This is a genomic window from Lentisphaera marina, assembly GCF_028745505.1.
GTDB classification, from domain to species: Bacteria; Verrucomicrobiota; Lentisphaeria; order Lentisphaerales; family Lentisphaeraceae; genus Lentisphaera; species Lentisphaera marina.
Genome location: NZ_JAQZZL010000001.1, coordinates 1 through 57,671 on the forward strand (window position 1 = coordinate 1; position 57,671 = coordinate 57,671).

A 57,671-nucleotide genomic window follows, 5' to 3' on the forward strand; every position below is an offset into this window, starting at 1 on the left:
CATCTCGCCTGCTTCATACTTTTCTTTTCAATAAACCTCACACCATTTGCCCGTCGATGGCTGACAAACCTCGCTGGGAAGGGGACAGAGTCCCTAGACTGCCTATATAAGTTCATCTAACCCATCCACTCATGCAATACGCGATGGCAGCCGCACTCGCTCTTAAACACCTCCACCACTTCCGAACGAAACATCCTCACATCGTGGTGCCAAGTTGCCGTACTAAAGTACTTATTCATAAAAATAGCTTACAAATTCAATTTAATTTATAGCGACCTTCTCGCCTAAGCTTTGCGGAGTACGCAAAGCCCTGCTCTATTAAAGTATTGATATTTACTTGGAGGTAGGAGTCACTCACACAAAACAGTCCCCACTATTTTTACAAAAGTGCTTTTTCCACTTTTGATGCGGAGCCTGCCTAGCTAAAGGGCACTTAAAAAACAGCTTTTATTTTTTAGTATAAAAATGGTATTTTTGCCTTTGTATTTAGACGACACATTATAATGTCCATCAGTAAACTCCGGATTATTCGACCCATTTTAGTCGATTTCCTCCAGTTCTCTTACAGAGAAACCGGGGTTATTCGACTAAACTCATTTAAAATTTGAATTATGAATTTCATATAATTATCCAACCTCATTCCAGCTAATCCGGAATAGCGACAAAATTCCACAGCTAAAATGTCGCTTTGTTACAAGCCTCTATTTACAATCATTACTACAATTATTATACTTGACTTAGATATCACTATGTAACAAAGGAGCCAGACCAGACAATGTTAACAACACACACACTCAAAAACCACAAAAATATCCCAAGCGATATTTAGTCTACTAATACCATGTTCTGTAGGAATAATAAAAAATAATTTTTGAGTAAAACGAATCTTACAAAACAAATCTCCAAAGACTCAAGAATTGATCGATCATTACAAGAAAATACGAAACATAAATCAATCTCATTAAAGTAAACTACCTATTCTACAAAACGCAGTTTTACTCTGTGTAGATGCGAAGTCAGCAATTTATCAAAAATAAACGCAATTCATTCCTCAAAACAATCTGAGTAAATGCGAAGTCAGCAAATAGAATTAGTCTTATAGAAATGAAAAATAACAAAATACAGAACCAAAAAATCGAACTGATATTTTCGTTTTGAATCAAATTTCAAATAGAAAATACAGCTCATTTAGATCGTTAGAATGGAAAATGGAATAGTAAATCTAGAATGAATTGTTACTGACAAAGCAAATCACTTTATTCTTGGAATCACAGAATTAAGCTGACTAAATGCAGAGTCAACAATTCACCAAACTTAAACGCAAATCATCACTCAAAACAAAAGAAGTAAATGCGGAATCAGCAATTGATCGAATCATCTGTTTTATCCCTGATTTGGCTACTTATCAACAATCAAAATGGACAAATTCTAACCAAAAAATCGAACTGATATTTTCGTTTTGAATCACATTTCAAATAGAAAATACAGCTCATTTAAGTCGTTCTGTAGGAATAATAAAAAATAATTTTTGAGTTAAACGAATCTTACAAAACAAATCTCCAAAGACTCAATAATTGATCGATCATTACAAGAAAATACGAAACATAAATCAATCTCATTAAAGTAAACTACCTATTCTACAAAACGCAGTTTTACTCTGTGTAGATGCGAAGTCAGCAATTTATCAAAAATAAACGCAATTCATTCCTCAAAACAATCTGAGTAAATGCGAAGTCAGCAAATAGAATGTAGTCTTATAGAAATGAAAAATAACAAAATACAGAACCAAAAGCTGGAAGGAAGATTTTCGCTAAGGCTCAAATCTCCCTCAGCTTAGACGTTAGGTAAGAATAAAAAATGAAAAAGCTAAACTTCAGGTCAACAGAAGGTCTTATAATAATTGCGATAGTAGGCATTTCTATGGCCATATATTTACCTATAGCAAAAAGACTTATAAACAGTGAATATCATTATATTAATTATATTATTTGGGGGATAGCTGCGATATTTTTAATTAAAGGAATCAAAACAGATTATGACGAAAGACCCAAATAGAGCTACCTCTAAAGAGAATTTATAATATAGGTACGTGTATCATTATTAAACTGAATAACCAAATCACTATCTATGCTATGACAACCCAGTTTTTATAACTCAAAGGTTGACTAAATGGGTAACAGTCAAACAAAAAAAACAATACCTAACCAACGGATCGAACTGATATTTTTCACTCTGTGACATGTATTAGTTCTACTAAGATATATCGTGATGATCCTAGGCTTTAGAGGACACATTAAAAAAGAAAATATTTATACGGCTATTAAGGAACTTAGAGAAAGGTCAAAGATATGGATACAAAAAATATTTTATCAAGTAAGTGGACAGCCCAAGAGGTTGAAAATAAACGTAAGCATTTTGAAGTTGTTTCATTTAACAACAAAGAGAAAAGTGTTTATTTAAAGCCAATCCTCAAAGGGAAAAGTCAGCTAGTTACATTAGAAGAGCTCTTCAAGGAAGAAAAGTGGAAGGCTGGCTGGCATTAGATTTGAAAATTCTAAGTAAAATCTAATCATCTCAAAAAATTACGATTATCTAGTTAAGTATGCATTTAGGTCTATGCGTCACTCCTTTATAGAAGAACTATCAAACTATACGCATAGTCTAAGTTATGCTCAGTGTCTTCGACACTGCCTTTTTCTTCACTTCCCAACAGAACTTAGACAAAACAAAAAAGCACTCGCCAAGGCGAGTGCTTTTTTAGTATTATGAGACTTAACTTATTTAAGTTTACTGATGTCTACACAATTCCAGTGTGGGTACTGTTCGCGAACATAAGCATTAAGTGTGAGCTCATCTTCGCTGAATTCACGACGAATTTCAGCTTCAGAAGAACTAAGAACAGAGGCAACCATACCAGCAGCCATTGTTGTGTTACTTAAGCGGTCAATTACAATAAAAGCACCAGTTGAGCGACAAACTTTGTACTCATCAACTGCCATAGGCTCACTGAGGTTGATAACACAACGAGCGATTTCGTTGAGTTTCAAAGAATCTACCGATTGATGTTCCCAAGTGTTCACATCTGTTCTGTACTCAATATGACTCACTGTACCTGCCACAGTTTTTGTACCTACTTTGAAGTAGTACTCGCGACCTGGCTCAAGATCTTTTTCAGCCATCCAAACGAGGTCAGCAGTGAAAGAGTTACTTACAGCTGGTTGATCATCTTTTTTCACGATCATATTACCGCGACTGATGTCAATCTCATCTTCGGTTGTCAAAGTTACTGCTTGACCAGCAAAACCTGTCTCTTGCTCACCATCATAAGTCACGATGCTTTTGATTTTACTTGTCATACCAGAAGGAAGTGAGACAATCTCATCACCTGGCTTAATTTCGCCAGAAGAAATCGTACCGCAGAAACCACGGAAGTTTAAGTTCGGACGATTGACGTATTGAACTGGGAAACGGAAGTTTTCGAAATTTTTGTCTTCAGAAATTTTTACTGTTTCAAGCACTTCCATGAGTGATTGACCAGAGTACCAAGGAGTTTTCTCACTCTTGTTAACAACGTTATCACCCTTGAGCGCAGACATTGGAACGTAAATTGGATCTTCAATACCAAGCTCATTAGCAATCACTTTGTAGTCAGTAACTATCTTATCATAAACATCTTCATTGAAAGCCTTGCCATCAATCTCGATATCCATTTTATTTACTGCAATCACCACGTGCTTAATACCGAGAAGTGATACAATATAACTGTGACGTCTAGTTTGAGTTTGGATGCCATGACGTGCATCAATCAAAATAATCGCTAAATCACAAGTTGAAGCGCCCGTTGCCATATTACGAGTATACTGCTCGTGGCCAGGAGTGTCGGCAATAATGAATTTGCGGTTATTCGTAGAGAAGTAACGGTAAGCCACATCAATAGTAATACCTTGCTCACGCTCGGCTTGAAGCCCGTCAGTAAGTAAAGCTAAGTCAAACTCTTCATTAGTTGTGTTGTATTTACTAGAATCTTTTTGGATAGCGCTTAACTGATCCTCGTAGATCATCTTTGAATCGTAAAGTAAACGACCGATAAGAGTCGATTTACCATCATCTACACTACCACATGTTAAAAAGCGAAGAAGCTCTTTATTTTCATGCTCTTTAAGGTAAGCGAAAATATCTTCTGCTATAAGATCTGAACTATGTGACATTAGAAATATCCTTCGATTTTTTTCTTCTCCATGGAGCCCGATGAATCGCTATCAATAACGCGACCCTGTCTCTCGGAGGTTTTAGTGAGAAGCATTTCCTGAATAATTTCCGGAAGCGTTGCAGCTTCGGATTCAACTGCACCCGTAAGAGGGTAACAACCTAGAGTACGGAAACGAACGCTTTCCATTGTCGCTTGTTCGCCTGGTTCAAGCTCAAGGCGATCATCATCAACGAGAATCTTTACACCATCGCGCACAACAACTGGGCGAGGCTTAGAATAATAAAGTGGTACAATTTCGATATTTTCGAGGTAGATGTACTGCCAGATATCCAACTCAGTCCAGTTGGACATAGGGAAGACGCGAATACTTTCGCCCTTGCGAACACGTGGGTTGTAGAGGTCCCAAAGTTCTGGACGCTGATTTTTTGGATCCCAACGGTGATTGCGGTCGCGAAAAGAGAATACACGCTCTTTGGCACGTGATTTTTCTTCATCGCGGCGAGCACCGCCGAAGGCAGCATCAAAACCGTAGATATCTAAAGCTTTCTTTAAACCCTGAGTTTTCATGATATCAGTATGAACTGCACTACCATGAACGAATGGGTTGATATTCATTTCAAGACCCTCTGGGTTCTTGTAAACGATTAAGTCGAGATCTTTTTTCTTGGCAAACTCATCACGAAATTCGATCATTTCTTTGAATTTCCAGTTGGTATCAACATGGAGAAGTTTAAAGGGGAGTTTTGCGGGATAAAAAGCCTTGAGAGCCAAATGAAGAAGAACTGATGAATCCTTACCTACTGAGTAGAGCATAACAGGATTATCGAACTCAGCTGCAACTTCGCGGAAGATGTGAATACTTTCCGCTTCCAGCGCCTTCAAGTGAGTAACGCGATGTTCAGGAAGTGACATGTGGGTTTCCTTAATATTATATCATATAAAAATTTAATCAGCCCAACTATTAACCAATCCATTAAAATTCCAAGTTATGCTAAGGAAAAAGGCTTCAAAAACTCTCGTTTTCAAAGCCCCACAAAAAAGCTTTCAAAAGCCATGAGATCAAGTACTTGCGTAAAAATCCTCGTCATCATCTTCGTCGTCCTCGTCACCCCCAGCTCCCGCCAAGTAATCCAAGCGATCAAAAAGTGCACTCGCCTTTTCGACTCTAGCTCGCGCACCATGTACACAAATATTGCCAGATTCATTGAGTTTATCGAACCAAGGCGCTAAAGCTTTTACGTCTTCCAAAGTACAATTCAACAAAGCATCGCGGCGTTCTTGCAGGATTTCGTTATCTATTCCCGCAATGTAGCGACTCATCATCACCCCTGCTTTTTGAGAAATTGTCATTGGCGAATCAATGCGACCAAAAGTACCAATGAAAATTTTATCAAACTCAGCTTCGCTTAAATCGAGATTGCGAATAAAGTCGGCAATCCCCTTATAAACATCAAGGGTTTCTTCCAAGTTTGGATCACGATATGAACAAACATTGAGTACACCATCAAATTTTTCATAACTTAAAAAACAACCATAAGCGCCACCCTGGACGCGAACGCGCTCCCATAGATAACCAGTCGAAAGCAATTGACTCAAGAGCGGGAAACGAGCATCATCTTGAAAGCCGTATTCTTGTAGATTCACACCTGTGCTCACATACTGGACCTGACCTTCTGTTGCTAGAGCCACATTAGCCTTTTCGAGTTTAACTTGAGGCTGCACAGAGTTTTTCTCAAGCGTGCTTAAGCCCTTTGAAAAGAGTTCTAATTTCCCTAAACTTTGATCAATCGTCTCTTCTTCTCCAGTCAAACTCACAATGAGTCCTTGGCGGTTAAAAATCCGTTCTTTAAGTGCTAATAATTCACGACCCAAATCGCCACTCTCTATTCGCTCCAAGCAGGAGTGTAAAAATTTCAAAAAGCTTGGTCCACTTACTTTTTCATCTAAATAATCGGCCTCATTAATACCGCTATTTAGAATAAGTCGAGATATCCATTCTCCACCTTTCACAAAAGAAGACTGAACTTTAGATATTTGCTGAGTTAGCAATTCATTGAGTCGCTTTGAATCAGAAAAATCCAAATCACTAATCACTTCATTTAATAAGGTCAAGAATTCATCTTCGCGAGCATGCATGACTTTCGCAGAAATAAATAGGCTGCGCTTATGCTCTCCCACCAAATTATTCGGCAAACTAAAGTAGGCTCCTACTCCGCCTGTACACGAGGCCAACTCCGTCGTCAGCTCTTCAAAACCCTTATTAGCTGTACCACATGTCAAGCAAGCCAAGGCAAACAACTTCGCCATGGGTAGTTCTTCTACTGAAAAATCATCTAAATTAAAGGCCCACTTAATGTACTGAATGCCACCAGAATTTTGCGGACACCGCAAATACTCCACTCCCCCGACCTCTTTCACATCATAGGGAATTTTATTAATTTCGCGACGTAAATCTTTTCGCGAGAGCTGGGGAATGGTCGCCAAATCTTCTTCAGTATCGGCGGCAGCTTGCGCCTTCAAGAGCTTACTAGCCTCAGTTTTCAAAGATTCTTTTTCTTGCTCACTGAAGCTCGACCAAGCTTTATTAATCCTTTGCTGCTCTTCTTCTACTTCTTTAGCCCCCAAATGTTCATCTGGTGCACAAACCAATGTCACTCGATGAGAATTTTTAATGAAATATTTTTCAATGAGTTGCTCTAAGTAATCACCCTCCGCAATCGACTTCTTCAATTGCTCTAAATGCTTTTCGTAATAAAAGCGTTCTAAGGGATCATAATCATAATTCCAAGAAGAAATTGCATTCAGTGCATAAACGACACCTTTGGGTGTGGAGCCATAATTCGCTTCCCGCAAACGAAATTCAATTGAGTTAATAGCCGCATCAATATGCTCTTGCTGAATACCATTCTCCACTAAATCTTTAAAGACAGTATCCACTAAAGCTATGAATTCATCGCGCTTATCTTCTTCACTATCTCGAATGCCCACGGTCCAGCTCAACTGTAGTGCTTGGTCACTAATGCCATAACCAATAACATCGCTACCAAGCCCCGAACTATTTAATGCCTTACGCAAGGGTGATGCAGATGTCCCCGTGAGTACATGTTCCAAAACCTGTAAACCCATGAGTTCATCCGATTCACCACTTGGGCAAAGCAGATAAGCCATAGCGAGAAAAGTTTGCTTAGAATCCTCTTTTACTGGCGCTGAAGCATAAGTAATCCTTGCTTTACGCTCTTTTGCAAAAGGCACCTGAAACAAAGAATCTTGATTTTTATTTTCTAATTTACTGAATTGCTTAAAGTAGTCATTATGTAGCTGCTCTAAGCAGCGTTCTTCATCAACATCACCGTAAATCACTGTCCAAGAATTACTGGGATGATATTTATCCTTATGGAAGTCACAATACTCCTCATAAGATAAAGAGGGAATAGCAGAAGGCTTACCACCCGAATCGAAACGATAAGCAGTATCCGGACAAAGCTGGGCATCCAACTCTTGAAACAAAATACTTTCCGGAGAAGAATAAACCCCCTTCATTTCGTTGTAGACGACGCCTTTATAATAAGGAGTAGAGTTTTCATCACATTCATAATGCCAGCCCTCTTGTAAAAACGCCCCTTTTTCGAGCTTTGGAAAAAACACACTATCTAGATAAACATCCATCAAGTTATGAAAGTCCTCATCATTGCAACTGGCAATGGGATAGACTGTTTTATCAGGGTAAGTCATCGCATTTAAAAAAGTATTCAAACTGCCCTTCATTAATTCAACAAAGGGTTCTTTAACGGGATACTTGCGCGATCCGCACAATACAGAGTGTTCCATTATATGAGCCACACCATTATCACTACTTGGAGCCGTTCGAAAACCAATACAAAAGGCTTTGTTATCGTCATCGTTCTTTAAAAACAGTACCTTCGCACCACTCTGGGGATGTTCATAAACCTTTGCATCACTCGCAATTTCATTGATATATGTATGACTCTTTTCTTGGTAAAACTGACTATTAATTGACATAAAATATGCTTATATTTATTAGTTATATTCGCTTGGCGCCTCAGCCTATTTGCTTAATTCTCAAAAACTTAGTCCTAATTTTAAATAATACTAGATAAGATTTTTTTTAGCTGATGCCTCAAAGCCCCATTTATGCAAGCCTAAAAATCACCAAAACTCAAAAAAACTTTAAGTTTTTATAGCTTTTTTATCATTTTGATAGTCCTAAAAGTCACCAGACCATGTCACACTAGATCTAGTGTCTATTTTTGGGGCAACCACTAGATCTAGTGGTTTTATTAAAATTTTGTTTTTTTTAGTTTTTACTAATCTTTGACTATTGACCATTTTTCAGAGCATGATAAACTTAATTAGGGATGACTCAAATCGTCAACATTTCTTCATAACTTTTCATCGCGAAAATCCGTCGTCAGCACCGCCTGACTATGAAGTAGTTTTGTCTTAAAAAAGCCATTCGTACAGTAGAAATCAAGCACTTAAAAATAAACCGACTATTTTTTAATAGCCAAAAAAGAGAAGAGAGCATAGGAACCATGACTTCAAACATCCAAGTCACTAAGAGAGATGGCACTCGCGAGACCATCGACCTAGAGAAAATCCACCGAGTTATCGACTGGGCCGCTAAAGACTTAAACCACGTAAGCGTATCCCAAGTAGAGCTTCGATCGCATGTTCAATTCTATGATGGAGTTACGACAGAAGACATCCACGAAACGATGATTAAATCAGCTGCTGACTTAATCTCTGAAGAGAGCCCTGACTATCAATATCTCGCTGCTCGACTCGCTATTTTCCACTTGCGCAAAAAAGCATATGGCCAATTCGACCCTCCCGCACTTTTTGATCACGTCACAAAGCTCGTTAAAGATGGCAAGTACGATAAACATTTACTCGAAGACTATACTGAAGACGAATTCAACGAGATGGAAAATGCCCTCGATCACTGGCGTGACCTCAACTTCTCTTATGCGGCTGTAAAACAGCTCGAAGGTAAATACCTAGTTCAAAATCGCGTTAGTGGTGAGATTTACGAAAGCCCGCAATTCCTTTATATGCTCGTTGGTGCTTGTCTCTTCTCTAAGTACCCAAAAGAAACGCGTATGGATTATATTGTCCGCTTCTATGATGCAGCTTCTAATTTCAAGATTTCTCTGCCCACACCGATCATGGCTGGCGTCCGTACACCTACTCGTCAATTCAGTTCTTGTGTCCTTATCGAATGTGGTGACTCGCTAGACTCTATCAATGCCTCTTCTAGTGCTATTGTAAAATACGTCAGCCAACGTGCAGGTATTGGTCTCAATGCCGGTCGCATCCGCGCTCTCGGCAGCCCGATTCGCAATGGCGAAGCTTTCCACACCGGCTGTATTCCTTTTTATAAACACTTTCAAACAGCGGTAAAAAGCTGTTCTCAAGGTGGTGTTCGCGGTGGCGCAGCCACAGTTTTTTATCCACTTTGGCACCGTGAAGTCGAATCACTTCTGGTACTAAAAAACAATCGTGGTGTTGAAGAAAACCGCGTCCGTCACCTCGACTACGGGGTTCAATTCAACAAGCTCATGTACGAGCGTCTCGTTAAAAAAGGTGATATCACCCTCTTTAGCCCCGGCGATGTTCCTGGCCTCTACGATGCTTTCTTTGAAGACCAAGACAAATTTGAAGAACTCTACGTCAAATATGAAAATGATCCAAGCATCAAAAAAGAGACTATGAAAGCCATCGAGCTCTTCTCTCTCTTTGCTTCGGAACGTGCGAGTACTGGCCGTATTTACCTCCAAAATGTTGACCACTGTAATACCCATAGTCCCTTCCAAGCAGACGTGGCACCTATTAGACAGAGCAACCTCTGTTTAGAAATTGCCCTACCAACTAAACCACTCGAGCACATCAATGACGAAAATGGTGAAATCGCCCTCTGTACTTTGTCGGCTATTAACCTCGGTGCACTCGAAAGTTTAGATGAAATGGAAGAACTAACTGAACTTGCGGTTCGCGCTCTCGACAGCCTACTCGATTACCAAGATTATCCTGTCCCAGCTGCTCGCAACTCTTCACTCAACCGCCGTACACTCGGCATTGGTGTCATTAACTTTGCTTATTACCTCGCAAAAAATGGCGTCTTCTATTCAAATGGTAGTGCCAACAACCTTGTTCACAAAACATTTGAATCACTTCAGTACCACCTCATTAAAGCTTCCTGCAAACTGGCCCAAGAACTCGGCCCTTGCCCTAAGTTTAATGAGACGACTTACTCACAGGGGATCATGCCGACAGATACTTACAAAAAATCTGTTGATGACTTCTGTAACGAAGAACTCCACCTCGATTGGGATCAACTCAAAAAAGACGTTCAAGAACACGGCATGCGCAACAGTACTTTGTCCGCACTTATGCCCTCTGAAACTTCTAGCCAAATTTCTAATGCAACAAATGGCATTGAACCACCCCGTGGCCTCATTGCAGTTAAGCAAAGTAAAGATGGTATTCTCAAGCAAGTTGTTCCAGAAATCGAAAAGTATAAATCTTACTATGAACTTCTTTGGCAGATGCCCAATAATACAGGCTACCTCCAACTCGTTGCGATCATGCAAAAGTTCATTGACCAAACAATTTCTGCCAACACAAACTACGACCCATCCAAATTTGATGGCGGCATGGTCCCCATGAAGACCCTTCTTACGGATCTGCTCACTGCCTACAAATACGGCGTAAAGACCTTGTACTACCACAACACACGTGATGGTGCTGGTGACTCTCAGGAAGAAGACGATGGCTGTGCTGGCGGCGCATGCAAAATATAATGAGCATAATAGGATAAATCATGCAGTACTCAATTTTCAATCAGGTCGCAAATGACCCCCTCAAAGAACCCATGTTCTTTGGCAATAACGTTAACGTCTCTCGTTACGACCAACAAAAACACCCCGTTTTTGAACAGCTCATCGAAAAACAGCTCTCCTTCTTCTGGCGTCCGGAAGAAGTCGATCTTAGCCGCGACCGTGCCGACTTCAAAAAGCTCCCTGCTCACGAAAAGCATATTTTCTTGTCAAACCTCAAGTACCAGACTCTACTCGATAGTGTTCAAGGACGTTCGCCAAATGTGGCTTTCCTTCCCGTCATTTCGATTCCTGAGCTTGAAACTTGGGTAGAGACTTGGGCGTTCTCCGAAACAATCCACTCGCGTAGTTACACTCATATTATCCGTAACATCGTTAATGATCCTTCTGAAGTATTTGATGACATTGTGAATAATGAAAACATCATTCAACGCGCCTCTTCGGTGTCGCATTACTACGATAGCTTCATTGAGTTACAAGGTTACTACAACCTTCTTGGCGAAGGTACACATATGATCAATGATGTTCCCGTCGTTGTGAATATGAGAGAACTCAAACGTCGCCTTTTCTTAACCGTCGTTTCTGTGAACGTTCTCGAAGCGATTCGTTTCTACGTCAGTTTTGCCTGTAGTTTTGCTTTTGCGGAACGCGCAGTCATGGAAGGCAACGCCAAGATCATTAAACTCATTGCTCGCGACGAAGCACTCCACCTCACTGGTACGCAACAGATGATTCAAATTTTCCGGGAAGGTAAAGACGATCCTGAAATGGCCGAAATTGCCGCCGAATGCGAAGGTCAAGTTTATCAAATTTTCTCTTCAGCTGCTGAGCAAGAGAAAGAATGGGCTAAATTCCTCTTCCGTGACGGCTCTATGATTGGTTTAAATGCTGATATCCTTGGCGATTATGTTGAGTACATTACCAACGTTCGCCTTAAGGCTTCTGGTTATAAAAACGTTTTCCCAACAACTCAGAATCCATTGCCTTGGATGAATAGCTGGCTCTCATCTGACGCAGTCCAAGTGGCTCCACAAGAAGTTGAACTGAGCTCTTACCTCGTTGGACAAATCGATAGCGAAGTCGAAGAAGATGCCTTTGACGATTTCTCCTTCTAAATAATTATGGCCAAGATCCACATAGAAGACAAACATTGCTTTGAAGCCCAAGGAGACATCAGTCTCCTTGAGGAATTAGAAGCTCAAAATCTCGATGTAAATTATAGCTGCCGCTCCGGTTTTTGCGGAGCCTGCAAAGCCACTGTCGTGAAAGGCGACGTGGAACACTTAGAGTCAAGTATGTGCAAACTCGCCAAAGACGAGATTTTGACTTGCTGTAGTAAAGCCATGGGAGATATTGAACTTTCCTTTAAGGAAAAAGTAAATATTTTCCAATCTGCTTACGCACTCAACATTTAAGCAGTTGAATTAAAGTCAATACACACTTATTTTGATCGAGGCTCCCCCTGTGGAGCCTTCTCTTTTTTATGAAAAACCAATTAGGATTAACGACGTGAGTAAGTTTTTCACCAGCTGCACTATTTCTATAATTTTTTTACTTCTCTTTTCTTGCGATAATAAAGCGCCACAAAAACCAGCCCCTAGCCAAGCTAAAACAGAGCTTAGCGCGACAAAAGATGCCAACGATCCCCATGCCAATTATGTAGGTGCCCAAAGCTGCGCCGAATGCCACCAAAAAGAACATGCTGAGTGGCTCGAATCAGATCACAAAAAAGCTATGGCTCCAGCAAATGAAAACTCTGTCTTAGGTGACTTCGATAACCAAACTCTAGAAGTCAATGGCGTAACTCACCGTTTTTATCGTGCCGAAAATGGCGACTATATGGTAGAGGCTGATAATGAGAAAGGCGAAATGACAAGTTACAAAGTTGAGTACGTCCTCGGCTACGAGCCCCTTCAACAGTACATGGTAAAAATGCCTGGCAATAGAATCCAATGCCTCCACACTGCTTGGGACACCAATAAAAAAGAATGGTACCACCTCTACAAAACAGAAAACCCACCTGCCGGCGACTGGCTTCACTGGACGGGACAAGGCATGACTTGGAATTCACAATGCGCCGACTGCCACACGACTAATACTCAAGTTAATTATGATCGCAAAACTAATTCATTTAACACCAATTACTCCGAGGGTTTCGTTTCATGTGAAGCTTGTCACGGCCCCGGAAAAAACCACGTCGCTCATTACAAAGGCGACAAATCTGTTGTTGATGACTTAATTAAACTCACGAAAAAATCGGGAACGACTCAACAGCAAGAACTCAATCGCTGCGCACCCTGTCATGGCTTGCGTAGCCGCCTTGATCACTCCGCCAATCCTCACGGCGCTATTGGCGATAATTATGCCATGAACCTAGCTCGCAATGGCCAATATCAGGCTGATGGCCAAATCCTCACGGAAGTATTTGTGTATGGTTCATTTACTCAAAGCCGTCACCACCGTTTTGGATTACGTTGCTCAGATTGTCACAATCCGCACTCAGGCAAAACTAAATTCCCTGGCAATGCGACTTGTACACAATGTCACCTTCCCGAGCAATACGACACTCCCAAACATACTTTCCACACTGATCCCGAAGGCTCTAAATGTATCAACTGCCACATGCCCGGACGTTATTATATGGGCGTTGACTTCCGTCACGATCACTCCTTCCGCATCCCTCGCCCCGACCTCAGCCGTCGTTATAATACCTCGAACGCCTGTAATGATTGCCATACTGACCGCAACTTTACTTGGGCAGCGCAAGCCATAGAAAAACACTTTGGCCCAACTCGAAAGGCTCACTTTAGTGAAGTCTTGCTAAGCTTACGTAATAATGAACCTGGTTCCGTTGAGCGTGCCTTACAATTATTGAGCACACCAGAGCTCACACCTGAAATGGGTCGTGCCGCAATCCTCTCTGAACTTCCAGCCACTTACTCACTAGAAGTTATAGGTCTCATTGAAACACAGCTCAAAGACCCCTCTGATTTGGTGCGTTATGCTGCAGTAGAAATCTGTGACCCCTTATCAAACGCTGAAAAAATTCGTCTCTTAGCTCCCATCCTAAAAGATAAAGTTCGCAGCGTGCGCCAAGAAGCTGCTTTTGTGCTTTCTTCGATTCCTGAAATGGAATTCCCTTCCAAAGATCGTCATGCTCGTAAAGTTGCCGAAGAAGAATTCATTCAGGCTAATGAAAGTACTGGTGATTCACCTGGTGGACTCTTGCGCTATGGCATCTTTATGGAGCGCAAAGGCCAACAAGAAGAAGCTCTGAAGCTTTACCAAGCTTCCTTGAAAGTTGATAAGCTTTTCCACCCTGCTCGCAGCTCCATGGCCACACTCTATTCACGTCAAGGTAAAAATGACTTAGCTGAAAAAGAGTTACGCACCATCATCACTCAGTATCCTCAACTAGCTCAGTTCCAGTATATGATTGGTCAATTACTTGCAGAAGAAAAGCGCTATATGGAAGCTCAGAAACACTTCGCGAAAGCCGCAGATTTACCCAATTGTCCTCCACAAGTATTCCGTAACTGGGGTTTGACTATGGAAAAAATGGGTCAACATGAGCAAGCATTAAAAATATATGCCCGTGGTTTACAGATCTACCCAGGTTACGGTGAATTACGCGCCTTCATCCAACGTATTGAGGGAGCCAAACAGCAGCAGCAAGAACGCGAACAAAGACGCCAGCAGCAACTGCAGCAGCAACAAGCTCCACCTCAATAAAAGCGCCTCTAGCAATTGTTGTAAAAATACAACAATTGCTAACTCTTCTTACTCAGACTAAGATAGCATCGACGTCTTTAGTCCAGATACTAGGCTCGCAATCAAGCACCGTGAACTCACACAGATATATTTAACTGAGTTTAACCTGAATCCGTGAGCTGATCTTAAAAAACAGCTTAAAAACAAGAAAACCTGTTGGTTTATAGTAATTTAAGTTACGACACCAAAATCACCCAACAGGTTTTCTCATGAATAAAGCATTTAAACTCGACACAGGCAATGATTCCCTTCACAGTATTGGCGGAATATTTTTAGGTGGCCAAGTCCTTCAACAAAGTGAAATTGACGATGAGTTCAATACAGATCACAAGGCCAATCATATCTTTCAAGATCTAGATATTTTCAAATCACAGGTGGGGTTACTGATTCAGGGGCGTGAACGCTTCACAGATATTAGTCAGTTTCGTGAAAACGAAGTCTTTATGAAATCACTTGGATTAAACAAAGTTCCATCCGAGGAACGTTTGCGTCAACGACTAGAAATCATGTCTTCTGAGCATGAAGTGCATTTAAAATCAGCGAATACAAACCTGCTCAAAAAACAGTGTATAGGTAATATATCAAAAGGGGGGATGAATTTTATTCCACTCGATATGGATGTATCACCCATGGATAACTCCGGTAGCCATAAAGAAAATGTGAGTTGGACATATAAAAATCATGACGGATTTTCTCCCATGTTTGCCTACCTTGGAACTGAGGGCTTTATGCTAAATAATGAGCTGCGTCCAGGTTCACAGCATGCACAAAAAGGGATGCCAGAGTTCTTAGATGACAGCTTTACTATGATCAAAAAATTAAAGCTTAAGCACCCCGTACTACTTCGTTTAGATTCCGCTCACGATGCTGAGGTTAATTTCGGACACCTTCCTGATGATCAATATTTTCTGATTAAACGGAACCTTAGAAAGGAATCTAAAGAACAGTGGCTATCCAACGCACGGCGTTTAGGGCGACAGCTTAAATCTCGAGATGGTAAGAGTGTCTTTGTCGGTGAACTCCATCACAAACATCCTGGAAACAATGAAGAACATAAAGTGGTTCCTGTTATTTTTAAAGTTACGGAACGACTCGAAGATCAAGATGGCAATCGACTTTTGATGCCAGAAATCGAAGTGGAGACCTATTGGACGAATTTACCTTTAGAAGCCGAGGATGTGATCGAACTTTATCACGATCATGGAACCAGTGAGCAGTTCCATAGCGAATTGAAGAGCGATATGAATGTAGAGCGTTTACCCTCAGGGAAATTTAAAGCGAATCAATTCTTTTTGCACTGCGCTATGCTCGCTTTTAATGTGCTCAGAGTCATTGGTAATCACCTTATCCATAATAAATCTTTGGCTCCAATTAAAATCAAAGCCCAACGACGCCGCCTACGGTGCGTGATACGTGACTTGATTTTAACCGCTTGTAAACACGTAAAGCACGCAGGAGATGAAACTCTCAAGTTTGGTCGACATAGCCCTTGGTTTAAGCTGTATCAAAAAATATCATTTAGCCTTTAATCCACTAATAAGAAGTTTATTGCAAAGCTCTTTTATTGAGTTTTGTGCTTTACTCTGTCCAAGTTGGGTGAATTGCCTTAGAAATTGCTATATTTACTATCCTTAGACACCTGATCACGAGCGATAGGCTTAAGAAATAAGGACATCTCACAATCTGGGATAAAAACGATCTAAGAATTACTCGACCAAACCATTATCTCATGAATCTCAAAACCTGATCACGAATTCAGGTTCATTTAGAAAAGTATACGGGTCCCATCAAAGGTAAATTCAACTCAACACATGCCAAAAAACTGATTATATCTTTCACTTCACAGGCATATAAGACACGTGATTGTAAAGAGCAAATCCGCATGAGCTTTATGCGAATTAAAAAAGATTTAAACAATAGTGATTCTCTCATCCAAACTTGCAAAAAAGAACTAAAAAGTGTCTTAGTTTCTCCTGAATTCCTCTACAATGGAACTTACAATAAAACTAAAAAGGGAAAGCAGCCCGTAAGTCAGTACTTACTCGCTCAACGACTCTCCTATTTCCTATGGGGAACTCTACCCGACAATGAACTCCTCGATCTAGCTCAGAAAAAACAACTCTTCAACAAAAAGACTTTCCTCGCACAAGTTGATCGTTTACTTGATGATCCGCGTTCAAAAACTTTTACTGAGCTCTTTGCTCGCGAATGGTTAGCCTTAGATGAAATCAAAAAATCATCCTCCAAGTGGCCCCTCGTTCACGCACGCTTTTATCAACCCATACACTTTGTCGATTACCTTATCCGCGATAACCGCCCACTCATGGAACTCATCGATTCAAACGTCACTTATGCCAACCCCTTCCTCAAAGCTTACTACGACAAAAAAGATGGTGCTCAAATCAAAAACACCTCGAAGAGTCGCGGGGTTGAAGTCATTGTCCAAGAACACAGTAGAATCACCTTGGATAACACCCTCAATCGTGGTGGCATCCTCACCATGCCTAGTATTTTAAGCATGTATTCTGGCAAGCGCCGTACGAGTCCCATTCTTCGCGGTGTCTGGGTTCTAGAGCGCATCCTTGGTGATCACTTAGGTGAAGCCCCCATGGACGTCCCCCCCATCCCCAAAGCTAAGCCAGGACAAAAACTTACCTTTAGACAAATTTTTGAACTCCACCAAAGTTCTGATAGCTGTGCAATATGTCACCAAAAAATCGACCCCATCGGTTTTGGACTCGAAAATTATGACTATGACGGAAAATTTCGCCCCTCAGGGCCTGAAGTTGACTCTTCTGGTATGACTCCAGATGGTCGAGAATTCAAAGACTTTGCCGAACTCAAAAAACTACTGGTGAAACGTTATGATGAAGACATCATCCATAACATCAGTAAAAAAATGTATACCTATGCGCTAGCTCGAGGCATGGAAGCCCCCGATCGCCCCATTGTGGATGCGATTTCAAATAAAATGATCGAAACAGACGGCACTTATCGCGACCTCATCCGCGAAGTTGTGACCAGCGCTGCTTTCACCAGCATGATTGTAGAATAGGAGAAAAATTATGTCTTACCAACTTTCACGTCGTTCACTTCTCAAAGGGGCAGGAGTCGCTATGCCTCTTCCCTACCTTAATCTCATGGCTAAATCACAGGATTCCGCCGCGCAAAAAAAGCGCTTTGTCGCCCTTTTTAAACCCAATGGTGTACACCCTCCAACTTGGTCCATTAATGATGGTAAAGAGCACGACTACCAAATGTCAGCACTCATGCGCCCGCTTCAACACCACAAAAAAGACTTACTCATTCTTGATAATATTGGTAATAAACACCAAGCTAGTCATCATGGCTGGAACTTCCTATGCGGCAATCTACGCCCTCAGGAAGCCTCTGTCGATCAGGTCATTGCGGATAAAATCGGCCAAGACACGAGCTTCCGTTCTCTAGAGTTAACCACTGAAGGGGTTTTCACTAATCAGCCCGACTGCAGTTACATTTCCTACGATAGTAAAGGCCGTTTCATCCCTCGTGAAAGTGACCCCCAACTCGTCTTTGACAAACTCTTCCGCAGCCCCATGAGTAGTGCGTCCAAAAGACGTGAAATGGCGAGTATTCTCGATGGCGTTAGAGATAATGCAGCTCACCTCAAACGCCGCGTCGGCAAAGAGGATGCTCAAACTTTAGATGAGTATTATACCATCGTTAGGGAAACAGAGAAAAAGCTTGCGCTGGCCGCAATAACTAGCAAAAGCCAAATCGACACTTCAAAATTCAAACGGCCTTCCACCTGTTCCAACCTTGACGAGCAAGTCACGTCCATGCTAGACATCATGGCACTCGCTCTATGGACTGATACCACTCGCGTTAGCACCTACATGCTTGGCAACGATAATAGCCGCCTAATTTTTGATTTCCTAGGGGTCGATGAACAACACCACTGGCTCTCTCATTTCTTCCGCAATTTCAGTATTGGCAATGTCACTAAACTCAATAAAATCAATTACTGGCACATGCAGAAGTTTGCCTACTTCATGGACAAACTAAAATCCTTTAAGGATGGCAATGACACTCTACTTGATAACACTTTAATTTTTTACGGCAGTAGTATGGGCCATAGTGACACCCACGCAGGCAGTCGCATCCCCGCCGTTTTTGGCGGTGGTAAAAACATCGTTAAAACTGGGCGTTACGTCAATCATGCACAGGCCCAAGATCCACGCGGACTTCACATGGCTCTACTCAAGCAGTACGGAGTTGAAAAAGACACCTTCCAACGCTACGATAAAACAATGTCGGGTCTAGCTGATTCTAATTACGAACATTTTAAAACCAAGCAATACCCCAAATACATCAAAGAAGAAAATGGCATTATAAAACTTCAAGGTAATCTACGCCAAAGTCAAAATATCGATACGCCTCGACTTCACCTCATGAAAGTGGATAATGCCAAGTCTGTTAAAATCGAAGTAGCTTTCAAGAACTTCAACTCAGTTAACCTCGCTTATTACTGCACAAGAGATGTCTATATAGAAGCTAAAGGCAAGAACGAAAATGGTCACTGGATGATCTCTGAAATCACGAAGATCGAAGAAGTTAAATGAAACGTTTTACGCTTATTGAACTTTTGGTTGTAATTGCAGTAATCGCAATTTTATCATCGTTACTACTGCCCTCTTTGGGGAAAGCGCGACGAACTTCTCAAACCGCTGTCAGCATGGGAAATATGAAGCAAATCAACATGGCCATGTTCATGTACCTAGATGACAATAAGGGGCGCTTCCCACCTGGGCGAAGTCCTGTCAATTATGCTTGGGATGATTATATAAGTTCTTATCTTGGCATCGAAATGACCGAAGCGGAGAAAGCGGCGGCGAACCCAACTTATCGCGCGAGCTTTAATTTATTAAAATGCCCCCTTGATGACATCCCGAGAGTCAATGGTAATGGTATACCCAGAAGCTATCAAGTTAATAGCTATACGACAGGCGGGTCAAAAAGAACATTCGATTATAGCACCCCTCTCTATGTTCAAGAGCTCCCTGATCCCACCGCAACTATCATCATAAATGAACAAGTAAAGTCACATAATCCTGTTGGCTCTGGCTCAAATGTCATTATGATGCACGACACCAATTTAGTCGAAGTCACAACGGGTATCGTTCTGAGTGGTGGAGTTCAATATAACGCCAACCACCATAAAAATGGATTTAAAAATCCTGTCGTGCTCGCCGATGGTCACGCTGAAATCATGTACATGCCCACAACGACCGTCAATAATAATTACCTCTGGAATTCCAAGGTATACTAAGACACTAAAATGGAGAGACTCAAATGAAACGTTTTACTCTTATCGAACTCTTGGTCGTCGTTGCTATAATAGGTATCTTAACTTCCTTGCTACTCCCCGTTCTCGGAAAAGCTAGGAAACAAGCTTCAGCTACATCATGTACGAGTCGATTAAAACAAAACTTCACCATGATTCAATTAATGGTGGATGATCACGATGGCTACTTTAACCATAGGCGGATTTCGCAGCATTACCCCGATTCAGCCCAAGTCTGGAGCGAGCGAGTTTTAAGTGATTACTGGTCTGGTGGAAGTAAAAAGAATGTTGTATGCCCGCTACAAGAAGAAGCCGCAATGCGGAGAGCTAATGATAACCGTGTCGCCTATGGTGCACCCAATACTACTCAATTAAGTGATGCCGCTAATCCAGAAGAAATCCATTTACTCAATGGAAACTCCAAAACAGGTGTTTCAGGAGTGTGGAAAAACGGCCTCGAAATCACCAAGCGCTGGTTGCTAGTTGATTCTTATTTTGACCCTTGGAAAGCACCCACTCCAACAATCTCAAACTTAAATGAGAGTAAGATTCACTTACTTCACCTAGAAAAAGCCAATATTGCTTTTGTTGATGGACATGTAGAAGCATACAATAGTACCCAAGTACTTTATGATTTAGGTTTTAATAAAGTTCTAAGCGAAGACTATGCGATAATAGAAAAGTAAACTATCTTGGCTTTCCCCATGCTTATACTGCCACCACCCATATATTACAAATTGATTAAATTCTAGCTTCTGTTCTTGCTCAAAACTTAGTTCTCATATTTCTTAAAAGAAAAGGAGTTTTATCATGAATCATCTTCATTTAAGCAATAGTGAGTTTTCGGTCTTATCAAACACAGGTCACTTCCATAGCGAAGACCTTTTATGCCATTTATTAGACTTAGGAGCTCGTCTTCTCCCCTCTCACAAGCCCAACCTTGCTGAAGTCGTCAAAGAACTCGAATTAGAAGAGAGCATGGGTAATGAAAACAATTGGGAAGAATGGTATCATGAGCAAATGAAAGATTCCTTAGAGAATGAAACGAGGCGCATGACCTTGATGATAGAACGAATGATTTCTTCTCTCTCTCAACTTAAAACTGAGGACATCTCCAATTATTGTCGTGAACGTTTAATTACTGATTCATTCATTGGTAGCGAGGCTAAGCATGCCATCCTACATAAAATAGCCCTCGAAAATAAATGTACTTTAAAAATGGCCAATAAAGACTCAGCATACGATGGCTATATCAACGAACATCCCGTGATCATTAAACATTATCACACTAGCCACGATGATGCTATAGAAGAACTTACTCAAGCGAGTACCATTTTCTATGAGCTACATGAAGATGAAATCGAACTCATTTACGAAATGGCCAGCTGAACTAAAACTAACTATACGTTTATGGATAGGTATCCATAAACGTATAGGCAGGAATGGTATGACTTTTATTATATAAGACATACAAAATAAAGTGCTTACGAATATTTTATAAGCATTCGCAATCTTCATGCTCCATCCTTATTTTTATTAAAAATGAGGAATCTATGAAGACATTAAATTTACCACAAATCATTCAAGGCGGTATGGGAATCGCCGTATCCGATTGGAAACTTGCTAAGGCTGTAGCCAAAACAGGTCAACTCGGTGTTGTTTCCGGAACAGCAATTGAAAACGTCATGATTCGCCGTTTACAAAATGGTGATAATCAAACCCTTAAAGCACTCCTAAACTTCCCAATAAAATCTATCGCTGAGACCATCATCAAGAAATACTATCTTGCCGATGGTAAAAAGGAGGCTCAGCCCTACCGCTTGGCTCCATTAGCCTCAATTCCACTCAAGAATGAACTAAGTGATTTACTGATTGCCGCCAATTTTTGTGAAGTTTTTTTAGCCAAAGAAGCAGGTGGAAAAGTTGGTATTAATTATTTAGAAAAAATATCCATGCCCTTGCTTCCGGCACTCTACGGAGCCATGCTAGCAGGCGTAGATGCGGTCCTCATGGGAGCCGGTATACCCGTGGCTATCCCTGGTGTTTTAGATCAACTTAGCCAGGGAGAACCATGTCGCTTAGCCATACCCGTAACTGGTGCCACAAAAGGCCAAGAGTATTTTCAAGAGTTCGACCCAAAAGAATATAGTTGGGAATCTCCGCTTAAACGTCCTGCCTTTCTCGCTATCATCAGCAGTGAAATTGTCGCAAAAACACTCATTAAACGCGCCGCGGGATCGATAGAGGGTTTTATCATTGAATCGCATCATGCGGGTGGTCACAATGCTCCCCCTAGAAAAGTAAAAGGGCAAGCTATTCACGCTTTCAGCTCTAAAGATTCCGTGGATCTCGAAAGATTTAAAAAACTCAATTACCCCTTTTGGCTAGCTGGATCCTACGCCAAACAGAACGCCTTAGAAGATGCTCTTTCCCTAGGTGCAAATGGTATTCAAGTTGGGTCAGCTTTTGCTTATTGTGAGGAATCTGGTATCGATGCAAGTATAAGGGCGCAAGTCATTGAAGAAAATCATAAACATAATTTAGACATTTATACTGATTTCAAAGCCTCCCCCACTGGCTACCCCTTCAAAATCATTAAACAAACATGGAACTCCAAAACAAGTCCCACTGAACGTAGACGCGTCTGTGACCTCGGCTACTTACGCGAAGCTAACTTAAACGACAATGGGGAGATCGAATATCGTTGTCCTGCCGAATCCACAAAAAACTACCTAGCAAAAGGCGGGAATTTGGAAGATACCCAAGGACGTCAATGTTTATGTAATTCACTCCTCGCTACAGTAGGCCTAGGCCAAGTACGAAAAGACTTTGTCGAGCCTCCCCTTTTGACTGCTGGCGAAGATTTTTCTTTTTTAAGCCGACTCACAGAAAACAAAAAAAACTACACAGCAGTTGATGTCATAGATATGCTAAAACAAGGGTGGCTGAAATAAATCAGTGCTAATCAACAGCAAAAATCATAGATTAGTTTGGAGGCCTAAATTTATTTAAAACGCACCTTTTTTTGTAGAAAATCCCTTTTCATCAGAATTTCATCCTTCATTCGAAGATTTTTCACATAAACTTGCTTTACAAGCACTTCCCCTTGTTTTAGCTTTTAGGTAGAATCTAATTAAACTTGGTAACACATATGAAAAAATCTAAACAATTTACGATAATTGAAATGTTGGTTGTCCTTGCCATCATCTCTTTAATTGTCGGTATGCTTCTAACTGGTATTGCCATTGCGCGTGAATCAGCGCGTGAAACTCGTGCCAAAGCAGAAATGCAACAAATCAAAATGGCAGTTACTCAATACTTATCTACTTTTAAAGATTTTCCTTTTAGTGGCGCATCTGTGACTAGTGACGATAACCCGTCATCTACTTGGGGAGTCATGTGGACTTACCTTAACGGGACTGCAAATACACGAAAACAGTCATTCATTAAAGGTGAAATTAACACAACTCCATGGGGTGGTAATTACACCTTAGCTGTCGACAATGATTACACTAATCAAATTACTGGAGCAGGCTTAAACAATAGTACCGTGGGTGATAAAGTCGCCTTATGGTGTGCAGATAAAGATGGCGACGAAATCAATACTTGGGAATAAGCCTACATAAAAACTTTAAAAGCGAGCCGTTTTGCTCGCTTTTTTTTATGTCTACAAATGATTAAAGTCGGGTTATAAAATAATTTTAATCACTTTCTTTTAAGTAGATATTTGCTATTCATTCTTTTGTGATTATAATAATTATACGACAAGAACAATCCTCTGTGTAATTCATGCATCCGGGCCTCGCAGCCCTAAAGTTATTATAAAGACAGAGTGCCTATTGTTCTTGTCATTTTTTTTGCCTTAATTAGATGAATTAGGCTTCGTTTGACTCCACGTATCAAAGAATTTTCTAACTACTGGAGCTGCACTCGTACCACCACTCTCTCCATCCTCTACTAAAACAATTGTTGCATATCGAGGACTTTCATAAGGGCCAAAACTGGCGAACCAACAATTTTTTTGAATCTTGCGAATGGCCTTACCGTCAGGGCCTAATTTGGTCTTACCCGCTTCATTTTTTTCGTAATAGGGAACCTGTGCGGTACCCGTCTTGCCTGCTAAAGTTATCCCCTCTTGGGTTTTTGCTGTTTTTGCTGAAGCGTTGGATCCGTGAATAACATCGTACATCCCCTGAGTAATGAGATCCATTGTCTTCTTCGAAAGATTTAAATCACCTCGAAAATAATTTTTATGCTTGGATAACAAAACTTCTTCACGCGAGTCCCAAACTTCGTCTACGATGTATGGCTTTATCAATTTCCCTCCATTTGCGATGGCCGCAACAAAAGCACAGGCCTGCACAGGACTTATTTCAATTTTACCTTGGCCGATTCCGAGATAAGCTAATTCACCAACACGATTGTGGATTTCCACATCTGCGAGTGTTCCTTTACTCTCATAGGACAAACGCTTGTGCACTCCTTCTTCAAAAATAGGCATTGTACCGAAGCCCACACGCTGATAAAAGCCTACTAAATCTTCCATCCCTAGACGTACTGCCAGATCAATGAAAAATGGGTTACAGCTCACCTCTAAAGCCTTGGTCACATTTATTTTTCCATGTCCCCAGCGATTGGCACAGCGAATGCGACTACGTGATCCCAAGTGATAAGCTCCGTCACAATCATAAACACTCTCTTCGTCAATGAGTCCACGCTCCAAGGCTAGGCCCGCCACCAAAGGCTTAATGATAGACCCAGGCATATACGCTGCTTGAACGGCACGATTATGCATAGGTCGAGCCAACTGAACCCATGCCAAACTGGGGTCATCTGAAACAGTTTGTCGATAATAATCAACTTCACGAATACGGCTCAAATCAAAAGATGGTGTCGAGACCATGGCCAATATCGCTCCAGTATATATATCCATCACCACCATGGATCCTCGCTTATCTTTCATCAAATCATAAGCAATTTTTTGAGCTTCTGCATCAATAGTCAGTCGAAGATTCTCCCCATGCTTTGCTGGGATTAAGGATTCAGTACCCTCTAAACTTTTGACTTGATCGACTGCAAAGCCCGTCCGGTTAACATAGAGAAGTTCTTTTCCGCCCTTACCTGCTAAGACTTGGTCATAGGCATACTCTAGTCCAGTGCGCCCCCATAACTCAGGAGTAAAATAAAAATACTCATCTATATCATCATGAGTGGATGGTTCACGTCGTCCTGTATAACCAGTGATATGAGAAAAAGCAAGGTTATTTTGATACACTCTCTTGGGGGTCATCACAACTTGATAACGTTTGGTTTTTCTACCAGCTAATACTGAACGCTCTTTTAAGCTAAGATCAGTGAGCCCTCGAAAAGGCAATGCTGGCTTGCGATATAAATGACGCACGACATCATCTGGCTTAATGTCATGCGATCTCCCCATAGCCAAACATAAGGCATCGAGTTCCTGAATAAGAAACTGTGCTGTACGACTATAGGAGCCTAAACCTTCTTCCACGGGGATTTTATTTAGGAAGCAAAATAATTGATTATCTTCCCAAACCAAACTCTCAGGTAAACTAATATTTTTAACTTGGTCGACTAAACCAGGAAGTACTGAATCGAAAACCAAAATTTTTTCAACTTTGTTTCGACGTAAAAGTTCGTTTTCTTGCTGCTGCTTTTCATACGCTGCCTTATCTTTAGCTTTTTTCTGAAGGCTTATACCCAAATCTTTTTCGCGACGCCTCAAAGCCTTTTCTATTGTGCTCGTCCTCAACTTTGCTTTATGATGTATCATCGTTTCAATTTCTTTAACGAAGACAGTCACATTTTCGGCTGCAGTCCAGTATTTAGAAACTCCCGGGCGACGGTATTCTGGTAAATAAAAATCTAATGAAAAAGATGGCTCATTATTAGCTAGAATCTCTCCTTTTGATGCCTCTATTCTACCGCGCACTGGAGGTATCCGTACTGGCCGTATGATTTGCTTCTTCATCTCCTCAGTATATTCACCGCGATCTAACATCTGAACGTAATACAAACGCCAAATCAGTATGGCAGACATCAGAATAGCAATGATAAGCAAGACCAACATTCGCGGTCCAAACTCTTTATTAAATCTCTCTTTAAAACTCATGAGAACTACACATCTTCCGAATAATTATCTAAGACAGAAAAGCGTGCCAAAGTCAATGAATCAGAAATGAAGTCCCAAAACCACAAAAAAACTGGGGCTAGTACGGAACTTATGATAAGTGAGGGCAATAAAAACTTCATTGTTAACCAGGGTGAGTTTAGCCCGAACTCCAATAAATATGCGGGTAACAAAGCACAAAATATAGGCAAAATCTGTGGTGGGAAATTTTGACAATCCCCCATATCTCGCCAAACATAGGCAATCGAAAATGCGATCAGAGTAAAGTAAGCATTATTATAAGAGCAAACGGCATTGACTAAAACCATCAATACTGCCAAAGAAATCAAGGATTGATAGATCCCTCTAGCTACCGTTAAATAAAAGATGTAAATAGCTGATAAAGGTAGAAAAAAGCCTTTTGATGCACAAAAGCTTTCCAACCATACGACACAGAAGAAATTAAATAAATAAAAGCTCAAAGCTCGGCCAATCATTATTTCTGGTCCACAATTAAACTAATGTAATCAGCCGATTCAATGGGTGCTAGCAGTTCAACATAAGCTCGCTGAACAACTTCATCACGCTCCGTTCTAATGACGCGAGCCACTAATAGACCTTTAGGAATCCCCAAAGTACCCGTACTCTGCAAAAGCATATCTTCTTTAATTTCGGCATCTCTTGGCAAGTAATCTACTAAACAAATTAACCGCCCCGTCTTTAACGATTCTTCTTGATACTCACCCCTTAGCAAACCATTCCATGAGGTCCCTTGAACATTGACTGCAAATTCCTCGTCAGAATTCAAAAAAGTTTTTATTCTAAAGCTATTTTTATTTTCAAACTTCGCACGACCTGCCAAGTATCCTCCAACCATTACACCATAGCTCTCTTTGTAAGCTCGTGTATCGAGAACTCGCACACTAAATTCGTAGTTCCATTTTATGGGGTGACGTTCGTAAATGGGAAAAACTTCGGTCTGGTAAAAATTAATTTCTTTTAGATTCAATTGCTTACGCAAAGCAATATTCTCTTGCTTTAGGCGCTTAAACTCAAGCTCATCGAAATTCTTCTGGGAAAGTTGATTACGAAAGATTTGATTCTCTTCTCTCAGAGTCATTTCACTAACCATCGCTTGCGAGGGCAAAAACGGACTGAAAAAACTTTTAATTAAAGGGTCTAAAGCAGGGAAAATTTTGGGAAGTGCCAAAATGACCACAACACAAAAAAGGATAAAAGACAAGCCTGCCTTAAACCACTTAATCACGATGCAGTTCACTCACGGACATGATCATTATCGTTTGGTCATCGGATTGAGGATAATCTCCCGTGAAACGTTGAATATCATTCAATAATCCCATCGCTTGATCTTTACTACTACCTTGATGATGACACCAAGTTTCTTTTAATCTTGGCAAGCTATATTCTGCACCATCTTCATTTTCAGCTTCGGTTAAACCGTCTGTATAGAACAAGAAGCAGAAACCATCTTGAATGGCCATCGAGAAAGTGTCAAAGCTAACGCCCATATCGTTGGGAATTAAACCAATTGCAGGACCTTCTGGAACGATTTCGAACACTTCACCATCTTCATTTTTCAAAAGAACTTCAGTGTGACCAGCCCGAGCCATTTCCATGGTATTATTACTTGAGTCTGCCAAGCAGAAGACCATCGTAACAAAGCGAGCCATATCGGTGTCTTGTACCAAATATTGATTGAGTTCCAGCAAAAGACTTTCCATATCAGTGAAACGTGAACATATGGCTCGTAATACCGAACGGGTCATAATCATAATAAGACATGCAGGCAAGCCCTTACCACTGGCATCAGCTAAAACAAAAAGTGTTCTATGTTCATCAATTTTAATAAAGTCGTAGAAGTCACCACTCACTTCTTTAGCGGGAATATTGTGCGCAAATATATCCAAATGAGCGAAGTTAGGCATTTCTTCAGGCGTTAGAGTCTGCTGAATTTGTCTCGCAAACTCTAGCTCTTGCTGCATCCTCTGTTGATCGGCCATTTGACTATAAGTTTCAATCATATTTTTAGAAAGTGTTGCAACTACCGCTAATGAAGCAAAGAGTTCCAAGTCATCTTGCTCAAAACGACCACTCACTCCCTGAGAATTAACCGCACAAATCACCCCTTGCATCTCGTTAAATAAGACAATAGGAACAACCATCAAGGATTTTATTCCCGCTTCAACTTGGCTCTCAGAAAGCTCGTATTCACCCACTAAAGCAGGCTTCATATTCTTTGAAATCTTGCCAAAGAAGCCATCTCCAATGACTACTTTCCTCTCACGAATTGAAGCCACGTCTTCTTTTTCGCCACCTTCAAAAGCCGACATTGAAGGGAAGGGACCGATTGAGGTAACAGCCTCCATCGTATTCCCTTCTTCATCTGTAAAAAAGATACAAAGTGATTCCGCATGAATCGTACTTACAATGAAACGACCTAGGGACACCATAGTAGAATCAATATTACCTCCAGCCATTGCCACCGAATGGGCAAAGCGATTCAGAAAGTTCGCCACCGCTTTGCGGTCCTCGCAATAACGTCGATTCGCCTCTTGTAACTCACGTATTTTTAGTACGTGAATAACGACTAAGATACAAATTATTATTCCAAGAAGAACGTAGATGAAAACTTCCATTGAGCCCCGATTTTACTACAAATTTATTTATTAAGTTAGATCAATAAAATAATTTATGTGCATTTATCAAAAAATCCCTTTCTCGAATGAAGATAAACACATGAAAATTGACACATTTTTTACAAGTGGCTCTCAGCTAATTCATCGCACATTACGATAGGATTTTCTCAAACTTAAGTTAAATTGATTGAAACTGCTCAATTTAGGGAACAAAGCAATGAAACAATACCTCGACTTATTAGATCATGTCATGAAAAATGGCACTGACAAAAGCGACAGGACTGGAACAGGCACACGCAGTGTTTTTGGTCATCAAATGCGTTTTAATCTTCAAGATGGCTTTCCAATGGTCACCACAAAGAAATGCCACCTCAGATCTATTATCCACGAGCTGCTTTGGTTCCTCTCTGGCGACACAAATATCAAGTATTTAAAAGACAACGGCGTCTCGATTTGGGATGAGTGGGCAGACGAAGATGGCAACCTTGGTCCAGTCTACGGCTACCAATGGCGTAGCTGGAGAACTCCTGATGGAAAAACCATAGATCAGATTTCTCAGCTCATCGAAATGATTAAAACGAACCCGGATTCACGCAGATTAATAGTAAGTGCTTGGAATGTATCTGATGTTGAAAATATGGCGCTCCCTCCCTGCCATAGCTTATTTCAGTTTTATGTTGCTGATAACAAACTTTCCTGCCAGCTTTACCAACGTTCCGCTGACATCTTTCTGGGAGTTCCATTTAACATCGCTTCTTACGCCCTACTCACTATGATGGTTGCTCAAGTCTGCGATCTCGAGTACGGTGACTTTGTTCATACCTTTGGGGATGCGCACATCTATAGCAATCACTTTGAACAAGCCAAGCTCCAACTGAGCCGTGAACCACGTCCCTTACCAACAATGAAGATAAACTCTGATGTGAAAGATATCTTCTCCTTCACTTTCGATGACTTCACTTTAGAAGGTTACGATCCTCACCCACACATCAAAGCTCCTGTTGCCATATGAAAACAAGTATGATTTGCGCCATGGCAAGTAATCGTGGCATCGGATACAAAAACACTCTTCCTTGGCGCCTGAGCAACGATTTACAGCACTTCAAAGCCCTTACTATGGGTAAGCCCATAATTATGGGTCGTAAAACTTATGAATCCATTGGTCGTCCTCTTCCCGGTAGACGCAACCTCATTCTCTCTCGCGACGCAGAGCTTAAAATCGAAGGCACCGAATGCTTTACTTCTTATGAAGAGATCAGAGCTAATTGTAGTAATGAAGAAGAAGTCTTCATCATTGGTGGCGCCCAAATTTATGAAATTCTTTTCAAGGAAGTCGACACCCTTCACTTAACACTAATTGATGCTGAAATTGTGGCAGATGCCTATTTTCCCGATTTCGACACTAGTGAATGGAAAGAAATCTCGAGAGAGAAGCATAAAGCTGATAGTAAAAACGACTACGATTATAGTTTTGTAAGCCTCGAAAAGACTAAGCCATAAGTCTACAACGCATTACCACTGACTTTATTTAAACTTTTACGTGACGTGTATTTTTACCCAAAACCCTCACAACTAAAACTTGCTTCATACATATCTAAATATTATTTTCATTTTCAATGGATGAAATAATATACTGGAGGAAACAGTAATGAAGCATGAAAGACAGAGTTTTGAAAACATAAGCGTAAGTGATGACGAGTTCTACGAAGCTCCACAAGTCGACAAAGTTAAAGGCAAACAACTCAGCGTGGAAAGCCAAGTAGTCATCAGCATCTTAGCCGCTGTAAATTTCGCTCTTTTCTATTTTTTAGTTTTCGTTATAAGCTAGACCCAATCACAAAAAAAATGGCCTCTCAATCGAGAGGCCATTTTTTATGTGTGAATCTTAACTTACTTGTATTCTTCGTGGCAAGCTTTACAAGCAGCGCCTACGTCTTTCCAGCTCTTAGCGAGGGCATCATAATCTGACCCATCAAGAACTTTTTTGTAGTCTTCGAGTGCTTTAAGCATTTTAACGTTAAAGTCATTAAACATTTTCTCTTCATGCTTAATATCTTTCATGCCGTTATATTCTTCAATCAACTCAAGAGAATATTTTTTCCAATCAGCATTTTTATAATCTTTCTTCTTTTCTAAGCGCTTAAGTTTTTTAGCAGCGCCAAGCTCTTCCATGATAGCCAAAACTTTATCATCTACACTTTCTGCATATGTAGCTGAACCCATAAAACAAGCCATACCAAGTAACATTAATTTTTTCATTTTGTTTTCCTTTGCGTTGTTAGTTTATTGCTTAAATGAACTTAAAGATAACTCGATATTCTACAAAAACAAAAAGCGAGTGCATACGCACTCGCTTTTTTAAGAATATTTTAAATTAAAAAACTTAAATAATCTCTTTCATAGCCGTCATATAGCCACGAAGTTCGCCACCAACTTTTTCACAGCCAGTGCTACGGAGTGCGCGGTTAATGTCAACAATCTGCTTATTATTAACAGAGTTTGAACCACCTTCATTGTACTCTTTACCAATAACTGAAGTATCGATAGATTTCATGAAGTCTGCAAGAAGCGGCACACATGCGTGAGAGAAAAGGTAACAGCCATATTCAGCTGTATCAGAGATAACACGATTCATTTCGTAAAGCTTCTTACGAGCAATTGTATTTGCGATGAGCGGAGTCTCGTGAAGTGACTCGTAGTAAGCTGACTCTTCTTTGATACCAGCTTCAACCATTGCGTCGAAAGCAAGATCAACACCAGCTGCTACGAAAGCAACCATGAGAACACCTTTATCAAAGTACTCTTGCTCAGAAATCTCTACGTCGCCCGCAGGAGTTTTCTCGAAAGCTGTTTGACCAGTTTCTTCTCTCCAAGTGAGAAGTTTAATGTCATCATTAGCCCAGTCAGCCATCATGCCTTCAGAGAAATCACCTTCGATGATGTCATCCATATGCTTCTCGAAAAGAGGACGCATAATTGTTTTTAACTCAGTGATGAGTTCGAAACATTTAACTTTTGCAGGGTTTGAAAGGCGGTCAACCATACCACTTACGCCACCAATCTTAAGCGCTTCAGTGATTGTTTCCCAACCGTATTGAATGAATTTAGAAGCCCAACCAGCGTCAATACCTTCTTCAACCATTTTGTCGAAAGAAAGAATTGAACCCGCTTGAAGAAGACCACAAAGAATTGTTTGCTCACCCATGAGATCAGATTTAACTTCTGCAACGAAGGAAGACATAAGAACACCAGCACGATCGCCACCAGTACCACAGCAGTAAGCTTTTGCTTGATCAAGGCCATCGCCATTAGGATCGTTTTCACGGTGAACTGCGATAAGAGTTGGAACACCAAAACCACGCTTGTACTCGTTACGAACTTCAGAACCAGGTGACTTAGGAGCAACCATGATTACTGTAATATCTTCACGAATCTGCATGCCTTCTTCAACAACATTGAAGCCGTGCGAGTAAAGAAGTGTAGAACCATCTTTCATAAGAGGCATTACAGTTTCAACTACGTTAGTATGTTGCTTGTCAGGTGTGAGGTTAGCTACGAGGTCTGCAGAAGGAATAAGTTCTTCGTATGTACCAACAACAAAACCGTTTTCAGTTGCATTGATGAAAGACTGACGCTTTGATTCAATTGCAGCACCACGAAGTGCGTAAGAAACATCAAGACCTGAGTCGCGAAGGTTAAGACCTTGGTTAAGACCTTGAGCACCGCAACCAACGATAACGATTTTTTTGCCTTTGAGCTTTTCAACGCCATTGAATTCGTCCTTAGACATAAAGCGGCAAGTACCGAGTTCTTCCAGCTTAATACGCTGGGGCAAAGTATTGTAGTAGTTCATTAATAAACCTCTGTGTATATTATATTAGATTTTAAGAGCATGGCAGTTTACACGCCAAAGTCATTTTTTCAAAAGCAGAAAGTCGCCTTGTTTTAAAAAAGAATTTAGCGCTTCACTGGTACTCTATTGAGGCCATTAATTTCAGTGATTTTAAACTTCGCTCCAAAGACTTCCATCGATTTTGATGATTCGTACTTCCAGTCATAAATCGGGCCTTCATAGACATCGTCTAGAGCTATAAACCAATACCAAAAACCATCAATTGTTTTCTGTATCTTTTGCTCCCAAGACATATATTTGTAGGCACTATTTCTACGATAGGAATATTGGTCGTCATCCGCCAAATCTTTAAAAAAGCTACCACAACTGCTCATCGACACCATAATGCCCAAGATCATAATGAATTGTAATAGCTTTTTCATAATTGCCGTTAACGGAAATTTTCTAAATTACTGTAGACTGTCTCTAGATTTGTCGATTCCAGCTGACTCGCAGGAGTTACCGTACGTTGCTGCATGGGAATTCGTCCAAAGAACCAGAGCTTCCAAAATCCCATCGGCGTTTGAGGGTTTCTATGCAACAACTCAGTAAAAGTCTCAATCTTGCCCACTTCAATACCCAAAGCCTTGTGGTAAACATCGTAAGCAAATTTTGAGCAAAACTGCTTTTTACTATCGTAGTTAAAACGAAAGTGATACCACAAGCCCATACGCGACTCTGCTTCTTGCTGTAGTTTTGTTAACTGATCGTCTTTCAAACCGCCCTTCAGACGCCTTACTTCTAAACGGCCTCCCTCAGACCTTTCGACAAAACTCCTGAAACTCGAATACGTACTTCGTGGAACCTTGCTCTCGGCAACTACAAAAGAACCATCGTCATTTTGATCTATAATCAAACCCACATGTGAACTCCAACTACAGCTTGTATCGGCGACTTTTTTATAGAGTATGTTATCAATTCTAGTGAAGACAAAATCTCCTGGTTTCACCAAAGATTCAATATGTTCAAAATCTGGCTGCATGCTGTTTCCCTCATTTATTAATTTCTTGCTTAAGCATATTCCCTTTATTCATTAAAGGAAAGAAAAAAATTCACTGATGACATTCACTTTTATCAATACTCAGCTCTTTTACTCTGCTTAATTAGGAAATCGATACTTTGAGCCTATATTGCTCAAAATTTATTCTAATAAAGGAAAAACACATGTCAAAAGACAGAATGCGCAGCGTGGATTCTACTATCCAGAAAGAGCTGAGCTCAGTATTCATTCGAGAAGTCTTCCCCTGCTTCGAATGCCTCATCACGGTGACAGGCGTCAAAACCTCTGCAGACCTTAGACACTGCAACGTCTATGTAAGTGTAATGGGATCCGATCAACAAAAAGAAGACGTAATCCGTTTCCTTCGCGATCGCTCAGAAGAATTCTTCAATCACCTCAGCAAACGAATCCGCATGAAGTTCACTCCCGTTATTCACTGGCACTGTGATGATACACCTGAGACCGCCGATCGACTTTCTTCACTCATTGATTCAATTGACATCCCAAGCGAAGACGAAGATTAAATGGGACGCAGACGTAGAAAAAACCCCACTCCAGATTTTGATGGTATTCTTCTTGTAGATAAACCGAAAGAATGGACTTCTCATGATGTTGTCAACTTAGTTCGTAATCGCTATCGCTTTAACAAGGTTGGTCACTGCGGAACTTTAGATCCGCTCGCAACGGGCCTAATTGTTGTCGTTATTGGTAAAGCAACGAAACTCGCGAGCAAACTCACTGCTGACGACAAAGTATACATTACTGAGATGACCCTCGGACGTGAAACCGATTCCCATGACGAAGAAGGCGAAACAACTCGTGAAGCCAGCTTTGAGCATGTCACAGAAGAACAAATTCAGCAATGTGCGAAAGATTTTACGGGTGATCAAATGCAAGTCCCACCCATGGTTTCTGCCCTCAAAAAAGACGGCAAAAAACTTTACGAACTCGCTCGCCAAGGCATCGAAGTTGAACGCGAAGCTAGACCCGTCACCTTTCATAGCTTGGACATCGATAAAATTGAACTACCAAAAGTTCATTTCACCCTGCACTGCTCCAAAGGCTCCTACGTTAGAGTCCTTTGTCATGACATGGGCAGAAAGATGGAATCAGCTGCTTACATGAGCAATTTGCGTAGAACAAAAAGCGGACAATTCTCTTTGGATAATGCCGTTGAAGTCACTCATCTCAAAACTATTGAACGCGAAGAAGTCGAAAAACTCATTATCCCCATAGATCAAGTGGAAATTGCCGAAGACTAAAATGTTGCTCTGTCACTCTTTACAAGAACTCCAAGAACACGGCATTGACAAAGTAAGCATTGCCTGTGGAAATTTTGACGGCATCCACCGCGGACACCGCAAACTTCTACAGCAGGCTATCGATCAAGGTAACGCTAAGCAGTCGACTCCTATTGTCCTAAGCTTCTCTCCACACCCTCGGGAGTTTTTCACTGGTAAGTGCATCCCCACTCTTTCTTCTTTAGAAAAAAGAATGGAAACTTTTTCTAAGTTGGGAATCAAGGCTTTAGTCATCCTTGATTTTAACAAAGAATTAGCTGCGACAGAAGCCCATGACTTCATTTCCAAGTACTTACTTAACTCAGTAAGCATTACTGATTTTTGTGTCGGTCGTCAGTGGCTGTTTGGCGCTGGTCGCAAGGGTAATATTAAACTCCTCCAGGAATATAGCGACTCTTTCACGACCCACGCCGTAGATGAATTCTTACTTGATGGCCATGCCGTCTCTAGCTCGCGCATTCGCCAAGCCCTAGAAAACCATCAGTTCCAAGACGCAGAAGAGCTCTTGGGCCATAAATGGAATATATCGGGTCCCGTCGTCAAAGGTCTCGGTTTAGCTAGCGAGAAACTCAATACTCCAACGGCAAATATCAACACTGGCATCCCCCTACTTCCTATTTCAGGCGTCTTTGCGGTTCACGCAAAAATAAATAGCACGACTCATAACGGAGTCCTCAATATTGGTGCTGCACCAACTTTTCTCGAAAAGCAAAGACACTCTCAACACGTAGAACTTCACCTCTTAGATTTCGAAGACGATATTTATGGTGAGCAAGTCCACATTCATATTCACGCTTTCATTCGCCCAGAAAAGAAATTCAGTTCCGCCGAAGAACTCAAAGAGCAAATCCATCATGACATTGCCCAAGCGCGTCAAACTCTCTAATCTCGGATCAGATGCAGATCATGTGATGATCCTCGATTCTGGCGCAGGAGCTCACAGCATTTATAAGGAATGCAAGAAACTTCGCCCCAAGATGAATTACCTCATAATAGAAGACAAAAGCTTCTTCCCCTACGGCGATAAGGATCCCAAACAATTAGAAGAACGTTTTGCAGAGGTCGCAAAAGAAGTTTCTCGGCATAAGCCCTTAGCCTTTATCATTGCCTGTAATACCGCAAGTACACATGCCTTAGAAATCTTTCGAGAAAGATTGAACTGCCCAGTCATCGGCACTGTTCCTCCCATAAAAATGGCCGCCAGCTCTAGTGCGAGTAAATGCATTGCCTTGCTTGCGACTCCCGCAACTATCTCTAGCTCCTACACATCACAACTTATTAAAGATTTTGCAGGAGACACAGAAGTCCACCTCATACCTACACCAAACTTAGCAAAAATTTGCGAAAGCTATCATACCACAAAAAGCATTTGCCGTAATGAACTGCAAACAGAACTCAAAGCCTTAGAAACTATTAATAAGCTCGATACAATAGCTCTGGGTTGTACTCATTATCATCTCATCAAAGATGAAATTGCTTTACTCTATCCAAACTGTCAGCTAATTGATTGTTCTTCGGCAATTGCCAAACAATTTGACCGCGTTTCTCCTCAGATTACACAGCAAACATCCACTGTCGAGCACTGCTATATCTAAACTGCATTTGATCAAATCCTTCCTTTATGATATCTTGTTAAATCAATAGGAGGATTTATGAACAACTTAGATGATTTACTAAAAACGGCTTTAGATGTCTCTGTAAGTATTGTCGTTCGAAGAACAGCACTCAGGAAAATACGCACAGCAAAGAAAAGTCTTGAACTTACAAACGCAGTTATCAAACTGGTTCAAAACATGGAAGATGAGGGTCTGCAACGCGATTGCCTAAAAATTGCTGGTGACATGGCCATCTATCAATCTTGCGATGTGATTTTCCCCATCACCCAAGGCAAAGGCATGAATGGCCGTTATGCCGTACAAGCACTCGGTAAAATCGGGGGAACTAAAGCCTATCATTATTTACTCAACATTGATAATGACAAAGGGGTGAATTCTTACGACGCTAAACGCGCCATGCGAGAAATCGAACGCAAAGAACCAAATATCAAAGTGCTCATAAATGATGAATTGGAAGAAATCCAAGACTCTATTAATGAGTTTAAGCAATCGACCATACGCGCTATGGAAAATGCTCGTAAAGCACCCACTTCCGATCCGGTCAAGATTCAATCAGATTCTGTAAAACTAAAATCGGACCCTATAGATCTCGTTTCGGATTCCGATTTCGAGGAATCTCTTGAGAGGTCGGCATCGATCGAACTCATGTCTTCTGACCTCGAGAATCAAAAACTTCGCAAATCACTTGAGCAAATGAAACAAAATTATATTGCTTCAGAAAATTTGCGGGGCGAACAAGAAAAACTTTTCTTAGAGGAACAAAAATTAAACGCCTCTCTTCAAGAAAACCTCAACCTTCAGCAACAGAGTTCTAGTAAAGATCAATCAAAGGTCATTAGTGATCTACAAAAGGAAATTGATAAACTCCAAAAAGACTTAAGTCAGACTAACGATACCTTCCTCAAAGAAAGAAAGCGTTGGGTAGAAGAAAAAGAAAAACTCAATAAAGAGCGCATCGAGTTTTCTGCTCAAAAAGCTTCCCCAAAAAGCAAAAAAGATGGACTGCAAGTAGACGCCTTACAAAAACGAGTCGAAGGTCAACAAATCATTATTGACAAACTCCAGGGCGAACTCGAAAAGAAACTCAATTTCTCTTCGACTAAAAAACGATTCAAAAGTACTGAAGAAAAAAGCAATAATATCGGCTGTATCGTCGGCGGTATCATTGCCTTCATCTTCTTCATGACTTGTCGTTAAATCATTTCACTAACTTAAGAAGCTTATCCATATCTATATTTTCTTCAAATAGATCAATAGCACGCTGGACTTTTGCGGGGCTCTTAGTATCAATCTTAGCCACAAGGTGACTCATTTTCACCACTGCTTGATATGTATCAAAATCCGTAGTGATCACAGGAATACCTTGCTCTTCGCAAATCTTTAGAGCTTTGCTACTCACATGCCCTTTGGATGTCAACATTACACCAGCGAGTATAAACTCGCGCCCTTGTTCACGAGCTAGCTTTTGCTGATGATGCAAAGACTCCAAGAAGCGACCTCGGCTTACAACCAAGAGTAAGTTCTCTGGGGGATGGTCACCACTTGGACTCGACGTCCCCCCTGCCAAAGCTTCGTGCACTAAGGTATTCATCGTTTCCTTAGCTCCACTAATCACTTCGCCCTTAACCACTTTCACTACATGCTTAATGGATGGATAAACTAATTGGGAATCGTAAGGCATCAAACCGAGTAACTGCATCCCATTTGCCTCAATCCATGGCTCCACATAATGGCGAATTTTATCCATTTTTTGAGGTAGGACTTTATTTAAAATCACTCCTTTAATCGCAACTCCGTGCGCATCAAACAAAGCTTTACACAAAGCCAGCCGATCAATGGTATTGCCAATGCCACCCTCGAGAACTAAAACGACTTCAGTTTCTAAGAGTTCAGCAACTCGAGCATTGGATAAGCCGACAACAGAACCTACACCTGGGTGTCCCGTACCTTCATACAAGACAAACTCATAATCTTTATTCAAAGTTTCGGCAGCATGAAGAATCTTGCGCTCAAGCACACCTGTTTTGGGATCATCTAAAAGCTCCGCCGTATCACCTGGACCCAAAATTACTGGGGAGTGAATATCAGGAATTAAATCAAAAGTTTTTAGAGTTTCAGAAAACAATACGGCATCCTTATCAACACGCTTGCCTTTCACCGTGTGAAACTGCTGACCCAAGGGTTTTGAATACCCCACTTTAACACCGCGTTTCTGTAGAGCTGCGAGCATCCCTAAAGTATTGGTTGTTTTGCCAACGTGCTGACTCGTGGCTGCAATGTATAATGACTTCATCAATTCACTCCTTTATGCTTGGAAATACTCTTCCACAAGCTTTTTAAAATCTCTCATATCTCTCACTTCATCATCACCTAACTCTAAATCGCCAATCAACAAGGGACCATCAGCTAATTTTTCAGGATGAACACCATGCGAACCCTTTACTAAGGTGGCATCGAGTGGGATAACATCCATTAGGTAACGGAAGCCCAGTTTTTTCTTTAATAAAGTTTTTGCTGCGCTTAATTTGCCCCCGGGTCTCATAAATAATTCTACGGGGTCATAACCTGGCTTACGATGTATATCTACCGCACGAGCATAATCAGGCGCAAGGCTATCATCTAACCAGTAATAATAAGTAAACCAAGCATTCTTTTCAGCCAAACAAACGATTTCTCCAGAGCGTTCATGATCTAAATCGTACTTGCTTCGAGCTTCGCCACTACAAACTTCAGCCACACCATCAAGTCCAGTCAATAATTTTTCAATTTCAGGTATTTTACTTTTATCATTGACATAGACATGAGCTAATTGGTGATCTGCCACGGCAAAAGCGTCAGACGCGCCTGCATCAAACTGCTCTTCACCGCATTCCATACGCACTTTAATCAAACCTGCTTTGCGAAGTGCGCGATTAATATGAATTGGTTTATCGACTTCTTGAATACCGTACTCTGACAGGATCACCACTTTATAATCCAGTGACTCAGCACATTTACGAAGATCGCCAATACACTCATCTAACTCGCGAACATCTTTGGCCATCGCAGGATCATTTGGCCCTAATCTTTGCAAGTTATAATCTAAATGTGGCAAGTAAACGAGAGATAAATTGGGCTGATGCTTTTTCATAACATGTATGGTCGAGTCACTAATCCATTTCGTCGATTCGATAGACGTCATCGGACCCCAAAACTTAAATAAAGGGAAAGTCCCGAGCTCAGACTCCAATTCATCATTGAGTTCCATTGGATGTGTATACGAGCCTGGGTGCTTGGCACCATCAGCCCGATATATCGGACGAGGCGTCGCCGACCACTCTGCACTGGAGTACATATTGTACCACCAAAACATTTTTGCCGTGGTGAAACTGGGGTCTTGGGACCTTAGTGTTTCCCAAACCTTCTCTCCTGTCACCAACTGATTAGTTTGCCTCCAAAGCCAAACTTGTGCTAAATCTCGAAAGTACCAACCATTAGCTACTATCCCATGCTCTTGAGGACTGTTGCCCGTCAATAAAGTGGCTTGAGAAGTGCAGGTCACTGCAGGAATGGGTGGTTTTAAGTACTGACGATTTTTCTCGAAGAAATACTTTAGATTAGGGCAATCATCATTAATCAAGCTTTCTGTTAAGCCAACTGCATTAATGACTAAGAGTTTTTTACTCATCTAAAGTTTAATTTCCTTCAGGATAATAAACAGGCACACCATCAAAGGGTAAACCATCAATCTCAAGCTTATCTACCGTTGCTTCAAACTTTTTCAAACCCTTGATGATATCTGATTTTAAGCGAAAAACGCCTTTTTCATCAGCTTTAAGTGTGAGATTTATGGTGTTTATCTGTAAATCCAGCTGTGCCTGATCAAGTTTTAATTGCTCTTTGGCTAAACCATCATAAAAATATACCGTCATAGCACCATCTTTATGATCAATAACAATTTCCATCACAGCTGCATCACCGCCTAATTTCATGAGAGCACCACCATTAGGAGCTTTAAGTTCAAAAGATTCCTTAACGCCACAACTTGGACAACCAACTTCACAATCTTTATCAGCCTTTTCAGCTTCTTTTTTACTATTAGATAAGTCTTTCTTAGATCCTGCTTCAGCCCTGGAAATAGGTTCCGACGTTTTTGTAGTTTGTTCATCCTTACATGAGGCAAAAATGAATAAACAAGTAATCAAAGCAATATATTTCATAACTTTCTCCTTGGTTTTACTTTACACTACAAGTATGTGTTATTTCCACCGTTGGTTCAAGCATTTTTGAAACAGAACAATATTTTTCCATTGAAAGCTCACAAGCTTTCTCTAATTTCTTAAGGCTAACATCACCACCAATGCAATCTACATGGATATTGATTTTCGTAAAGACTGCTGGAACTGCATCTGCGCGTTCAGCCGTTACCGTCAACTCAACATCGGCAGGATTTTGGCGTTGCTTACCCAAAATCATCAGTACATCTACTGCAGAACAACCCGCTAAACCAACTAGGACCATTTCCATTGGGCGAGGTCCTGTATCAGTTCCACCAATTGATGGTGGCCCATCGATTCTTACTGTATGACCTTCACCACTTACACAGTCAAACTGCATGCCCTCGACGCGTTTTAATTTGATTTTCATTAAGCTTCAAAGCCTTCTGATACAAGCTCGTCAAAACCTTCATCAAGTGGAACAACTTCGCTAATTCCAAGATCTTCAAGAAGGGGGGCTGCCATATATACACGACGACCGCTACGACAGTGAAGGTAAGTTTTTAATTCTAAATCCACATCATCAGGTTCATCACCTGCTTCAAGGTTAGATAATGGAGCAAATAAAGCTTGCTTTAAATGTCCTTCTTGCCATTCGTTAAATTCTCTTACATCAAGAAGTTGTGCTGTACCAGCCTCGAGTTCTTCTTTCATTTGTTCTAAATGTGTTTTCATTTTAAATTCCTAATTATTAAATTTATTGTCCAAAAAGACCTGTTGATAAATAGCGATCTCCACGATCGCATACAATGGCTACAATTAAACCTTCTTCTAAAGTCTTGGCTAATTCAAGTGCGGCCCAAACGGATCCACCTGATGATATACCACAAAAAACCCCTTCCTGGCGCCCTAACTGACGCATCATTTCTTCGGCATCTTCTTGCTTGATGTCGTAAATTTTATCGACTCGATCTGCTTCGTAAATTGCAGGTAAATACTCTTGGGGCCAACGGCGAATCCCAGGAATTTTTGCGCCATCAGCAGGCTGACAACCAACAATTTGAACTTCTTGATTACGCTCTTTTAAATAGCGTGAGGTCCCCATAATGGTGCCAGTTGTACCCATACAAGAAACAAAATGGGTGATTTGCCCTTGAGTAGCAGCCCAAATCTCTGGAGCTGTTCCACGGTAATGTGCTTCTGGGTTTGCTTCATTGCCAAATTGATTAAGCATCACATAACCGCCTTCTTCAACTTTGCTCTTGGCATAATCGATGGCACTCTCCATTGACTCGGTCAGAGTAACTTTTGCCCCAAAGGCCTTCATAGCGTCAACGCGTTCTTGGGTCGAGTTCTCCGGCATTGCCAACTCAATGTCGTAGCCCTTAACTGAGGCGATCATTGATAGCGCTATCCCCGTATTTCCACTGGTCGCTTCAATGATTTTTACTCCAGGCTTCAAAACCCCGCGCATTTCTGCATCAGAAATCATATAATAGGCGGCGCGATCTTTTACGCTACCACCAGGATTGTTGCCTTCAAGCTTAACAAAAACCTTAACTTTTTTATTGGGGCATAATTGTTTCAATTCAAGTAGTGGTGTTTTGCCAATTAAATCAGTAAAATCCATGCTATCATTCCTAAAAAATTCTATATCAGCCAATATAGTCCTTATTTATATCTTGAAAACATAGCCGTAAAAAGAAATGAGTATTTACAATTTAATAAAATCTGCCTGGAATTGAGTTTGACAACGAGTGTATTTCTAAGTCATACTTTCACAATGATATAATATTGTTCCATTTGTCCTTCATCACTTAAAAGCTCGAAATTGAGGTATCGTAAGTTTGAGTTTTAATAACCCAAACCAAACTCTAATCTGACAATTGCAGTTTAGAACAAATTCGAAAGCTAGCAATAAAACACTACTAAAAGCATTTCTTAGTTGCATACTTTTTAACTCGTAAAACAAATAAATTCATTTTAAGATACGTAATTGTGGCTATTCAAATAGAGATTCGTTATTAAAATCTAATTTCATATCAATAGCTTAAACTAATAAAATCATTGATCCGAAAGAGCAGAGGAATCGATAATTTGTGACGGGTAAAATAGCCAAAGAACTTCTGACAGCCTTAAAGAATTTAAAATGAAATAGGAGGATCAAAAAAGAAGTTAAGCGTGAGCTTACATAAAACTAAGGAGTTCTATTATCCACAAATACCTAATTCCATATAATCATTACGAAACTTCATCATTCTTTCTAGAAACTTTTCATTATAGGGAAATACAGTAGACAAGCGTAATTTCACATACTGCCCCTGAGCATGAATATTGTAAGTATTTGTTTTAAAAACCGATAAATGATGAAATGGCACTGCCCAAGTAAATTCACTTGTATTTCTCTTAAAAAAAAGCAATACCCCTTTAGGTCTCTGCTCAATATTTGTGAAATGCATCCCAGCGTGACCATCTAAACTATCAAATAACTTTTGACTCATTTCTTCAATCAACATCCTCCCAGAACCTTTACCCCTTAACTGAAATGTTTTTATTAAGCCGTAAGATTCTCCCAAGTGACCATCAATCTCTTTATCTATACTTTTATTTCTATATGAGGTATTATAAAACATTTTCTATATCCATTTTTATTAAATCAATGGATATTTAAAAAAATAACAAATCTCCAAATACCTAATAAATACGCTTTGAAGGAAAAATGTTCACGTGTGAGGTGAAAAGTGGTGAATGAGTTAAATTAGTTTCGACCAAAAAACAAAAACTCAAAACACCACCCATTCATCATGCCTTCTATCACCAAAATATCAACAACATCCGAATGTCTCACCCCCCGTGCAGGCTTAGCTCCATTTGTAAATTTCCTTAAGAAGTCACATGTCAGTGATGAACTGTCTTTGATATATCAAGATCTGCGTAAATCAAAAAAAGGCATAAAGCTAAAAGAGGCTTTCTTACAGATTTTATTATTTTTAGCAGATGGAACTGAACAGAGTTTAGAAAGTTTTGATAGACTCAACCAAGATGAGTCATGGATAAAAATACATGGCTGTAAAGAATACTTAAATACCGCATCACTGAAACGACTGTTATACAAAGCAGATAAAATAGATGTCGAAACTATTCGTCCTTATTTCCATCGTATTTTTCAATCAGTATTAAAGAATGAGTCACCGAATGAAGTGGTCTTATTTTTAGATTCCTGTGTATACAATAACGATGGGGCTAAATGTCGTGCAGGAGTTAAACCTACCTACAAAAATTTCCAAGGATATCATCCCATCAATCTTATCTGGAATGGTTTTTATGTTGACACCTATTTTCAATCAGGACATTGTTCGACCAACCATGGCGACATAGTTAAAACAATGCTAAAGAACGCAAGCAAAAGCATAAGGGAAACCCTTGGTCCGGAAGTCACTATCATTGTTAGAATGGATGGAGGCTTTTACGATCAAAAAATCTTCAAGCTTTGCGATGAATTGGGGGTTAATTTTGTTTGTGCTGGAAAGGTTTACAAAGATCATACTTTTGACGTACATAGTTTTTCTGGCATTTATGAAAACAAGAATAGTATGTGGAAATATGAAGCTTTTCAAGAGTGCAGAAAATCATGGGATGAAAATATGAAATACAGGGCTTTAAAACTTGTTGTGGTTGAAGAAAATGGTGAACCCTTGCTAGGCTTGAATGGTCGTATAATTCTATCGAATTATGATAACTGTAGTGATGAAAAATTAATTGAATATGACCATTCTAGAGGTAAAGATGAATTAACTCATAGAGAGGTCAAAGACTTCACTAGCGAACGTATGCCTTGTTTAGATTTTCACGCTAATCAACTTTGGTACTACATGGGGATTCTAGCCTTTAATCTGTTTCAGGTTTTTAAAAGAAAAATTGCCTGCCTTTTCAAGACCTCTTATCCAACAACTTTCAGAAGGAAGTTTTTCGATATAGCGGGAAAAATCATTCCTGAGTCTCGTTCATTTACTCTGAAAATACATAAATTTAAAATGAAAGAATTGCAGTTTAATAAAATATGGGAACGATCCTTAATTCCCTGGATCATATGAAGCCAACTAAAGAACTAACATAGCTGACTTAATAGCCGGCTCGCAACGGTGTGTCTCCATCATGTGAAAAACACATTTTCTTGAGTCTTGAGTAGTTATAGCCCCCTCTATTTGTTGTCACAGTAATGTTAAATATTGAGAACTGACAACTCTGCTCCAAAAAGCAACACATCAAGGCTCTTCAAAGTTTCACAGAATTCCAATCGTATGATTTAGGAAATAGCAAATTAATTATTTTCTTGCGGTTTAAAATTCTTATGCTCCTCAGGAATGGGTAGAGCTTCAGTTTTCACATCGAGATCACCTAAAGCAAACTGAATCCCATTGAGCCAAGTCTGCAAAATCATTGGATTATAGAAAATATGCTCATTATGACCGAAGGCAGAAAAGAACACACGCCCCTTGCCATACTCTTTCACCCATAAGAGCGCATGGTCATGATCATCGCGACCACCTTTCTTGTAGGACTTGCTCATATCTATGGTTAACAACACGCGCTGATTTTCACGTTTGTAATCTTTGAATTTGTAGAGTTCATCAGAAATCTCGAAGTTCTCACCCTTCATTGGCGCTAAAATTTTATGTTCTGGATCTTCATTAAGAACCCCATACATTCCTTTGTGAGTCCATGGGTGACCATCAAAAGCACCGCCCATCATTTCGGTAATTTCTGGCCATGTCGACTTTGCTTTTTTTGCAGAAGTTCCGCAATCCGATGCCGCATGAACGCCGATAAAACCGCCACCATTTTTGATGAAGCCTAAAATGGCTGAACGCTGCTCCTCATTGAAATAATCTTGCGAATAAGTCGTGTTGTTAAATAAAATCGCATCATATTTTGCGAGATTCGCACTTGTGTAAAAACTTGGATCATCATTAAAATCAATTGAGAAAGCTCCGCTCACTTTACTCATCTCAGCAAAACAGGTCTTCCCCGTTTCAATTGAACTATGGTACCAACCCGCCGTTTTTGAGAGAACCAAGATTTTTCGTGCTTTTGCGGGTTTCGCTAAGGCTTTAACTTGAGGCATTGCTGCCACAACTTTTGCATCAAAAGATTTTTGAACTTCAGCTTTGTGTGGCTTTTGAGCTAAAAGACTCGCACTCATCCCTAAGAGAGAGATCATAGATATAATCGTTTTCATTTTTTTCCTTAATTTATTTATCGTCTTAAATATTACGCATCTATCTTCGTTCTACTGACAGAAAAGTAAGTACATGACAAACTTTTTCTATCTAAAGGCGTATATATGGACATTATTATCGTAAAATGAGCTGACTCTCTACTTTTTCGACATCATTTAAATGAGTTTCACGCAATGCTTGAATACCTACTAAGACATCCTTTTTACTTTCTATCACATTATACTTTTCACCAGGATCTATATTTAAATCATAAAGGTCTGTAGCCTCTCCTTTTTGATTAAAAATGGCTTTGTATTGACCGTAACGCACTGCCTGTAGTTTCTCACCATGGTAATAAAACATCTCCTTCCTAGGACTCGCCTTTTTGTACTGTAGCACGCCACTCAGGTCATAACTATCGTGTTTCACCTCAGGCATTGCGCCACCACTTAATTTAGAAAAAGTAGCCATCATATCTAGCGTACTTCCTAGATCGTGAATTATTCCAGGCTTCACGTAAGAAGGCCCCCAAATAACTGTGGGTTCGCGCATGCCACCCTCCCAAGTCGAGCCCTTGCCATCACGCAATGGGCCAGCAATACCACCTTGGGTTTTAAAACTAAGCCATGGTCCATTATCAGAAGTAAAGACAACAATAGTCTTTTTCTCGAGTCCTTCTTCTTTTAATGTTTTGATGATTTGCCCAACCGACCAATCCAACTCCTCTATAACATCACCATACAGCCCCATGGTGCTAACTCCCTTAAATTTATTGGATCGAAAGAGTGGCACATGTGGCATACTATGAGCGAGATACAGGAAAAAAGGCTTGTTTTTATTAACGCGAATAAATTGCTGTGATTTTTCGGTGTAAGTCTTTGTCAACAACTCTTGATCGGGCGCACGTTTCAAGATAGTTTCCCCTTGCATGAGCGGAACTTCCCAATACTCCGATTTTGGTTCTTCCCAATGCTTCCCTCTATGCCAGGGAAGTGACTTGTCCTTTTTAACTTTATTGATCAATTCCTTATTCGCATCCATATCATTTGAGTAAGGAATACCATACCAAGAATCAAAACCATGCTTCATCGGCAAAAACTCAGCGTGATGACCCAAATGCCATTTTCCCACCATGCCCGTCTCGTAACCAGCCGATTTGAACATGTCGGCCAATGTATATTCACTCTGAAGTAAACCCCCTTTCGAATCAGGGAAAAGAACACGACGTTTATTGGAACACATACCATTGCGTATTGGCAAACGCCCCGTCAAAAGACCTGCACGACTGGGAGTACACACTGGTGCTGCCACATAAAAATTCGTCCATTTCTGCCCTTCATAAGCCATCCTATCAAGGTGGGGAGTTTTTATCGATGGGTTGCCATTACAACTCATATCTCCATAACCCATGTCATCGGCAAAGATAATAATCACATTGGGTTTTTCTGAATTAGCTTTTGCGCACATGGCAAAGAATAGAAATAATATCAGTACGGTATTTTTCATTGATGTCCTCTTAATTTTTATGTTAATAATTTTTCATGAAAATATTACACCTCTGTCCCGCAGAAGTTACAGCCGGTAAATAAATAAAAAAACAATCCTTCATTAATGATTAAGAAAAAAATTATCCGCATTAGGCTTAATGCTTCAGTTTCCACAAATGAGGCTAAGTCCTAATCCTTGTAAAGTGTCATCGAGAAAACAGATTATAAAAAAAATATTTGTGAGGAAAGATGCGTTTATTACTAAGTTTATTGAGCCTTTTGCAAAAGTCATAAAACAAGCTGAATAAAAGTAGAAACATGTTATCTCAATAGTTACCAAAACAAAAAGAGAAAAAACATGAATCTACCCGGCTTATGGGATACCATAGAAAAGTATTTATTTCCAGGCTTAGAAGAACTTTTAGGCGGAGAATTAACTAAGAAAGAGAAAGAGTTTGTTCGCATCTGCACAATAACTGAGCTTGATCAGTTCAGCCATGAATTTGAATGGTGTGGATTTGGGCGACCTCCGAAAGATCATTTTAATATAGTGAAAGCTTACATAGCCAAATCCGTTTATAACTTCGATACAACAAGATCTTTTATAGACTTTCTCAAATCAAGTACAAAGATACGTCGTTTATGTGGTTGGGAATTTGCAAAACAGCTTCCTCATGAAAGTACTTTTTCTAGAGTATTTGCAGAAATCACCGCCTCTCAGCTCTGCCAAAGAATCCATGAATTCTTAGTGGTAAAACATTGTGGAGACACCTTAGTACCGCACATTAGTAGAGATTCTTCAGCAATTGAAGCTAGAGAAAAAGTCATGTCTGAACCAGGGGCTGAGCCTAAAGCCCCTAAGAAACGAGGGCGGCCTAAAAAAGGTGAGATCCGAATTAAAGAAAAAACCGTAGTGGAAAAGCAGGTCGACCGGTCACTTGAAGAAAACTTAAAAGAGCTCCCAACGCACTGTAATAAAGGGACAAAGAAAAACAGTAATGGTTATAAAGTTTCATGGAAAGGCTACAAGCTTCACTTAGATTGTATTGATGGAGATATACCAGTCGCAGGCCTATTGAGTTCAGCGTCTTTACACGACAGCCAAGCGGCAATCCCTTTAGCACAGATTAGCGCACAACGCATAACTAATTTATATGATTTAATGGATGCAGCCTATGATTCACCTTCTATCCATAAATTCAGCCATCTTTTAGGACATAAATCTATTATTGATCACAATCCTAGAAAAACTGGGGAGAAAAAGATTTTTGACCCGCCTGAAAAAGAACGGTACAAACAGCGGTCATCTGTTGAAAGAGTCTTTTCGAACTTAAAAGACAACTATGGTGGTAGGATGATCAGAGTACGAGGACATGCAAAAGTCATGACTCATCTAATGTTTGGCATTATTGCAATAACAGCAAACCAACTCTTCAAGACTATTTAGCAACTAACATAAAACTATACGTCATGATCAACTTGCGTCCATTTTTGGCTTGTTTATACTCACATGTATCCAATTTCGAGATACATGTGAGCGAGATCTTAAGATTTATCCTGGATGAACTTTTTAATCACTCTAATTCAGGACTTTTGCAAAAGGATCTATTATTTATTTCAATTTTTACACATGCAGGGAAACAAGCAAGTGACTCGCTTTTCCCCTTTGAAAAGATCAAATCAGAGCTGAGTCCTCGGGACCAGAACTACATTAAAAAGCTCCCTAAGTACGTCATCTATGACTGGGTACAAGTTCCAGAAAACCACCTAGATCCACAGGGAAGAAAAATTAAAGTTTTTTATGAGTACAGACTTCCTGAAAATCTAGATAAAACGCTTCGCCCCATATGCTTTTTTTATGGAGGTCCTGGACTAGATCCACGCTCATCAACCCCTGCTTTAATACCCATTATCAAAGACCATGGCGTCATTATTATTCATCAACGCGGCACAGGTCTCTCCTCTCCATTGCCACAAATAAGATCTGGAACAGATGTTCTACGCCTAAAAAACTACCTCAGCCGAGCGATTGTTGAGGATGCTGAGATCATTCGAAAAAAAATATTCTCGACAAAAAAATGGATTGTAACTGGCCAGAGCTTCGGATCCCTCATTATCCAACGATACATCACCATGTATCCCGAATCACTTTATTCAGCCCATGCCCATGGCTTTGCTGCCACCTCCATGCCAACACCCTTTGCGGAATCGCGCATTCTCAAGCATAAAGATGTCTTAAAAGCATATTTAAAAAAATTCCCTAAAGATAAAAAGCGCCTCGAACTCATCGCACAAAAATGCCAAGAAATTTCGTTTTCCCCAAAAGGCGAGCCAGACATTACTATCCAAGGTCGTCACACTTTCTCATTTATTGGCATGGTTTTTCTTTCCTCCCCAACTTACTGGAAAGATTTATCAAATATACTGACAATGATTTGTCCTGAAAACTCCGTTGATGTTCACAAATTACGCTTAGTTATTAACAACTTTTACTTTAACAAAAGTTTTATTTACTTAGGCAAAGAACAAGATGCACTCAATGTTGTATTCAACCGTCATGAAGCCTATGTGACAAACCCCAAACAATCACTGAGCCTATATTATCAGGCCACTCTTAATAAACTCAAAAAAAGTGGGATTAACACAGATTCTTGGCCTCTAGGAGAAGAAGCTCTAATGCATTTCTGTATTGATTCACCCATTCATAATTTAGCTGACAATACCGACCTCGGTCCTGCCGACCCCTTGCTACCAAAAGACATAGCTGACAGTCTACACAAAAACAAACAGCTTAAACTCTTTCTGTATGCCGGCAAAATTGATAGTATCGCGCCACCTGAAATCTTTTCCGAGCTCAAGCAACAATGTGGTGATCAGATGATTTTCACCATACTTCCAGGCGGACATGACTCATTCTTAAGTACACAGTTTTGGAAAGATGTCTTCATTGATACCGAAACCAAGCAATAAATCTAAGTATACAATAATGGCTGCTGTTGCCCTAGGATTTGGCGCTAAAAACATTAATTATGATGGCACTGAATACTCCGAGTAAGCCCATCTCTATTCTCACAAATGAGCAACCAACTCTATAATTCCGAGTAAATCCTCGCTAAATACCCTAGTGGAGCTATACTGACAAACACTTCGACCACTGTGGCAGCCATGATGTACTGCCCTAAAACAAATCAATATGATGAAAAAGATGGTCTCTGTAAATACTCAGTACCACTCTTTAATTACGTATCCAGTCATCTAACAGTCTTACTTATGCACTAAGTCTTTAAGTTCTGAAGTACTTGATCAAGCAAAAATTCACTCCTCCCTCATTTGTCTAGTTTCCACTACATGGAACTCGAAATGACTGTCACAGACTCAGTCACCTACAAGCAGGCACTCGTCTCGCGAACAATTTGTTCATGAAGTCCCATTTATCAATCTGTTTAACAAGAAGGAAACTCCATGAATAATTCAAGCATCGGTGTCATTGGCATTTCGAAAAAAGAAGATGAACGTCGTGTCCCTATTCACCCAGAACATTTACAACGCCTTCCTAAAGAAATATGTCAGCAACTCATTTTCGAAGAGGGTTACGGCGAACCTTTTGGTATTTCTGATGAAGAACTAGCCGTTCAGTCGGGAGGTGTTGCTTCACGCCATACTTTATTGGCCGAACTTGGCAGAGTTATCATTGCAAAGCCAACACTAGAAGATTTGAATGACATTCGTGAGGGGGGCACCCTCTGGGGCTATGTGCATTGTGTCCAACAAAAAGATATTACTCAAGCCGCTCTAGATCGACGATTAACTCTCATCGCTTTTGAATCAATGTTCGTGTGGGACCCTACAGGTCGCGCCGGCAGACACACTTTTTATAAAAATAATGAAATGGCTGGTTACTGCGCAGTCTTACATGCCTTGCAGCTCAAGGGGATTGATGGACACTATGGCAATCAACGAAAAACAATCATCCTAAGTTTTGGTGCCGTAAGTCGTGGAGCTATTTATGCACTAAAAGCTCATGGTTTCAGGGATATCACTATCTGCGTTCAGCGCCCAGATCACGAAGTTCGTGAAGAAGTTCTGGATTGCCATTATGTACGCCTACGTACAGGCGATAAAGATGAAGCACGTATGATAGTTGTCGAACACGATGGAAGTGAGCGCCCATTAGCACAACTAATTAGTGAATCGGACATCATTATCAATGGAACTTTTCAAGACCCCACTAATCCACGCGATTTTGTTATAGAAGACGAACAGGCGTGCCTTAAACCAGGAACGCTCATCATAGACGTTAGTTGTGATGAGGGCATGGGCTTCTTTTTTGCCAAACCAACGACTTTCAAACAACCTACCTTTAAATATAAAAGCATCGATTATTACGCAGTAGATCATACCCCCAGCTATCTTTGGGAAAGCGCCTCTCGCTCAATATCAGCTGCGCTTATTGTCCACTTACCCACAGTTATGGCCGGGCGTGAACAATGGATGAAAAACGAAACGATTCGAAAAGCTATCAATATTGATGAGGGAGTCATTAAAGACCCCGCTATCCTTTCGTTTCAAAATCGTTCACCTCACTATCCACACGCGCCCATTACGCCCATAGTTAACTGTTAAAACATTTATGAAAATTAAAAACTCACTTGCTATCGGCCTCCAGAGGCAAAAGCCTAGGCAGACAGTACAAAAAACATTGAGCACCTAAGGTATTAATAAATTATTCTTGACAATTAACCCAAGATATCTTTTACAACATGGCCGTGAACATCCGTGAGACGGAAGGCGCGACCTTGATACTTATACGTCAATTTTTCATGATCGATGCCTAATTGGTGCAACATAGTCGCATGGAAGTCGTGCACGTGTACGCCACCATCCACAACATTATAACCAAACTCATCTGTCTGACCATGTGTAATCCCCGGCTTAATACCGCCACCGGCCATCCAATAAGTAAAGCAACGCGGGTGATGATCTCGCCCATACTCAGTTTCAGTCAATTTACCCTGACAATATGTTGTACGTCCAAACTCACCACCCCAGACAACTAAGGTATCATCGAGCATGCCGCGTTGCTTGAGATCACTCACTAAAGCAGCTGAAGCTTGGTCCACATCCATACATTGTTTTGGCAGTGCGTTGGGCATATTGTTATGTTGATCCCAACCACGATGATACAGCTGAATAAAACGCACACCACGTTCTGCTTGGCGACGAGCTAAAATACAATTGGCCGCAAAAGTCCCAGGCTTTTTAGAATCTTCACCATAAAGCTCAAACGTACTCTTGGGCTCATCTTCAAAAGAAAGCGCTTCTGGCACTGACATTTGCATGCGGTAGGCCATTTCATACTGCTCTATTCGAGTTTGAGTTTCAGCATCAAAATGCTGATCCATTGCTACATTATTCAAACCCTTCAGAGTATCCAGCATGTGACGACGTCCTTGGCGTGTTTCTCCTTTGGGGTTACTTAAATAAAGTACGGGATTTTCTCCAGCTCTAAATTGAACCCCTTGATGAACTGAAGGCAAAAAACCATTACCCCAAAGCTTGGTATAAATTGGCTGTCCGCCAGGACGACCTGAACCTTGCGAAATGAGCACAGAAAAATCTGGTAAATTCTTATTCGCAGAGCCCAAGCCATAACTTAACCATGAACCAAAGCTAGGGCGTCCAGGAATCTGATGACCCGTTTGAAAAAAGGTGATCGCTGGATCGTGATTAATCGCTTCTGTATACATACTTTTCACAAAACAAAGGTCATCGACAATTTTTGCTGTGTGTGGCATCAAATCACTAACCCAAGCACCACTTTTACCGTGTTGTTTGAAATCCCATTTGTGGCCGGCAATTGGAAAGCTTGCTTGACCTGAGCTCATACCAGTCAGACGCTGCTGAGATTTAATAAATCCACCTTCTTTACCTTCGCGAATAAAGAGTTCTTTACCATGATGTTCACGCAAGAGTGGCTTATGATCAAAGAGGTCGTGCTGTGATGGCCCACCACTCATAAATAAGAAGATGATCCGCTTGGCTTTTGGGGCGAAATGAGTTCCTTGAATTTGTTCGGCAAAAGCCTGAGGACTCAACATTGAGCTCAGTGCCACCGAACCTAAACCTGCCGCACTGGATTTGAGAAAACTACGACGATTAATTGGCTGTGCATAATGATTATTCATATTTTTCTCCTTAGTTACGCGTAATGACTTCATCTAAATTTAAAATGATTTGGGCTACAGACATGTAGGACGCGAGTTCAACGCGGTCCAATGACTCAAGTTGCTTAGAGTCGCCTACCTGCAAAACGGTTTTTGCTTGCTCAGGCTGAGCGGAGTACAAGTTCTGGCGATACTCAAATTCTTTTTTCAAAAGTTCAATTTCTACTTTCTTTGCTTGGCGTGATGTAGCTAAGCGCCATGCGTAGTGTAATCGTTCCTCTATGTTTGCGCCGCCCTCTTGCATCATGCGCTGAGCTAAAACTCTTGCCGCTTCAACATACTGAACGTCATTAAGAGTCACAAGAGCCTGCAATGGAGTGTTTGTAGGATTCCTTCTCGCCGCACAAGTTATGCGATCCATGGCATCAAAAACTATGCTTGAAGGGTGTGGTACAGTTCTCCTCCAAAAAGTATACATAGTCTTTCTATACAAACCTTCACCCTTACTTTGCTTAAAGCTCATTGAGTTACTTTTCTCCTTCCACAAACCTGCTGGTTGATAAGGATAGACAGGGGCTCCACCTTGCTTATCTACTAGTAATCCACTGATGGCTAAAGCATTATCACGTATGAATTCAGCATCTAATCTTCTTCGACTTCCATAACTTAAATATTTATTCTCGCCGTCTACTTTCACTTTCTGTGGATCTTGAACACTTGACTGACGGTATGTGGCACTCATCAGCATTTGTTTAAGCGAAGCTTTTAAGTCCCAGCCATTCTCTACAAAATCTACTGCTAGATAGTCTAACAAATCTTGATTACTCGGCAAGTCACCCTGTAAGCCAAAATCCTCCGCTGTTTTAACGATGCCCTTTCCAAATAATAACTGCCAGTAACGATTGATCGTCACCCTTGCTGTGAGTGGGTTGCGCTTATCTACCAACCATTTTGCTAAGCCTAAACGGTTTTTAGGATAAGAGGGATCCATTTCCAAAATACTCTCCGGAACTCCAGGGAAGACTTCCTCACCTTTATTCTCATAGCTTCCGCGTTCTAAAATGTGAGTTTTACGAGGCTGCTTACGCTCTTTCATCACGAGTGTAGTGGGCAGCAGCTTATCAATTTTCTGTAAGTCTAAAAGCGCTTTATTTTGCTTTTGCAAAAGAACTGCAAATTCTTTAGACAGAGGTTTTAAGACAAATAATTCTTCACTTTTCTGAATTTGATTGGCGGCAATTAGATCATCTTTTTCGTCAAAGTATTCTAGCTGTGCTTCATTCAAATAATTAAAATGTTTTTTTACTGTCGTCAGTTCAACACCTTCTAAATCGAAAGCTTTTTCAAACTCGAATTCAATAAAGGGGTAATTCCCTCGAACTCGAATTTCTTTCTCATTTCCAACCTTGAGTAAATTATCAAATTTCTGTGATTTATTTGCAGAACTCATCTTAATTTTCGAACCTGAGTGACCTAAAAACTTAATCGTATTCAAGATCAACTGAGTGGAGTCGACTCGGTGCAGTCTAACTTTCTTGACTTTGAGTGATGACAAGGGCGTCATATCGACTTTTTTCAGTTCTTTCTTACACTTTGCGATCTCCGCATTATAAGTGTTCATTTTAGTTTGCTGCTCTTTTGATGGTAGTTTAATAAAGGGCTGTGCTGCACCTTTCCCTACTTTACCTTTTTCATCAATACTTCTAAAATAAGCCGACATCTCATAAAAACTCTTTTGTGAAAGCGGATCGTATTTGTGATCATGGCATGAAGCGCAATCCATACTCATTCCCAAAAATGCTATACCCGTAGTTTTAACTCTTTCACCTGCGTAGAGTAGAAGATATTCTTCATCAATAATTCCACCCTCATTAGAAACAGGGTTATTGCGATAAAAACCCGTCGCAACCAATTGCTCTTGGCTAGGGTTTGGAAGTAAGTCTCCCGCCACTTGCTCAGTTATAAACTCATCAAAAGGCTTATTCTCATTAAAAGCATTAACAACCCAATCTCTCCAAGGCCACATTGTACGAGCACCATCCTCAAATAAACCTCTAGAATCGCCATAACTTGAGACATCAAGCCACTCAACTGCTAGGCGTTCGCCCACTGCCTTATCTGATAAAAAGCGATCTACCAAACGTTCATAGGCCCCTTCTTTTGAATCTGCTAAAAACACATCCACTTCAGCTAAACTTGGAGGAACTCCACGTAAATCTAAAGAGAGTCGGCGTATCAAAGTTTCTTTATCCGCCTCGGGATTCGGGTTCAACTTCAAATCTTCTAATTGCTTTAAAACATGACGATCGATCTCATTCTTACACCATTCATCATTATCGACTTGAACTGCCTTTTTTTCTGGTGATACGAAAGCCCAGTGTTTTTCGTATTGAGCTCCCTGAGTAATCCATTTGCGAATTATTTCTTTCTCTTCTTTAGTTAATTGTTTCGCTGAACTATCAATCGGCGGCATCACTTCATCTTCATCATCTGTAATAATACGCTCCCACACTATACTTTCGTGTGGTTTACCAGGAATGATTGCTGGATCACGACGGCGTTCGCGACCACTCTTCGTTTTATAGACGCGTTCATGCGTGGCATATTCAAAGGTATGAAGCTGGAGCTTACCTTTAATTTCATTAGCATCTGGCCCGTGACAATGATAACAACGATCCGCTAATATCGGGCGAACATCTTTATTAAAACTAACTTTGTCTTCTGCTAATAAAGACAAGAATGGCAAACTCAGTAAGCATATAATGTATTTCATAATGATCCTTAATTTTTGAATATCTGCTTGTTATTCGTTCAGTTTTTAAAGGATCTGCCTCGAAAACATTTAATTTTTATAATTTTTCTTAAAATTGAGGCATATTTAATCATTCGCTTACGATAATATAAGTAAGTAATCAAAAGGTCCGCTATGCATCCCTCTGAAGAATTTATGAACTACTACATAAAGTATGAGCCCAAAATACGCTCATATATTCAGCGCCTTGTCTTCGACTCGACCGATGCCGAAGACATTATGCAGAGCACTGCGATGTTATTGTGGAAAAAACATGATCAATTCAAGGCCGATCAAGCTTTTCTTCCCTGGGCCTACAAGTTTGCCTATAATGAAATACGCAATTATTACCGGAAACACGAGAAATCAAAAAAGCTCCTCCTAGATCCCGATTGCATTGACCAACTCGCTGACACCTCCCTAAAAAATAGTTCTCAGCTTGAAGAACTAAAAGCATCCTTAGATGACTGCCTTTACAAGCTCGACAACTCGGATCGTCGCCTCATTGAATACCGTTATTGCGAAGATGGCAAAATTAACGACCTTGCCGAAAAACAAAAAACGACTCCCAACGCTCTGAGTAAAGCTCTTCAAAAAATAAGACAAAAGCTTCATATCTGTGTTCGAAGCAATCAAGAGCACTCATGAATAAAATTAAACTCAATAAGCAATCACGTCGCCTCTTCGAATTGATGCATAAAGTTCACGAAAATGACTTAAGTGAAACTGATCAAAGTGAACTCAATAGGATTTTAAAAGAAAGCGAAGAACTGCGCCTCATTTTCCTTAGTATGCGCGATCAACACATCAGTTTAGATGAAAGACTTAGAAACCGTCTCATAAGTGATCATGCTCTAGGTTTTCAAGAAACGGAAAAAAATGAATCTGAACCTGAGAAAAAAAATCAGAAAATATTTTTCAAATTCCTCATCATTTTATGCCTTTTGAGTACGGGTTTTCTAATAGGAACTTTTAATAAAAAAGAAACACCACATTCAGACGAAAGCTATGAACTAAACACACTACTCGATCCTTTTGAACATCATATTGCTACTAT

General features: G+C 40.5%; 50 protein-coding genes and 1 pseudogene (1 of these 51 running past the window's edge). 30 read left to right on the forward strand and 21 right to left on the reverse strand.

The genetic code is table 11. From position 1 onward, the window contains the following. The first annotated feature begins 1,289 nt into the window (after positions 1-1,289). The 3 genes from PQO01_RS00005 (at position 1,290) to PQO01_RS00015 (ending at position 2,543) form a co-directional block, all read left to right on the forward strand. On the forward strand, positions 1,290-1,463 hold the full coding sequence (locus tag PQO01_RS00005) for a hypothetical protein (RefSeq protein ID WP_274311989.1): 174 nt from the start codon (positions 1,290-1,292) through the stop codon (positions 1,461-1,463). Positions 1,464-1,857: 394 nt separating this feature from the next. Continuing rightward, complete coding sequence (locus PQO01_RS00010; protein WP_274311990.1) at positions 1,858-2,055, forward strand: hypothetical protein; 198 nt, start codon at positions 1,858-1,860, stop codon at positions 2,053-2,055. Between the two features lie 293 nt (positions 2,056-2,348). Continuing rightward, complete coding sequence (locus tag PQO01_RS00015) at positions 2,349-2,543, forward strand: TIGR02450 family Trp-rich protein (RefSeq protein WP_274311991.1); 195 nt, start codon at positions 2,349-2,351, stop codon at positions 2,541-2,543. Positions 2,544-2,777: 234 nt separating this feature from the next. Here the strand turns inward: PQO01_RS00015 and cysN are convergent, their stop codons facing one another. From cysN to PQO01_RS00030, 3 genes are all read right to left on the reverse strand, one after another. Then, on the reverse strand, positions 2,778-4,208 hold the full coding sequence (gene cysN / locus PQO01_RS00020) for a sulfate adenylyltransferase subunit CysN (RefSeq protein ID WP_274311992.1): 1,431 nt from the start codon (positions 4,206-4,208) through the stop codon (positions 2,778-2,780). Continuing rightward, a complete protein-coding gene (gene cysD / locus PQO01_RS00025; protein WP_274311993.1) occupies positions 4,208-5,122 on the reverse strand; it encodes a sulfate adenylyltransferase subunit CysD in 915 nt (304 codons plus the stop codon). The genes cysN and cysD overlap by 1 nt, the downstream gene beginning before the upstream one ends. A 147-nt stretch (positions 5,123-5,269) precedes the next feature. Further along, the gene (locus PQO01_RS00030) at positions 5,270-8,230 is read right to left on the reverse strand and encodes an insulinase family protein (protein ID WP_274311994.1); all 2,961 of its coding nucleotides are present in this window, start codon (positions 8,228-8,230) and stop codon (positions 5,270-5,272) included. Positions 8,231-8,763: 533 nt separating this feature from the next. Here PQO01_RS00030 and nrdA point away from each other — a divergent pair. From nrdA to PQO01_RS00090, 12 genes are all read left to right on the forward strand, one after another. After that, entirely contained in the window at positions 8,764-11,031 is a 2,268-nt protein-coding gene (gene nrdA, locus PQO01_RS00035) for a class 1a ribonucleoside-diphosphate reductase subunit alpha (protein ID WP_274311995.1), read from the forward strand. A gap of 20 nt (positions 11,032-11,051) precedes the next feature. After that, positions 11,052-12,182 (forward strand): class Ia ribonucleoside-diphosphate reductase subunit beta, encoded by a 1,131-nt coding sequence (nrdB, locus tag PQO01_RS00040; protein ID WP_274311996.1) that lies wholly within the window; start codon positions 11,052-11,054, stop codon positions 12,180-12,182. A gap of 6 nt (positions 12,183-12,188) precedes the next feature. Further along, positions 12,189-12,482: a class I ribonucleotide reductase maintenance protein YfaE gene (gene yfaE, locus PQO01_RS00045; protein WP_274311997.1), complete on the forward strand. Its 294-nt coding sequence runs from the start codon at positions 12,189-12,191 to the stop codon at positions 12,480-12,482. A gap of 94 nt (positions 12,483-12,576) precedes the next feature. Further along, positions 12,577-14,799 (forward strand): multiheme c-type cytochrome, encoded by a 2,223-nt coding sequence (locus PQO01_RS00050; protein ID WP_274311998.1) that lies wholly within the window; start codon positions 12,577-12,579, stop codon positions 14,797-14,799. A 248-nt stretch (positions 14,800-15,047) separates the two neighbouring features. Beyond that, positions 15,048-16,367 (forward strand): IS1380 family transposase, encoded by a 1,320-nt coding sequence (locus PQO01_RS00055; protein ID WP_274311999.1) that lies wholly within the window; start codon positions 15,048-15,050, stop codon positions 16,365-16,367. A 362-nt stretch (positions 16,368-16,729) separates the two neighbouring features. Further along, entirely contained in the window at positions 16,730-17,893 is a 1,164-nt protein-coding gene (locus tag PQO01_RS00060) for a DUF1588 domain-containing protein (protein ID WP_274312000.1), read from the forward strand. A 10-nt stretch (positions 17,894-17,903) separates the two neighbouring features. After that, complete coding sequence (locus tag PQO01_RS00065) at positions 17,904-19,439, forward strand: DUF1552 domain-containing protein (RefSeq protein ID WP_274312001.1); 1,536 nt, start codon at positions 17,904-17,906, stop codon at positions 19,437-19,439. Further along, positions 19,436-20,146, forward strand: coding sequence for a type II secretion system protein (locus tag PQO01_RS00070; RefSeq protein ID WP_274312002.1), 711 nt, complete (start codon positions 19,436-19,438; stop codon positions 20,144-20,146). The genes PQO01_RS00065 and PQO01_RS00070 overlap by 4 nt, the downstream gene beginning before the upstream one ends. Before the next feature lie 23 nt (positions 20,147-20,169). Continuing rightward, positions 20,170-20,847 carry a prepilin-type N-terminal cleavage/methylation domain-containing protein gene (locus PQO01_RS00075; protein WP_274312003.1) on the forward strand — a complete coding sequence of 226 codons (678 nt, stop codon included), beginning with the start codon at positions 20,170-20,172 and terminating at the stop codon, positions 20,845-20,847. 124 nt (positions 20,848-20,971) lie between these two features. After that, on the forward strand, positions 20,972-21,550 hold the full coding sequence (locus PQO01_RS00080; RefSeq protein ID WP_274312004.1) for an MjaI family restriction endonuclease: 579 nt from the start codon (positions 20,972-20,974) through the stop codon (positions 21,548-21,550). Positions 21,551-21,714: 164 nt separating this feature from the next. Next, positions 21,715-23,115 (forward strand): nitronate monooxygenase, encoded by a 1,401-nt coding sequence (locus PQO01_RS00085; RefSeq protein WP_274312005.1) that lies wholly within the window; start codon positions 21,715-21,717, stop codon positions 23,113-23,115. Positions 23,116-23,312: 197 nt separating this feature from the next. Beyond that, positions 23,313-23,777, forward strand: a complete 465-nt coding sequence (locus PQO01_RS00090; RefSeq protein WP_274312006.1) for a type II secretion system protein — start codon at positions 23,313-23,315, stop codon at positions 23,775-23,777. Between the two features lie 246 nt (positions 23,778-24,023). Here PQO01_RS00090 and PQO01_RS00095 read toward each other — a convergent pair whose 3' ends face one another. Then, a complete protein-coding gene (locus PQO01_RS00095; RefSeq protein WP_274312007.1) occupies positions 24,024-26,294 on the reverse strand; it encodes a peptidoglycan D,D-transpeptidase FtsI family protein in 2,271 nt (756 codons plus the stop codon). A 66-nt stretch (positions 26,295-26,360) separates the two neighbouring features. Here PQO01_RS00095 and PQO01_RS00100 point away from each other — a divergent pair, with 66 nt between their 5' ends. Further along, a complete protein-coding gene (locus PQO01_RS00100; protein WP_274312008.1) occupies positions 26,361-26,525 on the forward strand; it encodes a hypothetical protein in 165 nt (54 codons plus the stop codon). Positions 26,526-26,787: 262 nt separating this feature from the next. Here PQO01_RS00100 and PQO01_RS00105 read toward each other — a convergent pair whose 3' ends face one another. Together PQO01_RS00105 and PQO01_RS00110 are read right to left on the reverse strand one after the other, a co-directional pair. Further along, the gene (locus tag PQO01_RS00105; protein ID WP_274312009.1) at positions 26,788-27,411 is read right to left on the reverse strand and encodes a rod shape-determining protein MreC; all 624 of its coding nucleotides are present in this window, start codon (positions 27,409-27,411) and stop codon (positions 26,788-26,790) included. Between the two features lie 139 nt (positions 27,412-27,550). Continuing rightward, positions 27,551-28,948, reverse strand: coding sequence for a PP2C family protein-serine/threonine phosphatase (locus tag PQO01_RS00110; RefSeq protein ID WP_274312010.1), 1,398 nt, complete (start codon positions 28,946-28,948; stop codon positions 27,551-27,553). Between the two features lie 217 nt (positions 28,949-29,165). On the opposite strand from PQO01_RS00110, the gene PQO01_RS00115 reads away from it, so the two are divergent. The 3 genes from PQO01_RS00115 (at position 29,166) to PQO01_RS00125 (ending at position 30,776) form a co-directional block, all read left to right on the forward strand. After that, positions 29,166-29,960: a thymidylate synthase gene (locus PQO01_RS00115; RefSeq protein WP_274312011.1), complete on the forward strand. Its 795-nt coding sequence runs from the start codon at positions 29,166-29,168 to the stop codon at positions 29,958-29,960. Beyond that, a complete protein-coding gene (locus PQO01_RS00120) occupies positions 29,957-30,448 on the forward strand; it encodes a dihydrofolate reductase (RefSeq protein WP_274312012.1) in 492 nt (163 codons plus the stop codon). Before PQO01_RS00115 ends, PQO01_RS00120 begins: the two co-directional genes overlap by 4 nt. A 148-nt stretch (positions 30,449-30,596) precedes the next feature. Continuing rightward, positions 30,597-30,776 carry a hypothetical protein gene (locus PQO01_RS00125; RefSeq protein WP_274312013.1) on the forward strand — a complete coding sequence of 60 codons (180 nt, stop codon included), beginning with the start codon at positions 30,597-30,599 and terminating at the stop codon, positions 30,774-30,776. Positions 30,777-30,838: 62 nt separating this feature from the next. On the opposite strand, the gene PQO01_RS00130 is transcribed toward PQO01_RS00125, so the two are convergent. The 4 genes from PQO01_RS00130 to PQO01_RS00145 all read right to left on the reverse strand — a co-directional run bounded on the left by PQO01_RS00130 (position 30,839) and on the right by PQO01_RS00145 (position 33,822). Further along, on the reverse strand, positions 30,839-31,207 hold the full coding sequence (locus PQO01_RS00130; RefSeq protein ID WP_274312014.1) for a cytochrome c: 369 nt from the start codon (positions 31,205-31,207) through the stop codon (positions 30,839-30,841). A 124-nt stretch (positions 31,208-31,331) separates the two neighbouring features. Beyond that, positions 31,332-32,801: a ketol-acid reductoisomerase gene (gene ilvC / locus PQO01_RS00135; protein ID WP_274312015.1), complete on the reverse strand. Its 1,470-nt coding sequence runs from the start codon at positions 32,799-32,801 to the stop codon at positions 31,332-31,334. A gap of 104 nt (positions 32,802-32,905) precedes the next feature. Then, the gene (locus PQO01_RS00140; RefSeq protein ID WP_274312016.1) at positions 32,906-33,223 is read right to left on the reverse strand and encodes a hypothetical protein; all 318 of its coding nucleotides are present in this window, start codon (positions 33,221-33,223) and stop codon (positions 32,906-32,908) included. Between the two features lie 8 nt (positions 33,224-33,231). Further along, the gene (locus PQO01_RS00145) at positions 33,232-33,822 is read right to left on the reverse strand and encodes a YiiX/YebB-like N1pC/P60 family cysteine hydrolase (protein ID WP_274312017.1); all 591 of its coding nucleotides are present in this window, start codon (positions 33,820-33,822) and stop codon (positions 33,232-33,234) included. Positions 33,823-34,004: 182 nt separating this feature from the next. Here PQO01_RS00145 and rbfA point away from each other — a divergent pair, with 182 nt between their 5' ends. The 5 genes from rbfA to PQO01_RS00170 are packed head-to-tail and all read left to right on the forward strand — an operon-like array spanning position 34,005 to position 37,954. Then, on the forward strand, positions 34,005-34,364 hold the full coding sequence (rbfA, locus tag PQO01_RS00150; RefSeq protein WP_274312018.1) for a 30S ribosome-binding factor RbfA: 360 nt from the start codon (positions 34,005-34,007) through the stop codon (positions 34,362-34,364). Continuing rightward, on the forward strand, positions 34,365-35,102 hold the full coding sequence (gene truB / locus PQO01_RS00155; protein WP_274312019.1) for a tRNA pseudouridine(55) synthase TruB: 738 nt from the start codon (positions 34,365-34,367) through the stop codon (positions 35,100-35,102). A gap of 1 nt (position 35,103) precedes the next feature. Next, entirely contained in the window at positions 35,104-36,027 is a 924-nt protein-coding gene (gene ribF / locus PQO01_RS00160; protein ID WP_274312020.1) for a riboflavin biosynthesis protein RibF, read from the forward strand. Further along, positions 35,996-36,736, forward strand: a complete 741-nt coding sequence (murI, locus tag PQO01_RS00165; RefSeq protein ID WP_274312021.1) for a glutamate racemase — start codon at positions 35,996-35,998, stop codon at positions 36,734-36,736. Before ribF ends, murI begins: the two co-directional genes overlap by 32 nt. 57 nt (positions 36,737-36,793) lie before the next feature. Further along, the gene (locus PQO01_RS00170; RefSeq protein WP_274312022.1) at positions 36,794-37,954 is read left to right on the forward strand and encodes a hypothetical protein; all 1,161 of its coding nucleotides are present in this window, start codon (positions 36,794-36,796) and stop codon (positions 37,952-37,954) included. Between the two features lies 1 nt (position 37,955). Here PQO01_RS00170 and PQO01_RS00175 read toward each other — a convergent pair whose 3' ends face one another. The 7 genes from PQO01_RS00175 to PQO01_RS00205 form a co-directional block, all read right to left on the reverse strand. After that, positions 37,956-39,050 carry an AAA family ATPase gene (locus tag PQO01_RS00175; protein WP_274312023.1) on the reverse strand — a complete coding sequence of 365 codons (1,095 nt, stop codon included), beginning with the start codon at positions 39,048-39,050 and terminating at the stop codon, positions 37,956-37,958. Positions 39,051-39,062: 12 nt separating this feature from the next. Next, entirely contained in the window at positions 39,063-40,424 is a 1,362-nt protein-coding gene (locus tag PQO01_RS00180; RefSeq protein ID WP_274312024.1) for an alkaline phosphatase family protein, read from the reverse strand. A 7-nt stretch (positions 40,425-40,431) separates the two neighbouring features. After that, positions 40,432-40,956, reverse strand: a complete 525-nt coding sequence (locus tag PQO01_RS00185) for a hypothetical protein (RefSeq protein WP_274312025.1) — start codon at positions 40,954-40,956, stop codon at positions 40,432-40,434. Between the two features lie 16 nt (positions 40,957-40,972). Continuing rightward, a complete protein-coding gene (locus tag PQO01_RS00190) occupies positions 40,973-41,383 on the reverse strand; it encodes an OsmC family protein (protein ID WP_274312026.1) in 411 nt (136 codons plus the stop codon). Further along, the gene (locus PQO01_RS00195; protein WP_274312027.1) at positions 41,383-41,688 is read right to left on the reverse strand and encodes a rhodanese-like domain-containing protein; all 306 of its coding nucleotides are present in this window, start codon (positions 41,686-41,688) and stop codon (positions 41,383-41,385) included. Before PQO01_RS00195 ends, PQO01_RS00190 begins: the two co-directional genes overlap by 1 nt. A gap of 22 nt (positions 41,689-41,710) precedes the next feature. Further along, positions 41,711-42,583: a cysteine synthase CysM gene (gene cysM, locus PQO01_RS00200; protein WP_274312028.1), complete on the reverse strand. Its 873-nt coding sequence runs from the start codon at positions 42,581-42,583 to the stop codon at positions 41,711-41,713. Positions 42,584-43,163: 580 nt separating this feature from the next. Further along, positions 43,164-43,586: a hypothetical protein gene (locus PQO01_RS00205; RefSeq protein WP_274312029.1), complete on the reverse strand. Its 423-nt coding sequence runs from the start codon at positions 43,584-43,586 to the stop codon at positions 43,164-43,166. Positions 43,587-43,672: 86 nt separating this feature from the next. On the opposite strand from PQO01_RS00205, the pseudogene PQO01_RS00210 reads away from it, so the two are divergent. Continuing rightward, positions 43,673-45,047: pseudogene (locus PQO01_RS00210) on the forward strand (IS1380 family transposase). Positions 45,048-45,274: 227 nt separating this feature from the next. Here the strand turns inward: PQO01_RS00210 and PQO01_RS00215 are convergent. Continuing rightward, positions 45,275-46,192: a ThuA domain-containing protein gene (locus tag PQO01_RS00215; protein ID WP_274312030.1), complete on the reverse strand. Its 918-nt coding sequence runs from the start codon at positions 46,190-46,192 to the stop codon at positions 45,275-45,277. Between the two features lie 115 nt (positions 46,193-46,307). Continuing rightward, on the reverse strand, positions 46,308-47,678 hold the full coding sequence (locus tag PQO01_RS00220; protein ID WP_274312031.1) for a sulfatase family protein: 1,371 nt from the start codon (positions 47,676-47,678) through the stop codon (positions 46,308-46,310). A 339-nt stretch (positions 47,679-48,017) separates the two neighbouring features. On the opposite strand from PQO01_RS00220, the gene PQO01_RS00225 reads away from it, so the two are divergent. From PQO01_RS00225 to PQO01_RS00235, 3 genes are all read left to right on the forward strand, one after another. Continuing rightward, the gene (locus PQO01_RS00225) at positions 48,018-49,106 is read left to right on the forward strand and encodes a transposase (RefSeq protein ID WP_274312032.1); all 1,089 of its coding nucleotides are present in this window, start codon (positions 48,018-48,020) and stop codon (positions 49,104-49,106) included. 86 nt (positions 49,107-49,192) lie between these two features. Continuing rightward, on the forward strand, positions 49,193-50,629 hold the full coding sequence (locus PQO01_RS00230; protein ID WP_274312033.1) for an alpha/beta fold hydrolase: 1,437 nt from the start codon (positions 49,193-49,195) through the stop codon (positions 50,627-50,629). A 492-nt stretch (positions 50,630-51,121) separates the two neighbouring features. Next, positions 51,122-52,282: a N(5)-(carboxyethyl)ornithine synthase gene (locus PQO01_RS00235; RefSeq protein WP_274312034.1), complete on the forward strand. Its 1,161-nt coding sequence runs from the start codon at positions 51,122-51,124 to the stop codon at positions 52,280-52,282. Positions 52,283-52,395: 113 nt separating this feature from the next. Here PQO01_RS00235 and PQO01_RS00240 read toward each other — a convergent pair whose 3' ends face one another. Both PQO01_RS00240 and PQO01_RS00245 read right to left on the reverse strand, forming a co-directional pair. Beyond that, positions 52,396-53,844 (reverse strand): DUF1501 domain-containing protein, encoded by a 1,449-nt coding sequence (locus tag PQO01_RS00240; protein ID WP_274312035.1) that lies wholly within the window; start codon positions 53,842-53,844, stop codon positions 52,396-52,398. A gap of 10 nt (positions 53,845-53,854) precedes the next feature. Beyond that, positions 53,855-56,596 carry a PSD1 and planctomycete cytochrome C domain-containing protein gene (locus tag PQO01_RS00245; RefSeq protein WP_274312036.1) on the reverse strand — a complete coding sequence of 914 codons (2,742 nt, stop codon included), beginning with the start codon at positions 56,594-56,596 and terminating at the stop codon, positions 53,855-53,857. A 174-nt stretch (positions 56,597-56,770) separates the two neighbouring features. Between PQO01_RS00245 and PQO01_RS00250 the strand changes: the two genes are divergently transcribed. Together PQO01_RS00250 and PQO01_RS00255 are read left to right on the forward strand one after the other, a co-directional pair. Further along, the gene (locus PQO01_RS00250) at positions 56,771-57,262 is read left to right on the forward strand and encodes a sigma-70 family RNA polymerase sigma factor (protein ID WP_274312037.1); all 492 of its coding nucleotides are present in this window, start codon (positions 56,771-56,773) and stop codon (positions 57,260-57,262) included. Further along, a protein-coding gene (locus PQO01_RS00255) for a LamG-like jellyroll fold domain-containing protein (protein WP_274312038.1) crosses the window boundary here: on the forward strand, positions 57,259-57,671 show its 5' end (the start). Its footprint extends 1,186 nt past the window's final position; only the first 413 of its 1,599 coding nucleotides appear in the window; the start codon lies at positions 57,259-57,261; its stop codon lies off the right edge, out of view. The genes PQO01_RS00250 and PQO01_RS00255 overlap by 4 nt, the downstream gene beginning before the upstream one ends.

Bases quoted from the DNA above. Each gene is read 5' to 3' on its own strand.
- PQO01_RS00005 (WP_274311989.1), top strand. From the start codon at position 1,290: ATGCAGAGTCAACAATTCACCAAACTTAAACGCAAATCATCACTCAAA.
- PQO01_RS00010 (WP_274311990.1), top strand. From the start codon at position 1,858: ATGAAAAAGCTAAACTTCAGGTCAACAGAAGGTCTTATAATAATTGCG.
- PQO01_RS00015 (WP_274311991.1), top strand. From the start codon at position 2,349: ATGGATACAAAAAATATTTTATCAAGTAAGTGGACAGCCCAAGAGGTT.
- cysN (WP_274311992.1), bottom strand. From the start codon at position 4,208: ATGTCACATAGTTCAGATCTTATAGCAGAAGATATTTTCGCTTACCTT.
- cysD (WP_274311993.1), bottom strand. From the start codon at position 5,122: ATGTCACTTCCTGAACATCGCGTTACTCACTTGAAGGCGCTGGAAGCG.
- PQO01_RS00030 (WP_274311994.1), bottom strand. From the start codon at position 8,230: ATGTCAATTAATAGTCAGTTTTACCAAGAAAAGAGTCATACATATATC.
- nrdA (WP_274311995.1), top strand. From the start codon at position 8,764: ATGACTTCAAACATCCAAGTCACTAAGAGAGATGGCACTCGCGAGACC.
- nrdB (WP_274311996.1), top strand. From the start codon at position 11,052: ATGCAGTACTCAATTTTCAATCAGGTCGCAAATGACCCCCTCAAAGAA.
- yfaE (WP_274311997.1), top strand. From the start codon at position 12,189: ATGGCCAAGATCCACATAGAAGACAAACATTGCTTTGAAGCCCAAGGA.
- PQO01_RS00055 (WP_274311999.1), top strand. From the start codon at position 15,048: ATGAATAAAGCATTTAAACTCGACACAGGCAATGATTCCCTTCACAGT.
- PQO01_RS00060 (WP_274312000.1), top strand. From the start codon at position 16,730: ATGCGAATTAAAAAAGATTTAAACAATAGTGATTCTCTCATCCAAACT.
- PQO01_RS00065 (WP_274312001.1), top strand. From the start codon at position 17,904: ATGTCTTACCAACTTTCACGTCGTTCACTTCTCAAAGGGGCAGGAGTC.
- PQO01_RS00070 (WP_274312002.1), top strand. From the start codon at position 19,436: ATGAAACGTTTTACGCTTATTGAACTTTTGGTTGTAATTGCAGTAATC.
- PQO01_RS00075 (WP_274312003.1), top strand. From the start codon at position 20,170: ATGAAACGTTTTACTCTTATCGAACTCTTGGTCGTCGTTGCTATAATA.
- PQO01_RS00080 (WP_274312004.1), top strand. From the start codon at position 20,972: ATGAATCATCTTCATTTAAGCAATAGTGAGTTTTCGGTCTTATCAAAC.
- PQO01_RS00085 (WP_274312005.1), top strand. From the start codon at position 21,715: ATGAAGACATTAAATTTACCACAAATCATTCAAGGCGGTATGGGAATC.
- PQO01_RS00090 (WP_274312006.1), top strand. From the start codon at position 23,313: ATGAAAAAATCTAAACAATTTACGATAATTGAAATGTTGGTTGTCCTT.
- PQO01_RS00095 (WP_274312007.1), bottom strand. From the start codon at position 26,294: ATGAGTTTTAAAGAGAGATTTAATAAAGAGTTTGGACCGCGAATGTTG.
- PQO01_RS00100 (WP_274312008.1), top strand. From the start codon at position 26,361: ATGAAGTCCCAAAACCACAAAAAAACTGGGGCTAGTACGGAACTTATG.
- PQO01_RS00105 (WP_274312009.1), bottom strand. From the start codon at position 27,411: ATGACTCTGAGAGAAGAGAATCAAATCTTTCGTAATCAACTTTCCCAG.
- PQO01_RS00110 (WP_274312010.1), bottom strand. From the start codon at position 28,948: ATGGAAGTTTTCATCTACGTTCTTCTTGGAATAATAATTTGTATCTTA.
- PQO01_RS00115 (WP_274312011.1), top strand. From the start codon at position 29,166: ATGAAACAATACCTCGACTTATTAGATCATGTCATGAAAAATGGCACT.
- PQO01_RS00120 (WP_274312012.1), top strand. From the start codon at position 29,957: ATGAAAACAAGTATGATTTGCGCCATGGCAAGTAATCGTGGCATCGGA.
- PQO01_RS00125 (WP_274312013.1), top strand. From the start codon at position 30,597: ATGAAGCATGAAAGACAGAGTTTTGAAAACATAAGCGTAAGTGATGAC.
- PQO01_RS00130 (WP_274312014.1), bottom strand. From the start codon at position 31,207: ATGAAAAAATTAATGTTACTTGGTATGGCTTGTTTTATGGGTTCAGCT.
- ilvC (WP_274312015.1), bottom strand. From the start codon at position 32,801: ATGAACTACTACAATACTTTGCCCCAGCGTATTAAGCTGGAAGAACTC.
- PQO01_RS00140 (WP_274312016.1), bottom strand. From the start codon at position 33,223: ATGAAAAAGCTATTACAATTCATTATGATCTTGGGCATTATGGTGTCG.
- PQO01_RS00145 (WP_274312017.1), bottom strand. From the start codon at position 33,822: ATGCAGCCAGATTTTGAACATATTGAATCTTTGGTGAAACCAGGAGAT.
- rbfA (WP_274312018.1), top strand. From the start codon at position 34,005: ATGTCAAAAGACAGAATGCGCAGCGTGGATTCTACTATCCAGAAAGAG.
- truB (WP_274312019.1), top strand. From the start codon at position 34,365: ATGGGACGCAGACGTAGAAAAAACCCCACTCCAGATTTTGATGGTATT.
- ribF (WP_274312020.1), top strand. From the start codon at position 35,104: ATGTTGCTCTGTCACTCTTTACAAGAACTCCAAGAACACGGCATTGAC.
- murI (WP_274312021.1), top strand. From the start codon at position 35,996: ATGACATTGCCCAAGCGCGTCAAACTCTCTAATCTCGGATCAGATGCA.
- PQO01_RS00170 (WP_274312022.1), top strand. From the start codon at position 36,794: ATGAACAACTTAGATGATTTACTAAAAACGGCTTTAGATGTCTCTGTA.
- PQO01_RS00175 (WP_274312023.1), bottom strand. From the start codon at position 39,050: ATGAAGTCATTATACATTGCAGCCACGAGTCAGCACGTTGGCAAAACA.
- PQO01_RS00180 (WP_274312024.1), bottom strand. From the start codon at position 40,424: ATGAGTAAAAAACTCTTAGTCATTAATGCAGTTGGCTTAACAGAAAGC.
- PQO01_RS00185 (WP_274312025.1), bottom strand. From the start codon at position 40,956: ATGAAATATATTGCTTTGATTACTTGTTTATTCATTTTTGCCTCATGT.
- PQO01_RS00190 (WP_274312026.1), bottom strand. From the start codon at position 41,383: ATGAAAATCAAATTAAAACGCGTCGAGGGCATGCAGTTTGACTGTGTA.
- PQO01_RS00195 (WP_274312027.1), bottom strand. From the start codon at position 41,688: ATGAAAACACATTTAGAACAAATGAAAGAAGAACTCGAGGCTGGTACA.
- cysM (WP_274312028.1), bottom strand. From the start codon at position 42,583: ATGGATTTTACTGATTTAATTGGCAAAACACCACTACTTGAATTGAAA.
- PQO01_RS00205 (WP_274312029.1), bottom strand. From the start codon at position 43,586: ATGTTTTATAATACCTCATATAGAAATAAAAGTATAGATAAAGAGATT.
- PQO01_RS00215 (WP_274312030.1), bottom strand. From the start codon at position 46,192: ATGAAAACGATTATATCTATGATCTCTCTCTTAGGGATGAGTGCGAGT.
- PQO01_RS00220 (WP_274312031.1), bottom strand. From the start codon at position 47,678: ATGAAAAATACCGTACTGATATTATTTCTATTCTTTGCCATGTGCGCA.
- PQO01_RS00225 (WP_274312032.1), top strand. From the start codon at position 48,018: ATGAATCTACCCGGCTTATGGGATACCATAGAAAAGTATTTATTTCCA.
- PQO01_RS00235 (WP_274312034.1), top strand. From the start codon at position 51,122: ATGAATAATTCAAGCATCGGTGTCATTGGCATTTCGAAAAAAGAAGAT.
- PQO01_RS00240 (WP_274312035.1), bottom strand. From the start codon at position 53,844: ATGAATAATCATTATGCACAGCCAATTAATCGTCGTAGTTTTCTCAAA.
- PQO01_RS00245 (WP_274312036.1), bottom strand. From the start codon at position 56,596: ATGAAATACATTATATGCTTACTGAGTTTGCCATTCTTGTCTTTATTA.
- PQO01_RS00250 (WP_274312037.1), top strand. From the start codon at position 56,771: ATGAACTACTACATAAAGTATGAGCCCAAAATACGCTCATATATTCAG.